The organism is Thioalkalivibrio sp. ALE10, from assembly GCF_000381385.1.
GTDB lineage: Bacteria > Pseudomonadota > Gammaproteobacteria > Ectothiorhodospirales > Ectothiorhodospiraceae > Thioalkalivibrio.
The window spans coordinates 1-52824 of record NZ_KB906453.1; the positions used below are offsets into that span (position 1 = coordinate 1).

Sequence of the window (52824 nt, forward strand, 5' to 3'; positions counted from 1 at the left end):
CCTGGCGAAATGCTGAGAGAGGATTTCCTGCCGGACTATGGCTTGACAGTTGCGGGGTTGGCGGAGTCTCTGGGCGTTTCGCGCCAGTCAGTCAATGAATTGCTTCGTGAGCGCCGTGCTGTCAGTCCCGAAATGGCGCTTCGGCTTGCTCGTTTGTTTGGTAACTCTCCGGAATTCTGGCTGAATGCACAGCGATCTGTTGATCTTTGGGCTGCAGGCCAGTCGGTCAAGGAAGAAGTGAAACGCATCAAGCCGCTAGATGCTGCATAACAAGGCCATGGAGCGCGACGCGGGTGCTGTCGCACCCGCGCGGCTCATGGCTGGCGTTATACAAAATAGGGGAATACCATGAAATTTGAGGGGCAGAACTGCCAAGTCATCAGGCAAGCGGTTCAGAGCAAGCAAGACATCGAATTTAAAGCTGATATATCCAACACTATTTTCGCTGATAATGAGGCTCCCGAAGATTGGACTGAGTACCCTCCCTCTATTTTGAGCGATACCGATTTCGCAAAAGTCAAAGCAGTACTGGCCATAGATGGTAGTGTCCGAGCAGCACTACATAGACTAGAGCAGACTGCACATGAGCAAGGTGCGAAGGTCTATTACAAAGCTCTTGATGGTGACACGGTATCGATCAAGGTCGAGTGGTAATTTTGTATAACAAGTCGCATCAGTTCGCGGCCGATGGCCGCCGGACGTCCTTTACGTGGCTCCTTCGTCGCCACTCCAAGGTCGCCGCTGTACTTCGGCGTTATGCGAGTAACCAGAGAGTTGGGATGTGGATAACCTTTATCTGAAAATGACAGGCAACGCCTTCGATCAAGGATATAGGATCGATAAAATGATCGCGGGGCTGTCGGGGACCCAGCGCGGGACGGATCACATATTATCGATATCTTGCTAACCTTTGGCACCGGCATCGAGAAATAAATTGATAGGCGTTTTACATTCAATCTCTCGAATTACAGAGGGTTTTTGCTTCAGTCCTTCAGGGCTCGATGATTAAGGTTGGCTCTAACAATACCGTCAACGCGGACCGGCGTTTCGGCTGGCGCTCCAGCGCGAGATGGTTGCGCTAGGCGTTACAGTCACATTTTGGCGGTAGGGGGTGAATATTGAAGCAATGGCGTGATAGGCAAGCTGCTAAGCTTAAAGAAATCGATTGGAATCCAAAGTGGAGGTGGCGGGAGCTGCTTGTGCCTTTCGCAGCATGGGCCCTCAGCTCAGCGGCTTTCGTAGCTTTGGTTCGCTTCGCCGAAATTACCGGACTGAGATCGGTTGACTATTACAATAAGGCAATCGAGCAAGCAATAGGGCCGGTTCTTTGGAATGTTGTGGGCGTCATTGCCTTATCGTTTTTTGCATTGACCCTGATTTTCCCTAAGTCAAAATCCTTAGCTGTCATCTCCCATCATCTTCTAATGGCAACGTATCTGATGGGGGCAATGACCATCGGAATCCTGGTCGCTCAATATTTCTTCGTTGTGGGGCAGCTCCGAGACTATTTGCACGACTGGAGAACCTATTTCTACTTGCCGCTAACGTTTTTGCTGTTATTGATAGTGGTGGCGATAAACACTGTGGTTGGCTATTTGGCCTACTTGGTGTTTTGGTCAAGAAGCTTCTTGACGATAATGGCTGAGTTTGGCTTTTTAATTAGAGCCGTGGTCGGTATTGGTCTGGCATCACTAGTGGTTTGGCGGCTTTGGGTGGAACCTTGAATGTCGTAAGAAATCGTGAAAGGGGAAGGCAGAGGGACGCGCGCGGGACTCCCCTTGTGTCCCCGATACCCTGCGTTAGGGAGACGCTTAATTAATTCGCTGCCGTTCCCGTCTGGTGCGCGGCTCTGGGATAATGACAGCCGGTTCTCTGACCGAGATGAGAATCGATGTCGCAGCGCAGTTTCTCCGATCTCGAGTACTCTGCCAAGCGCAAGCAGACGCGGAGCGACCAGTTTCTGGGCGAGATGGATGCGATCACGCCCAGGGCCGCGCTGGTGGAAACGATCGAGCCGCATTACCCGAGCGGGTCACTTCACGGAGGCGCACGCGATGTTCATTCAGTACATCCAGCCCGGCAAGCCGAACCAGAACGCCTTCATCGAGCGTTTCAACCGCACCTACCGCAACGAGGTCCTGGATCTCTACCTGTTCAACCACCTCGAGGAGGTCCGCGAGATCACGACGCAAGTGGGTGCTGGACTACAACGAGGAGCGGGGGCATGACGCCGTCGGCGATCTACCGCCGGTGGTCTACGGCGAGCTCAATTCAACCGTCGAAGGCTCTTGGACGAATGGACCTCTTGACGGGAGGGCGTCCTAGCTTCGTGTAGGGGCATTAGGCGCTAGACCTCGTTAAATCGACCTACGTCTGGCTGTTAATCGCCGGTCGCATGACGCACAATCTGCGCGTATCACACTAGGAGAGTGCGCATGCCCTTTTACAGCCCCCTTCGATATCCCGGTGGAAAGGGGCGGCTCGGCGCCTGGATGGGTGAGCTCATGCGAGCCAATGGGATCAGCGGCGGTTGGTACGCGGAGCCATATGCCGGGGGCGCTGGAGTGGCCCTGCACCTGCTCCTGGAAGGATACGTGCGACGTGTGTACATCAACGATATCGACCCGGCGATACACGCTTTTTGGCGCGCCGTGTTGGAGAATCCCAACGCGATGATGGAACGTGTTTGCGCCACGCCGGTGACCCTTGATGAGCGAGCACGGCAACGCGAGGTGCTTCAGTCTTCCGAAGAACACACCACGCTGGACGTAGGTTTCGCCACGCTTTTTATGAACCGTACCAGCCGCTCGGGAATTCTTGGTGGCGGGCCGATCGGCGGAAAAAAACAGGCTGGAACTTGGGGCATTGATGCGCGTTTCAATCGCGAGAATTTAGCGAACAGGATTCGGCTGATTGGTCTTCACCGTAACCGCATATTCCTCACTTCACTGGACGCAATGGACTTCCTAGACACGCTACCCGACCCTACGGCAGGCTCCGGCTTGATCTACCTCGATCCACCCTATTTCCACCAAGGTGGCGAACTCTACCGTAATGCCTACAACGGTGACGATCATGGCGCTGTGGCTGGCGCCGTGCGCCGCTTGAAGCACCCTTGGGTGGTTACCTACGACGATACCAAAGAGGTCGAGGACCTCTATGCTTGGGCCGAGGGAGGGCGCTTTGAGGTCTATTATACTGCCAACAACTTGAGTCGGCGCCATGCGACTGAACTGGTCTACCATGGTCGGTTGCATTTGGAGCCTGCGCCGTACTCGCGGCGTTAGGAGTGCCAGCAGTGCCGGAGAAAGGGCAGCATATTATCCCAGAGGGTATTTACGATCTGCTGTTCTGCTATGAACTCGTGATGTACGAAGCCATGTAGCGTCTGGGTTGAGATCCACTCGTTGGACGTGTGCTGCTTGTAGCCGGCCGCTTCGCGTGGATCCGATATGATACTCCGATTTTTCATGTCATCAACCGCTATTTTTACTCGGTCCCGTAATTCAGTGGTTTTACAGGTGACGTTTTGACGCTCCAAGTAGGTGGTAACGCTGAGCTCTACGAACATCCGCACGAGCACCGCTGCGGCGTTCGGGAAATTGGCGACGTTCAAGCGTGTAAGTTCAGCATGAACTGACTTCGCTTTTTTAGCTTGGGCTGGCAACTTGGTCACACCATTATGTTTAACAGGGGATGCGACATGGGTGCGCTTCCATGAGGGCGGCTGAGTGCGCGCGCCGCTCGGCTCCACTCCTCTGCCCTTCGCAGCCCCCTTATCGTCTTCGGCCTCTGAAATCACGCTCCCACCACCGTGATCGACACCGGCGAATTGTTCTTCTTCAGAAGTGTCGGTCCCGGTGTCTCGTGCCGCCGTACCCTGGGGAGCTTTTACGTCGAGAAGCTCAGCGAGGTAGGTCTTCTGGTCGTCGGGGTCCATCATGGATAGTTTCCCCGGCCCAGGGTTTCGGCTTACGCTGATGTGTTTAGTCTTCAGGTCTTCGATTATTTTGCAAACGCGCTTCACGACCACGCGCTCATCCTGATTCAGCTGTGGCGGGCGAACTTGGGCGCTCAGGCCGTCGAAACCGATTTGCTGAATGCGTTGGTTATTTAGAAATCGAGTAAGCGTGGTGATAGGGAGATCCGGAGCGATGGCGGCTATGTCCTTATCTTCCGCATAGCGCATAAGGCACGCGGCAGTTTCGTCATCGCAAGGGAAGCCGTTGTCGATCTCCCAACGCGCCTGTTCTACGGTTTTCCAGTCACGATGGCCTTCGCCCTGCCCTTCACCGGTGTGCTTGCGGTGCATGTGTTCGCGGATGGCGTATTCGTCTTCGGAGACGTGGCATTCCACGTTCTCGGGCACGATCGCGGCGTCTGCGGCGCGCTGGATCCGACGCCGAATCCGCTCTGGAGCGAGCTGGGGGTTGAGAAGCATTTGCAGACACGACACCCGACGGTTGCCGTCACGGACAATCAGCATGCCATCGCGGGGTTCGACCACGATCGGGTCAAGGCCGAGTCCTTTTGCACTGATATCTTTCGCCAGTGCTACCAAGTGGTCACCGTCCTCTGCGATCTGTTCGATGCAGTCGCGACGATCCGCGTTGGCGCGAAGCCGGATTCTCGGGTTGGTCGGATCCAGCTCGAGGTCCATCAGCGGCAGCAACTCGCGTCGGAAGTCATTTTTAGCCATTTACATTACTCTAAATGTTTTGTCAATCACGCACAGGTAGGGCTCGAACGAATGGTGAACCCATACCGCTGATCAGATACTCTCAAATCATTCTACAGAGCGAAACTGGGCACCCCTAGAGCCGCCTAGGGCCGGAACAAAGCGTTCTTTGGCCACGAGGTGTAGAGCCACATTTTCTTCAAGCCGGCAAACGGCTGATGGGGTTAAGGAGACGCTGATTTAAACCGCCGCTGCTCCCGCCCGGCGAGCGGGTTTGGGATAATGGCAGCAGGTTTCCTGCCCGAGGTGATGGTCGATGTCGCAGCGCAGCTTTTCCGATCTCGAGTACTCCGCCAAGCGCAAGCAGACGCGGCGCGACCGGTTTCTGGGCGAGATCGACGCCATCACCCCCTGGAGAGCGCTGGTGGAGGCGATCGAGCCGCACTACCCGAAGGAAACGCGGCCGCCCGCCAATCGGTCTGGAACGGATGCTGCGGATGTACGTGGCGCAGCAGTGCTTCAACCTGTCGGATGAAGGGATCGAGGACGCGGTGTACGACAGCCAGGCGATCCGGCGCTTTGTCGGGATCGACCTGAGCCGCGAAGACGCCCCGGATGCCACCACCCTGCTGCAGTTCCGTCGGTTGCTGGAGCGCCACGACCTGACCCGGGTGATCTTCGAGCGGATCAACGCCCATCTGCAGGAACGGGGCCTGCTGCTGCGTGAGGGAACGGTCGTGGATGCCACGCTGATCGCCGCCCCGCCATCGACGAAGAACGAGAACAAGGCGCGTGACCCGGAGATGCACCAAACGAAGAAGGGCAATCAGTGGTACTTCGGGATGAAGGCGCATGTCGGCGCGGACGCGGTCACGGGCCTGGTCCACACCGTGAAGGGGACGGCGGCGAACGTCTCGGACGTGTCGCAGGTGCCGGACCTGCTGCACAGCGAGGAAGACAGCCTGCATGGCGATGCCGGCTACATCGGTGCGGAGAAGCGGCTGGACGCGCATCGTCCCGAGACCCACATTGCTCGCAAGCGCGGCACCGTGCGCGCGATGCCGGAAGGCCCGGCGCGCGAGCGGGTGCGCGCCGCCGAACGGCAGAAGGCGCAGTTGCGTTCGATCGTCGAGCATCCGTTCCATGTGGTGAAGAACCTCTTCGGCTACCGCAAGGTCCGCTACCGCGGCCTCAATAAGAACACCGCGCAGCTCCACAGTCTGTTCGCCCTGGCGAACCTGTACCGCGCGCGACGATGGGGACTCCTGCCGCAGGGGTAGTGTGTCCGCAGGACCGGAAATCACCCCTGTAACCGCCAAAAACGGCGGTTACAGGGGGTACAGCAGGCCGCCCTGGCCCAAATGTCCTTCCAGAAACACGTTGGCGGGATATGGAGTCGGGTGGAGGGCCATTGATCAGCGCTTCCTTAGTTCGGCCCGTCGTCTTGTGGAGTGGTCTCTTCTTCTTGTTGGGTCTCGGACGCCGTGTTGACGGGGTCTGATTTCATTTTCGGCGGCGGTGGCACCCAGGCGCGGAGCCGCTGGCCGACTTGCTCGTAAAAGTGGGGCACGGCCCGCTCGAGTTCCTCGATGAAGACCTTGTTCCCGGAGAAGCGGGAGGCTTGATCGGTCACATAGCGCACTTCGAAGCCGGTTGGGACGGCGTCGGTATTCTCGGACTCGAGGTGTTCAGGGTCTTCCAGTACGAGGCCGAGAGGGGCCTGCGTGGATTCGGCCTTGCCCGGACGGATCGCCTTCACGAAGAAGCCCTCCGATTCGACGTTGTCGAGCTGGCGGCGTAGCCAGTTGACTCGGGCGCTGGTCTTCTTTTTGTCCTTCGGTGCGTCGAGCCGCATGCTCGTGACGATCACGCGCTTCTCCAGGTTGGCTTCCACGTGGAGCTCTGCCGCGGCGTGCGGGATGTCCAGTTCGCAGCGCAGTACGTGTTCGCAGGCGAGGAGCTCGCAATCACTTTTCAGCCGGGCCTGAGGGTCGGTCCGGTGCGTACGGCTCAGGCGCAGTTTGACGGCCTGTCCGAGCTTCCGCGAAAGCACCAGGCTCAGGTCGCGTTGTTCCTGGTGCCAGCTGGATACGGTGTTCTCGACCTCTTCGGAGTTCTTGTTCAGCTTCGCGCCGTTCTTGACCTTGCCGACGACGTCCTTCCACTCCCGGTTCATGCTGTCGAAGCGGCTGACGCCGCTCGAGTCATGATTCAGATAACGGGTCACTTCCTCGAGGATGAAGCGCTGGTCGGGTGAGCTGATCCCGTCCGCCTCCAGGAGGAGGGTGGCCTGCGTGAGGATGTACATCCAGGACCAGTGATAGAGCTCGACGTTGCGCGTCTGGTTCTTCGGCAGCTTGATCGGATGGTGGGTAGGCTGGGCCACGAACTGGTTGGTGATGGTGATCACCGCGTCGATCTTGTGAGCGCGGGCCTGCTGGACGTAGGACTGGAGCTGTTCCTCGTCCACTTCGGCATTGCCGATCTTGGCTTCGATCAGGGCGGTCCAGCGCTTCTTCCCTGTGTCGAGGACGAGAAGGCCGTCGGGGCGGTCGTTCTTTTTGGAGCTCGATTTCGCGCTCTTCTCTTCCTTGAACGTGACTTCGGTCCAGGCGCCAAGCCTTGCACGGTTGCCGACGCGGACGTTGAGGGAGCCCAGCATGGCTTGGCGGAGCTCGTAGATGCTTCGCATGGCCGCCAGGACGATGGAGGCCGCTCGTTGTTCTTTGTTGGAGTCGGCGGTGACGGGGATCAGCCGGGCAGGTTCGCCTGACTCGATGAACTCGGGTAGCTCGGCCATGGTTGGTTCCTCCTGGCTCCGGGCGAATCGGTTTCGCGGCATCCTTGCGTGTCAGCTTGTGGAAACCATAGCCTATGTGTGGTTCAGCGTCGATCTCGGTAGTTGCGCTTTGCCGGCGGGCCGGTCAGTGGGATCTTTCGGGCCGTAGCGAGGGATAGAGATCGATTGCGGTGGCGGGGCTTTCGCGACGGGCGCGGGGGCCATTCCGCGCAACTTTGGGAGAGCCCCGGAAGTGACAACACTCATACCTTCGCTGAACAGCTGCCTGCCGCGGATGACGTCGGGCGAGAAGCGCTTTGCGCGGCGCCTGGAGCAGTTCCTGGAGGATGACTACCTGTGCTGGTACGACGTGCCGGTGGGCGGGCGGTCGGAGCATCCGGATTTCATCGTGCTGCATCCGCAGCGTGGGCTGCTGATCCTGGAGGTGAAGGACTGGCGGCTGGAGACCATCCGGCAGATCGATCGCCAGGAGGCGACCATCCTGACGGACCGGGGCCTGAAGGTGGTGCCCAACCCGCTGGAGCAGGCGCGCCAGTATGCCTATCAGGTGATCAAGCCACTGGAGCGCGATGCGCAGCTGGTGCATCCGCCGGGGTCTTCGCTGCAGGGGCGGTTGATGCTGCCGTTCGGGCACGGGGTGGTGCTGGCCAATATTACCCGCGCGCAGTTCGAGCAGCAGGAGCTGGGCGAGGTGATTCCGGCCAATCGGGTCATCTGTCGCGACGAGATGACGGAGTCCCAGGATCCGGAGGATTTCCAGAAGCGGCTGTGGGACATGTTCACCGTGCAGTTCCCGCACCGGTTGTCGCTGCCGCAGATCGACCGCATCCGCGGCCATCTGTTCCCCGAGATCCGCATCCGCCAGGGCAGCCTGTTCGACGATGCGCCCGACGCGGACGAGACCGAATCCCCGGCCGAAGTGCTCCCGGACCTGATGCGGGTGATGGACCTGCAGCAGGAGCAGCTGGCGCGCAGCCTGGGAACCGGGCACCGGGTGATCCATGGCGCGGCCGGGGCGGGCAAGACGCTGATCCTGGTCTACCGCTGCCTGCATCTGGCGCGGGCGCTGCGCAAGCCGATCCTGGTGCTGTGCTACAACCGCACCCTGGCCGACCGCCTGCAGGCCATCCTGGCGGAGAAGGGCGCGGGCGATCAGGTGGTGGTGTACAACTTCCACCGCTGGTGCCACGCGCAGCTGCGCACCTACAACGTGCCGCCACCGCCGAATAACACGGACAAGCGGGCCTTCTTCGACCAGCTGGTGCAGCAGGTGATCGACGGCGTCGACCAGGGGCAGATCCCCGGCGGGCAGTACGGCGCGGTGATGATCGACGAGGGCCACGACTTCGAGCCGCGCTGGTTCCGGCTGGCCACGCAGATGGTCGACCCGGACACCAACTCGGTGCTCGTGCTGTACGACGACGCCCAGTCGATCTACGGCCGCAGCCAGAGCCGGTTCAGCTTCTCGAGCGTGGGCGTGGAGGCCCGCGGGCGCACCACCATCCTGCGGGTGAATTACCGCAACACCCGCCAGGTGCTGGACCTGGCCACCCGCTTCGCCCGCGAACTGCTGGACCCGCAGGAGGCCGAGGAAGACGGCATCCCGCTCGTGCCGCCGGAAAGCGCGGGCCGCGAAGGCCCGGAGCCCGCGATCATCCCCATGCCCGCCCAGCCGCAGGAGATCGAATACATCGCCGGGCATTTCAAGCGGCTGCACGAACAGGGCCGCCCCTGGAGCGAGATGGCCGTGCTGCACCGCCGCGTGCCCGCCGCCGGCAGGATCCGCGCGGTGTTCGAGCGCGCGGGCATCCCGCTGGAAAACCTCGGGGACCGCAATCGCCAGAAGTCGGCCACCCCGGCCGACACGGTCAAGATGGTGACCATGCACTCCAGCAAGGGCCTGGAGTTTCCCGTGGTGGCCCTGACCGGCCTGGGCGAGATGGACACCGCCGGGGAGCGCGAGGCCGAAGAGGCCCGCCTGCTCTACGTGGCCATGACCCGGGCCATGGACGAACTGATCGTCACCGGCCCGTCACAGTCTCCCTTCCTCCGTCGCATCGGCGAGGCCGCGCAGGCCTGAACCCGCGGGCCCGGGCGGGCGCTGGCGGTTACCCTCTATGCTGCGACGGGTTTAAAGGGGCGAGCATCCTCCACGACGAGACCATGACCCAGACTGGCGATCGCGGCGTGGACCGCCTCGATCCTGGAGCGGTGATCCACGTCGATTAGCCGCCGGATCGCACCCTCATGGCTGCCCATTCGGCGTGCCAGTTCCGAGTTGCTGACCCCTTCCGCCCGCATGGCGACCCGGAGCGCGAGTTTGGCGGCGATCAGGGGCGACACCGGCGCGATGGCCTCGCCCGGTTCCGCGTCGGTGGGGGAGGGGATGGGGCGCCCCTCCATGACGTAGCCAGCGAGCGCCGCGCCCAGGGCCTCGCCCATTTCGCGCAGCGCCTCCTCTTGAGATTCCCCGTCCGTCAGGGCCTCGGGCACGTCCCGGCACGTGGCCAGGTAGTGGCCGCCTTCGTCGCGTTCGAGTTGTACGGGGTATGCGTAGCGCATGGCTCTGTCCTCAAATGTCGTTCGGGCCGGTTTTCTTTCCCGGCTTCTGCAGCCGCTTCAGGTACTCGTTTCCATTCATGTTGCGGCCCACTAATCCCTTGCCCATAGACTCGTACATTTGTGTACGAGTCGTCAAGCTGTTGTGTGGCTGATGCTCGGTCCGGGCTCCAGTTTTTCACCGTAGTCAGGGACCTACGGCTCTCCATGCGCGTGGGCGGGCCCTTGAACCGACGTCCTGGACCGCCAAATAGCTTGATGGGGAGCGAGAACTTCGGGGGCAATTGCCGCTTGCCCTGCGGTGTGCCACCTGTTGAAGGAGTCCACCAAACGGTAATGGACGACACGAATCCTTCCCCATCGCCGCCGGGGTCACCTTTGACCGCCTCGTGGACGGCGTCTAGCGTCAAAGGAGAGGGGCAGGGAACGGCTCCGCGAAACCCGTTGCAACCTCGCGGAATCGCGAAGGAGGCACACCATGCGCAGCGTAGACAACATGCCGGCCCTGGACTGGGAAAACGGCAGGAACGCCATGCGGGCGAAGTTCCAGGTGATGCACGAAGAACCGGTGGTGCTGAAGATGCCTGCCGACATGGACTGGTCGGTGAACGGGGGCGAGTTCGGCTGCACGCTGGACGACGGCGGCATGCCGCGTGACTGTGAGGGCGGCAGCCTGCTGCATCGTCTGGCGGAGCTCAATGACATGCCGGCGCTGGAGGACATCGCGAAGGCCTGCGACTACTCCAGTTCCCGCGTGGACATCGACGCCGCCGGCTCCCGCATCATCGTGCACGACTGACCGGCCCTGCACCGGGCGTGAGCCCTATGCTTCTGCGTGGAACTCGCGGTATTCCTCGAGGAAGGCGAGGCGGGTGGTGTCGGTCACCCGGTCGATGAACAGGGTGCCGTCGAGGTGGTCGATCTCGTGCTGGAACACGGTGGCGAGGAAGCCTTCGGGTTCCAGGCGGCGGGGCGTGCCATCGGGCTCGTGGTAGTCGACGGCGATGTGGCGCGGCCGGGCGACTTCGCCGCGCAGGCCGGGCACGGACAGGCAGCCTTCCCAGTAGCGTTGCGGGGTCGGGTCCAGCACGGTGATTACCGGGTTCACCAGCACCAGGCGGCCGGTGGGTACGGCATCGGGGTAGCGCGTGTTGCCGGGCCGGATCTCGATCACGGCCACGCGTCGGGTATCACCGATCTGGGCGGCGGCGAGGCCGAGCCCTTCGCTGGCGTGCATGGTCTCCACCAGGTCGTCCACCAGGGCGTGCAGCCCGGGGCTGCCGAAGTCGCTATCGGCCACCGGGTCGCAGACGCGACGCAGGTCGGGGTGCCCCATACGCAGAATACGACGAACGCTCATGGCATCGATGGTGCCACAGCGTAGAAGAACGTTCGCAGCCCGCCGGGTTCGTAGCCGGCCAAAGGAGACCGCATGGGGCAGTGGATCGTCGGAGTGGATCTGTCCGGGCCCGGGAGTGCCGGGCAGACGTCCGTGGCCGTGTTCGCTGAACGGGACGGGGCGCTCCGGCTGCGGGAGCTGCTTGCGGGGGCGGACGATCAGGCGATCCTGGACCGTGTGCCGGCTGAGGCGGTGGTGGGTCTGGATGCCCCCCTGTCGTATTCGCCCGCCGGGGGCAGTCGCACGTCCGATCAGTCCCTGCGCCGCCTGGCGGTGGAGTGCGGCCTGCCGGCCGGCACCGTGATGGCGCCTTCCGCGCCGAGGATGAGCTACCTGACGCTGCGCGGTGTCGCGGTCAGCCGCATGCTCGCCTCCGAGCGCCCGGATGCACGCGTGGCGGAGGTGCACCCCACGGTGGCCATGGCGCTGGGCGGCGCTTCGGTCGAGAGCCTGAAGGCGATGAAGCACGCGGCGGACGCGCGACGGGACCTGCTGGCCTGGCTGGATCGGCAGGGTCTGGACGGGGTGCTCGATCTCGCCGATGCCAGCGACCATTCGGTGGCCGCCTGCGCCGCGGCATGGGCCGCCTGGCAGTGGAGCCGGGGCCGCTCCGCATGGATTCACCCGGCCGAGCCGCCGCAACACCCGTACGATTTCGCCTGTTGAGTTTGTGACTCAGCGCATTGTGGACGGAGGTGGGCTGGTCAAGGCGCCGGCGATCTGAATGCGCGCCTCGGACGGTTTGCCCCCGCTGCCAACGGCGGTGGCCTTGAGCCTGAAGGGTGGCGTGGGACGGTCAACCACGCTGGCGGCCCGGGCCCATCGTCTACACAAGTGCAAACGGAGCTTCCCGGCGAGCCGATGCCGTGGCCTGTCCCGTAAATTGTACATGTAGGCTGCACGCTCTATACTTGTACGGGTGACTGTACAGGAGGGCTCCATGAAGATTGTGTCATTCACTGAGGCTCGCAACGGCCTCAAAGCCGTACTCGATGGCGTGGTTGATGATGCCGACACCACGGTGATTACGCGCCGCGATTCGGAAGACGCCGTGGTAATGTCGCTGGATTACTACAACAGCCTGATGGAGACCGTGCATCTTCTGCGTTCCCCGGCGAATGCCGAGCATCTCAACAAGTCCATTGCGCAATACAAGGCAGGAAAGGCCACCGAGCGTGAGCTGGTAGACGGGGATGAGTAGTCGGCTCCTTTGCTGGACGGACGAAGCATGGAACGACTACATCTACTGGCAAGCCCAGGACCGGAAGACCCTCAGGCGGATCAACAAGTTGATCGCGGAGGTGAAGCGGTCACCGCTGGAAGGCATTGGCAAGCCGGAACCTCTCAAGGAGAACCTGGCGGGTTTCTGGTCGCGCCGTATTGATGACACCCATCGCCTGGTCTATGCCGTGGACGGTTCGTCCATCACCGTCATCTCCTGCAGATACCACTATTGAGCGCGATAGATGCGACCGCTGGCCCTCGCCGAACGGGGCATGCGGACGCGAGAAGACGATTGCGGAAAGGAAATGGTGGCCGGGGACGCCACCGCATCTGATGCTCAGGCGCCTGTATTTGCGGAGAAAAACGAACATCCAAACCGATCGATACCCCCAGAGCTACCCCCAGAGGGAGCCCGCTACAGAGGCCACCGCGCTCCTCGGTCTGGTACTGTCTTCGCCACTTGACGGCTGGGGACAGCAGCCATCCAGAACATCACTGAACCGCGCTGCTGCCAGGAACCACTACCAGGGCTGCTGCCGTAAAACCGGCACGCACCAGACCGCTTGCGGATTCCGGCACCGAATCACGGTTTTGCCTGGAGTACCAGCGTCATGCCAGAGAGGTCCGGCTGCGCGTCTGCGGCAGATCGACAATGAGTTCGGACAGCTGCCGAAGGGTCAACACGCGGCCACCGCGCAGATGTCTAGCGGAAGCAGGGCTGCAGGATCCCGGCCGTCCTGAGGGAGGAGATGGTGCTTTCGCCGCGTTTCTGAGCGCACTCGGCAACCCCGGAATTCGCTGGGGTTTTCGAGTGGCTGCAGCCCTCATCCAGGCCATGGCCTGATCTTACGCGGCTAAACGTCGATCCGGCTGTTCAAGGCGCTGTTGCTTTTCTGCGGCCATCACGGAGAGAAAGCTGACTTGCATGCGTTCTTCCCGCGTCATGGAAATCAGTGTCTTACCGATTGCTTGCCGCAAAGCCTCGACGCGGATTTGCCTACGAGCCCCACGTTCTGAATGCGCCATGATTCTTCCCTCTAACGTACTCCCGTGCTGCCACACGGGCGAAATATGCCGAAAAATCGGCTTAGCTTTTACGCACTGTTATAGCTGACTGCTACAAATAGCGCACTTAACCGTCACCATTCAATGGCTACTGCAGCCGTAGTTCTACCCATCGACCGTGCCGTGAGACATCAAGTGATACCCCGTTTTCGGCTTGATTGAGGTTGATCGCGACCATCTCGAAGAACCCCGCGTCAGCGTCCCGTTCACTGAAGATCTTGATTATATCGGCCGGGGTTTGTTGTTCCGTCATGCCGAGAATGCCCTCGAAGAGGGTCGTCAACGCGTCTCGGACACGCAATAGTGATGCCGAAGAAGCATCTCCAGCACTGTCCAGCTCTGGTGAGAGCCGTAAGTTGAGCATCTTGAGGCGTGCCTGAGGGTCAGCTTTCGCGGTGCGGGCAAACGAGATCTCTACTAGAGCGCAGGCGGCCATGCCATTACCCTCTGGCACTACCGCGCGCCAATGCACGCTGCCCAATCCGGCTACGTCTACTGGTCCGTTAAGCCATTTCTGTGCGCTGTCCAGCTGCTGGAGGAACCGCCACGGAGGAAAGTCGAAGTCGGATTGCTCTATCTGGCGCTCCCAGTCAGATCGCGTTGCGTCGACAACGTCCTGATCTACCTCGATAAATCTGTACCCCATGATTATAGTCCTTATTCGCAGGGGGCTGCAAAGCCCTTCTTGCTCCACGCGGGTGCTGACCGGAGCGGTTGAAGTCTTCGCTCCATAGTCACGCTCGTCCGTGCCCCCAAGAGAGGTGTCCCACAGGGCGGCCAGACGCTACCAGCACGATTGTCCACGGTCAACGTGGGTACATTAGCGCCTTCGGGTTGCCGAGATGAGTTACTGTCGAAAGTGGTGTACGGGGGGATTGAGGAAGGCGGCGTATCCGGCTGGAATGGAAGTGCGAGCAACCAGCCAGCCAGAGGAGATACGCCACCATGGCTCACGATACGACAGACATCCCGAACGGACCAGAGGACCCGTTGACCGATCTGCTGCGCCGCGGGGCGCGGGATCTGATCAAGCAAGCGGTGGAGGCCGAGTTGCAGACGTTCATGGAGCGCTACGCGGAGGACCGCTTGCCGGACGGGCGCCGGGCAGTGGTGCGCAATGGCTATCAGCCGGAGCGCCGGGTCCAGACCGGCATCGGCGATGTGCCGGTGCAGGTGCCGAAGACCCGGGATCGGTCCGGCGGCGGTCGGCACTTCGCCTCCAGCCTGTTGCCCCCGTACCTGCGCCGGGCGCGCTCGGTCGAGGAGCTGCTGCCCTGGCTCTATCTCAAGGGGGGTGTCCTCGGGCGACTTCCAGGAGGCGCTGAGCGCGCTGCTGGGCGAACAGGCCCAGGGGCTGTCGGCCTCGACGCTGGTCCGTCTCAAGCAGCAGTGGCTGACCGAGCACGCCGACTTGCGCGAGCGCGACCTCAGCGCCCACCGCTACAGTTACTGGTGGGTGGACGGTATCCACTTCAACCTGCGCGGGGAGGACGATGAACGCGCCTGCGTACTGGTCATCATCGGTGTCCTGCCGGATGGCACCAAGGAGTTCGTCGCCCTCGACGACGGGATGCGCGAGTCCGAGCAGAGCTGGTACGAACTGCTGGTGCGCCTGCGGGACCAGCAGGGCCTGCCGCAGGGGCCCAGGCTCGCCATCGGCGACGGCGCGCTGGGCTTCTGGAAGGCCCTGGCCAAGGTCTACCCGGACACCCGCCGCCAACGCTGCTGGGTCCACAAGACCGCCAATGTGCTGAACCGGCTCCCCAAACGCAGCCAGCCGAAGGCGAAATCATCCCTGCAGGCAATCTGGATGGCCGAAACCCGCGCCGACGCCGAACAGGCCTTCGATGCCTTCCTGACCGCCTACGGCGACAAGTACCCGAAAGCCGCCGAGACGCTGCGCAAGGACCGCGAGGCCCTGCTGGCGTTCTACGACTTCCCGGCCGCGCACTGGCAGTCGATCCGGACCACCAACCCGATCGAATCGACCTTCGCCACCGTGCGGCTGCGCACTGCCAAGACCCGGGGTTGCGTGACCCGCAACACCGTCCTGAGCCTGACGTTCAAGCTCGGCCAGAGCGCGCAGAAGCGCTGGCGCCGGCTCCGGGGTTACGAATGGCTCGACAAGCTCGAACGCGGGGTGACGTTCATCGACGGCATCGAGCAGACCGAACCGACCAACGACGAGGCATCCTCCATCACCGACCGGAGCGCCGCCTGAACCAGCCATCGCTCATACACCAGACTTGACCATAACTCTTGACGATGCGCGCGTAGGGGGTGCGAACTTCGGCGCGCACCGCGAAGGAACCCGCGCCCGGCGGTGTCCGGGCCGGGTGCTCTACAGGGCCGGCACGCGACGATCCCCGCCAGCGCGCCGATCCCGGCAGGGTGTTGCTGAAGTGACTGTTTTTGCGGAGAAAGTCGGGAGCACCGGGCTCGGCGTCCCCCCGGAGGGGGTGGCCCCGTGTCTCTGGGTCCCCCGAAAAACAAAGCGCCAGGCATCACAGGATCGGTCGAAGCTCAGGCCTCTGCGAACCCGCCCGGCATGCCTGCCCCGCCAGGGACCCGCACCCCGGCGGCTCAATCAAGATTGATCCCGACGATCAGCCGGGGCGCAGGCCTCCGCGAACCCGCCCGGCACCATGTGCGCCTCGGGGTCCCGCGCGTCATCGTCCGGTGGCTTTCCGAAGCGACGCATTCGCCGCCCGTCGCGCCGCGTTGTCCCGCCGGATCTCTGACCCCTCGGCATCCGCTGCCGCCAGCCACTGCCGCCGATACTCGGTCAGCAGGTCATGCCGATCCGAACGCCCGACCACGCAGCGCTCGATAAACATCCGGTCTTCGCGCAGCAGGGGCAGATCCACCAGTGGGTCGTGACGCACCCGCTCAGCAGCCGCCAGCTCGGTTTCGTCGTCCAGCACCCGGCCAGCCCGCCAGCGGTCGGCTACGCTGCGTGCGTGAGCCGTGACAGCCTCCGGGGGAAGGGTGCCGTCGGCAAGGTCCGCAAGATCAGCATCGTTCAGCATCCGCCGCAGGGTCTCCGGCAGCAGGCCAGCCGACCGGGCGGCCTCGGTAATGATGCTGGCGGCGTCGACGGGTGCCGGAATTGAATCCGAACCTCCCCGAACAATATCCACACAATCCACAAAACCCCCGGTCGACCCCCCTTTTTGTGGATACTGTGGATTTTGTTCTGGGGGTTCAGGTTTGGAAGGGGCGGCCTCAGCCACCCCCAGCACCTCCCGCCAGCTCATGACCACGCACCCGTGACAGCGGGGTTCACCTCCAACCACGTCGAAGGCCTGCCGGGTCCGTCGGGCTCGGTCTCCACCTCCCGGACATACCCCCTTTCCTCCAGCACGTCGACGGCTTCGCGCAGATCCTTCACCCGGGAGAACCGTCCCTTCAGGGCAGCATGCGCATCGCGCAGCTTGAACCGCTCATGCCGGCCCGCTTCGATCCAGCGCCAGACCCTGCGGGCTCCGTCTATCGTCGGGTCCGCGCCCATCAGGTTCATCGCCTCCAGGCTGTGGCGAGTCAGGGCAGTCATCAACTCCAGGGCGGCCTCCATCGTCTCGCCGCTGATAGCCGACTCCCACGGGCGGCTGTGCGCGTGCTCCACGGCATGTAGGACACCGGCCAGCCGGGCGGCTGCCCCGGGGGCCTTGGCAGCCCAGTCGGTCGCGTGCTCCGCATCGCCACCGGGGCGCATCATCGCCTCCATGGCCCGCTGGTATTCCTTCCATGCCGTCGTGGCCTCCGGACTCATGCGCACCACGTGCGGACGCTCATCCTCGGCTGGCGGCCAGTCCAGCATGGCCCGCACGCCGGCATCGTAGGCGGTGCGGGTGCCTTCCGGCATGGCAACATCCTCCAACTGGCGGAACCCCAGCGGATCGGGCGGCAGCAGATACAGGAACCGCCCCAGCAGCCCGCGCCCCCGGAACCCGGGCTTGGTCGCCAGCCCGCGCAGAACCGACGGCTGCGGGCTCAGCCCGACCGTCAGCAGCGGATGATGCAGATACACCGGCGGGCGGTTGCCCCGGTCCACGCGCTCGGAATCGCCGCTGTGGGCCTTCAGGACAAGATCCAGGTTCGGCACGCCACCGGAGTACCGGCCCGCCAGCAGATCGAAAACGCCGCCCTCACTGGACATCCAGGCCATCCGCTCGCCGTGGTCCGCCAGGATCGACCCCAGGCGCTCCGGGGTCGCGTCGCTGGTCCATAGCTGCGGCACCACGGGCACCTCCGGCATGCCCGCCTCAATCTGCGCGACTTGCTGCGTCAGATCCTCCCGGGCGCTGGGGTCATCCAGCTTCGCCGCTTTCTTGCGCAGCTCACCCGCCCGCGTCTTCATCGTCTCCCGCAGGGATTGGGCCTGCGTGATCTCCGGGCCGATCACGGCGGCCTGGTCGCGTTCCCAGGCCAGCAGCGGCGCGGTGGCTGCGGACTGGACAGCGCTTTTCCGGTTGCCGGGGTTCAGGGCAGCGACAAACCAGAGGTTCGTGGGCTCGAAATAGTCCGGCCCGACCCGTACCCGCAGGCGGCGCGCAGCGGCAGCCGAACAGACCGCCAGCACCAGGGCCGCCGGCAGCTCCGGGGGTGTCTCCGTGCTGGCGGACAGCGCGCGGACAAACTCGCCGGCGAACCCGGGCAGCCATTCGGGATTCAGGCGCGGCAGCTCCGGCGCGTCCAGGGGCGTGACCGGCGGCCACTCCGGAACCGGGTCCTGCAAGGGTGCGACCACTACGTCAGCCATGGTCCACCCCCTCCGCTAGATAACGGTCCCCGGTGTCGGTCAGGACCCGTTGCACGCCGTCCCGCAGCAGCGCCCGCACCAGGCGCTCCACGCGCTCGCCGTCGACGTGACCGACACGCTGCAAAAGCACGGGGTCATGACCCCGGCAGCAGCGCCAGTCGAGTTCAGCCGGGTCGGTATCCTCCGGCGCGACCAGGACGCGGTGGTTCGGACGGCTGCGCGCCCACCGCCAGGCATCCGAGCCCACCGCCACCCAGACGGTACAGACGGGCCTCCGCAGGGCGTCCGCGTGCTGGCGGGCGTAGGGCGGCCAGCGCCGCCCGGTGTTACGATGGACGGGCGCACCAAGCCCCGCCCCGTTGCCGGTCTCCCCCCGGCGCGGGGTGTTCTGCGTCTGCATGGTTCACCCCCTCAGCTTTCGACCTGGCGGCGAATCCAGGCATCCACGGCGGATTCCGGCCACCGGGCAGCCGCGCCCACCTTGACCGGCGCGGGGGCCTCGCCTCGCTGGATCAGGGCATACCATGCGCTGCGGGACATGCTGGTGCGGTCCAGAACGTCGCGCAGGCGCAGCAGGCGCTCGGGGTTGGTTACAGCGGTTTCGTCCTTCATGGTCACCTCAATAGTTATGAGTGACCGGCGGGCAGGCAAAAGGCAAAGGGGGTACTTGAGCGTTTATAGCTTCTGCGATAATTTAACCATCGGTATCACGTTGAGTTATCCGATCCATCTTCAAACCGTGGTGCCGATAGGGGAATCAACGCAACCTCTACCGTTCTCTGGACCCGCTCGGTCTGGTTGAACTCGGGGCGGCCCTGGCCGGGGCCGTCCCTTTTCGTTTGCGCCCTTCTGTCAGAGCACACGCGTATCCTACCGGCACCGCAAAAGTTCACGCCAACCGCTACATGTTGTGCCCCGGTGCGCACCCGTGCCGTTCGTGAACATCCTGAAACGTCCTGACACGTCCTGAAACCGTCCCGGTTGTGTCTCCGGGCGGCTCCCGTGTCATGTGATCCAGTTCACAAAAATGACAATCGCTGGCGGTCAGGCGCGCCGGATCGGCAGCACGTTGTCCTGGTCGCCTTCGCGCAGCCCGTCCAGGTAGTCCGCCCACTCTTGGAGCATCCGACGGCGTTCCGAGTGAAACGACGCGCGGTTGTAGGCGCGACCAAGCGGGTCCCGTACCTCATGCGCCAGCGCGTGTTCGATGATCTCCACCCGCCAGCCCAGCACTTCATCCAGGATCGTACGGGCGGTGGCGCGGAATCCGTGGACGCTTTGCCGCCCCTGCAGACCCATCCGGCGCATCGCCGCGATCATCGCGTTCTCGCTCAACGGCTTCTCCGCGCTCCGGCCCCCGGGGAAAACGTACCGGCTGTGCTGTGACCACGGGCGCAATCCCTCGATGATCTCCACCGCCTGACGCGGTAGCGGCACCAGGTGGTCGCGCCCGGCCTTCATCTTTGCCGCCGGGATCAGCCACGCCGCCGCGTCCAGGTCGAGCTCGGACCACTCCATGCGTCGCAGCTCTCCGGGACGCACCAGCAGCATGGTCGCCAGCTTCAGCGCGGCCATGGTAGTAGGGGTGCCCTGATACCCCCAGATCGTCCGAAGTACCCCCGCCAGCTCGCCGGGATCCGTGACGGCGGGGAAATGGTTGCGGCGGCTTTGCGAGCGTAGGGCGGGGGATAGATCGCCTGCGGGGTTGGAGTCCAGCATGCCGGCGGCGATCCCGTAGCGGTATGCCTGCCCGACGTGGATCCGGCAGCGGCGGGCGGTCTCCACTGCGCCGGTGTCTTCGACAGCGCGCAGCAACGTCAGCAGCTCGGAAGGCGTGATCTCGCTGGCGGGCCGCGTACCCAACTGCGGCAGGATATGCCGGCGCAGGCGGCCTTCGACCTTCTCCGCGTAGCTGCGCGACCAGTCCTGGCGGCTCAGCCAATCGGTCAGAAGATCCTTGAGGGTCAGGGTCTCGGCTTCGCTTGCCTGCTGGCGGCGGTGCTCCACCGGGTCGATGCCGTCGGCAATCAGGGCCCGGGCTTCGGCGCGACGCTCGCGTGCGGCGGCAAGCGAGGTATCCGGGTACGTGCCCAGGGACATCAAGCGCTCTTTGCCCTGAAGGCGGAACTTCAGCCGCCAATACCGTCCGGCCTTGGTGACGTGCAGGAACATCCCCTCGCCGTCGGACAGCTTGTAGTCCTTGCCCTGGTGCTTTGCCGCGCGCACGGCTTTGTCCGTCAGTCGGTTCGTGCCCCTCGCCATATTGCCCCCCTTGGGGGTAGCTACCCCCAGCCCTTGGTCGCGCACCCCCAAAGTTACCCCCAACGTGCTAAGCTTCACAAGGACAGCGCCGGAAAGGGACGGACAAGGGGTAGGCTGTAAGTGCCTGTTTCTGCGGGGTTTGCGGATCGCGAGGGAAGACTGCGGAAAGGGAAATGGTGGCCGGGGACGGAATCGAACCGCCGACACGGGGATTTTCAATCCCCTGCTCTACCGACTGAGCTACCCGGCCAGTGCTGACTTGTTGCGGGGTTCGCCGCGAGGCGAAGGGCAGTATTAAAGCGGTCCGGGGCGCTCACGTCAAGGGCGCGCCCCGGGGCCGGCTTCAGGACTGGTTGGGGTCGACGAAGCCTTCGGGCTTTTCGGAACCGTCGCCGAACAGGAACTTCTCCATTTCCTCTTCCAGGAACTTGCGCGCCTTGGGGTCCACCGGGGTCAGGCGATACTCGTTGATGAGCATGGTCTGGTGGCTCAGCCAGGCGTTCCAGGCTTCCTTGGAGACGTTGAGGTAGATCTTCTTGCCCATCTCGCCCGGGTAGGGCGGGAAGTCCAGGCCTTCGGCCTCTTTGCCGAGTTTTACGCAGTTAACGGTTCGTGCCATGGCCGGAATCCTTTTCGCTTTGGAGTAAGCCTTGTATGGGGGCCGGGATGCCTGCCGGCCGCGACTGGCCCGGTTTATACCAGATCACCCCGGGGGCATCCATGATCCCGCACTCACCCGCCGGGAGCCGGTAGCGCTGCACGCGCAGGTCGAGCTGGTAGTGGCTGAAGCCGTGGCTCAGTGCGTCGCCTTCCAGCGCCTCGGCGTGCGGCCAGTGGGTGCGCACCCAGGCTTCCAGATGCTCCGGGTCTTCGGCCTCGGGCAGGGTGTACAGCCCGCCCCAGATGCCGCTGGGCGGGCGCTGTTCCAGGTAGATGCCCTCGGGAGCGTGCAGCAGGGCGGCCCAGCGCGTGCGTGTCGGGCGTTCGCGCTTCGGCCGCGGGTGCGGCAGCTCGGTGGTGCGTTCCTGCAGGCGGGCGCCGCAGTCTTCGGCCACCGGGCAGGCGGGGCAGTCGGGGCGGCTGCGGGTACATACCAGCGCGCCCAGATCCATGATCGCCTGGGTGTAGTCGGCGCAGCGGCTGGCGGGGGTGCGGGCCTCGGCCTCGCGCCACAGGGTTTTCTGGCTGGCGGTGCTGCCGGGCCAGCCGTCCACCGCGGCGTGGCGGGCGAGTACGCGCTTGGCGTTGCCGTCGAGGATGGCCTCGGGGGCGTCGTGTGCCTGGGCGAGGATGGCGGCGGCGGTGGAGCGGCCGATGCCGGGCAGGGCCTCCAGCGCCACGCGTTCGCGCGGGAAATGGCCGTCGTGGTCTTCCACGATGGTCCGGGCGCAGCGGTGCAGGTTGCGGGCACGGGCGTAATAGCCCAGGCCCGCCCACAGGGCGAGGACGTCGTCCACGGGGGCGGCGGCCAGGCTCTGCACGTCCGGGAAGCGCGCGGTGAAACGCTCGAAATACGGGATGACGGTCTCGACCCGGGTCTGCTGCAGCATGATCTCGGAGACCCATACGCGGTAGGGCGTGCGCGGGTGCTGCCAGGGGAGGTCGTGACGGCCGTGGTGGTCGAACCAGTCCAGCAGGCGTTGGGCGAAGGGTTGCATGATGGCGGGGAGGAGGCACCGACGCCCGGGGCGATGTGCCCGGGCGTCGGTGTTCGTGGTCAGATTGAACGAGTGCGGGTGCCCCGGGTTCCCCGGTTTACTCGAGGAGTTCCCGCAGGCGGTCTTCCGCTTCCTGCTCGAGGCTGCGTTCGGCCTCTTCGTCTTCCTCGTCTGCCTCGTCTTCGTCAGCTTCTTCGGCGTGTTCGTCGTTTGCTTCTTCCTCGTCCGCTTCGTCGCGCGAGACGCCGAGGCGCTCCATCAGGCGGCGGGTGGCCTCGTCGCGCAGTTCGTCCTCGTCCACGCCCAGCTCCTGGGCGGCGCGTTCACGCAGGATGGATTCGAGGTCGAGGCGGAAGCTGGGGTCGTCGAACGTGCCGCTGATCCGGATCGGCAGGCGGACGCCGCGCAGGTCTTCCAGCGAACGTCCGCCCTGGCCTTCCAGGGTGCCGACGAGCGTCGTGTCCACGCGGTAGTCCAGCGACTCGTCGTTGAGGTCGGCCGAGCCCTCCCCGCGGACGCGCAGCAGCGGGGAGTTGCCTTCCAGGTCGTTGTTGGAGACCACGCCGTTCTCGATGTCGAAACTGCCGGAGATCTCGCTGAAGTCCGTCTGCCGCGGCTCGTCCGACTCGTATTCACGGCCGCGGATGCGGGCCTCCGCGCGGCGGATGATGTCGGCGACATTGATGCCGCGCACCGCGCCGTCCTCGAAGCGCATGTCGCCGTCGCCGTTGAGGTTGGCTCGCAGGTCGGACAGCGCCTCGCCGTGCGTGGTGATATCGAGTGTGAGGTTGCCGGTGCCCAGCAGCATCGCGTCGTCACCCTGCAGGTCGCCCAGCAGGGCGCCGATGTCCAGACCGGTCAGGTCGGTGGTGAGGCCGTAGCGCGGCTGGCTGCCCGAGGCGTCCAGCTGGATGCGGCTGGTCAGTTCGCCGTCGTAGCCGGTGGCGGACAGCGGGTCGATCACCCAGTCGCCGCCGCGCGCCCGGATGTCCAGCGCGATGTCGCGCAGTTCCAGGCCCATCAGGGTCAGGCGACCATCGAGGGCCAGGCTGCCGTCCACGTCGACGGAACGCAGGGCTTCCATCGGCAGTTCGACCCGCAGCTCCTCGGCTTCTTCCTCGTCTGGGGCGCCGTTGGCTTCGCCGGTGCGCGCCTCTTCGACCTCCGGCGGGAGGTAGCGGTCGACGTTGAGCTCGTTGCCGCGCAGGTCGAAACCGAAATGCGGCCGCTCGCCGGTGGTGTCCAGCGTGGCGTCACCGCTGAGGGTCGTGTCGTCGAGGGTGAACAGGAACGGCGACAGTTCCAGGTTGCCCGGCGTACCGGCCGCGGAAAGGTCGAACGCGACCCGCTGCAGGGCATCCGGATCCGCGGTGGCCGGGGCTTCCAGCCCCAGATCGTCCATGACCGAGCGCAGGTTGAAGGTGTTGGAGCGCAGTTCGCCACGCATCTGTGGCTGGTCGCCCTGCAGGTTGCCCAGTTCGGCAAACCCGGTGAGGGTGACTTCGGAGGCCTCCAGGGTCAGGCGCTCCATGCGCAGGCGGGTGTCGTCTTCGTCCACCTCCAGCGCCACGTCGCTGCGGAAGATGACGGTCATCGGCTGCGGCACCGGGCCGCCTTCCACGTCGAGGTTCAGGTCCAGACGACGCACTGCATAGCGATTGTTCAGCAGGTCGAGGTTGACCAGTCCGGTCAGGTCCATGGTGGTGCTGAGCGGCTGCTCCAGCGCGCCGCCCTCGGCCTCCAGCGCGGCGGACATTTCCAGCCGGGTCTCCACGCCGGGCTGGAAGCGGCCCACCTGCAGGCTGAACGGGTCCAGCACGGCACGCATCCCGGTCTCGCGGTCGTCCCACACCACGCGGGCGTTGGTCAGGCTGACGCCGGCGATATCGATCCGTTCCATGGCCAGGCGCGATTCGGTGGCGGTGCGTTCTTCTTCTTCGTTGCCGGTCACGGCCTCGTCACGGGCCTCGTCGGCGCGGGCAGCGAGGTCGTCCCAGTTGTTGCGGCCGTCCTCGTCGCGCGCCAGGTTCAGGCGCACGCCGTCGCCTTCAACCCGTTGCACTTCCAGCTCGCGGCGCAGCAGCGGCATGACCGCGACAGCCACGTCGACCACGTCGACCTCGGCGAAGGATTCGTCACCGAAGCCCTCCGCGTTGCCCAGGCGCACCTCTTCCAGGCGCAGGCCGAGGCTGGGGAACAGCGTCAGGCTGACATCGCCGGCCAATACCAGCTCGCGCCCGGTGTGTTCGTACACCTCGGCCTCGATGCGCTCCTTGTAATCGTTGGCGTCGAACGTCACCAGCAGATACGCGGCGACGACGATCACCACGAGGATCAGGATGCCGATCAGGCCAAACAGGCGCTTGATCCATTTCATGTTCGGGAATCTCCTTGCGGGTCGGGGGCCTTCCAGCTGCCGCTGCGACCGCCGTGTTTTTCCAGAAGCCGGACCGTTTCCAGCACCATGCCCCGGTCCACGGCCTTGCACATATCGTAGATGGTCAGAAGGGTGGCGGAGACCGCAGTCAGGGCCTCCATCTCCACGCCGGTGACTGCATGTACTTCGCAGGTTGCCCGGGCCACGACCGCGTCATCTTCCAGATCGAATTCGACCGCCACGCGGCTGAGTCCGATGGGATGGCACAGCGGGATCAGGTCCCCGGTACGCTTGGCCCCCATGATACCGGCGATGCGGGCAATGCCCAGAACATCCCCTTTGGAATGATTGCCTTCGCGGACCTTCTGCAGGGTCTCCGGCTGCATGCGAATGCGGCCCTCGGCGATGGCCACGCGGTGGGAGACGGCCTTGTCGCCGACATCGACCATGTGGGCATGGCCGTGGGCGTCAAAATGAGTGAAGTCGGTCATCCGGCTATAATGCTTGTTTGAAAGCCACACGTGTAGGGGCTGCATGGCGGTAAAAGTGCTGTATTTCGCGCGTTTGCGCGAAGAACTGGGCCGTGAGGGCGACCGGGCCGAACTCCCGGCCGAGGGTTTTACCGTGGCCGGCCTGTGGGAGCACCTGCATGGCGAACCCCCGCCGCAGCGGCTGATGAGCGCGGTCAATCAGACCCGCGCCGATCTCGAAACCCCGGTGCGTGATGGCGACGAGGTGGCCTTCTTCCCGCCGGTGACCGGGGGCTGAGCATGACCGTGACCATCCACTCCGAGGATTTCGACCCCTGGGACGTGCTGCGCGCGGCGGAGCAGGACATCCCCGCCGAGGCCCGCGGGGCGGCCAGCGTGTTCGTCGGCCGCATGCGCGATTTCAACGAGGACGATGCCGTGACCGGGCTGTTCCTGGAGCATTATCCGGGCATGACCGAGCAGGAGCTGGAGCGCATCGTGGAGGCCGCGCAGCAGCGCTGGCCCCTGCTGGGCGTGCATGTTGCGCACCGCGTGGGCGAGGTGCGGCCGGGCGATGCGCTGGTGCTGGTGGCGACCTGGTCGGCCCATCGTGCGGCCGCCCGCGATGCCTGCAGCGACATCCTGGAGCGGCTCAAGCACGAGGCCCCGTTCTGGAAGCGCGAGCGCCTGGCCGACGGCAGCAGCCGCTGGGTGGAGCGCAACACGCCCGGCTGAATCCCGCGCGTCGCGCGCGAGGGGGATCAGCCGTCCAGCAGCTCGCGCGGGTTGAAGCTGGATGACTCCGCCATCTTTTCATACCAGTCGCCGGCTTCGTCTTCCGGCGGCACGTGGATCATCAGCCGCAGATACAGATCGCCCGGGGTCTTGCCGGGCAGACCCTTACCCTTCAGGCGCACCTGCTTGCCCGACTGCGAGCCCTTCGGCACCTTCAGGTTGACCGGTCCGTGCGGGGTGGGCGCCTCGATCGTGGCGCCCAGCGCGGCCTCCCACGGGGTGATCGGGATGTCGCGGTACAGGTCGCGCCCTTCCACCCGGTAGTTGGGGTCCGGCTTGATGCGGATCTCCAGCAGCAGGTCGCCCGGGGCGCCGTTGCCCACGCCGGGGTCGCCCTGGCCGCGTACCCGGACCCGCGAGCCGTCCTTGGCGCCGGCGGGGATGCGCACGCGCTGCGGGCGCCCGCGCGGGTCGGTCACCGACAGCTCGGCGCCGTGCATGGCCTGTTCGAGGGTCACTTCCACCGCGCCTTCGCGGTCGGCACCACGCACGTCGAAGCCGCGCCGGCGACCGCCGCCGCCCATGCCGCCGCCGCCAAAGATCGACTCGAAGAAGTCGGAGAAGCCGCCGAAATCGGCCCCGCCGGCGCCCGGTCCGGCGCCCCGTGCGCGGCCGCCGGCACCCGCACCGGTCCAGCCGTCCCAGCCCGGCGGCGGACGGAAGTCCTGCCCCTGGCGCCAGTTGGCGCCCAGCTGGTCGTAGGCCTTGCGCTTTTCCGGATCCCCGAGGGCCTCGTAGGCCTCGTTGACTTCCTTGATGCGCGTCTCGGCCTGCGGGTCGTCACTGACGTCGGGGTGGTACTTGCGCGCCAGCTTGCGGTAGGCCTTCTTGATGTCGTCCTGGCTGGCGTTGCGGTCCACGCCCAGGATCTTGTAGTAATCCTTGTATTCCATCTCCTGCCTCGAGTCGGAACCCTTTCGGCGACCGGCAAAGCCGGTGTGTATGCGTTCGCGTTCGGGTACCACCCGAATCCCGGGCCATCATACCCGGGATTCGGGTGCTACCGGCACCAATCAAAAGGCGCTGCCCGCTCGCGCCGGCAGCGCCCGTTGGGAGGCCCGTCCCGGCCGGGTCCGGGAACGTCGCCGGATGCGGATCAGCTCTCGATCTCGATCCGGCGCGGTTGCACCCTAGCCTGCTTGGGAATGCGAACCTCCAGCACGCCGTTCTGGCTGCGCGCGGAGATGTTCTCCGCATCGGCGGTGTCCGGCAGCGAGAAGCGGCGGAAGAAGGTGCCACGCATGCGCTCCACGCGCTTGTAGCCTTCCTTCTCTTCTGCGTTTTCGTACTTGCGTTCGCCACGCAGGGTCAGCACGCCGTTCTCCATGTGCAGCTCGATGTCCTTGGGATCCACGCCCGGGACGTCGGCATGCAGCACGTAGGCATCGGTCTCCTCGCGGATGTCCACCGCAGGGCTCCAGTCGGCCGCGCTCACCGAGTCCTCGTCGCCGGGTACGTCGGGCAGGCGGCCGAGTTCACGCGAGAGCTGGTCAAGGAAACACTGATCAATGTACACGTTCGCGCTCGAGTCGCTTTTGCGTGCGAACAAGGCGCGGCGACCGCCGTGCAGTCATTCTGCACAAGGGAGTCGCAACGCCGTGCGCGCGCAAAAGCGGCCGAGCCCCTTCGGGGTTGGCACCCCAGGTTCCCCGATCCTGCGTTGCGGCCCTTGCCGGTAGAACCACTACCGGCTGCGCATCGCGCCTTGTCTCGGAAAACCTGGGGTGCCAACGCGAACGTGTACATTGATCAGTGTTTCCTTAAGCAGGCTCCAGGGTTTGTAACGCATCATGTTCATGGCTATCCCCTCCTTCATCGGGTGTCTTGTTGACTCAGTAATCGAAGTAGGGGCGTTCCGGGGAGATTTCAAGCCAGGCGGCGAAAATCGCGCAGGCGGTAGTCATTTTCGGTAACCAGTTCGAAAAGGCCGTGGATTCCGTCGTGGGTCATGTACGGGCGCAGCAGCCGCGCCGGGAACTGCACGCTGACCCCGGCCTCGGAAATCGCGAATACGGTGGTGGAGCGCCCGGAATAGTACTGCTCCATCATGTCCGGGGAGATGTCGAGGCGGATGCGGAAACGCTGCATGGCGGGTCAGTCCGATGGGGCGGAGCGCGCGGGGCAGGATCGGCCGGGTGGGGGTGGCCCCGCGACCCCCGGTCTACCGTATACTGCGCGGCTGAATAATCTAGCAAGGAATCGCCATGCGCCCCAGCGGCCGACAGCCCGACGAGATGCGTCCGGTCAGTTTTACCCGGCACTTCACCCGCCACGCCGAAGGTTCGGTGCTGGTGGAGTTCGGTGACACCCGGGTGCTGTGCAATGCCACCATCGAGCCGCGTGTGCCCCCGTGGCTGAAGGGCAAGGGCAAGGGCTGGGTGACGGCGGAATACAGCATGCTCCCGCGTTCCACCCACGACCGCATGGCGCGCGAGGCGGCCCGTGGCAAGCTGGGCGGACGGACCATGGAGATCCAGCGCCTGGTGGGGCGCGCGCTGCGTGCGGTGGTCGACATGGAGGCGCTGGGCGAGCGCCAGATCATTGTCGACTGCGACGTGATCCAGGCCGACGGCGGCACGCGCACGGCCTCGATCAGTGGTGCCTTCGTGGCCCTGCGCGACGCGGTGGCGCACGGGCGCGAGATCGGCCTGCTGAAGAAGGATCCGCTGCACGGACATCTCGCGGCGGTGTCCGTGGGGATCTTCCAGGGAACGCCGGTGCTGGACCTCGACTACGACGAGGACTCCGCGGCCGAGACCGACCTGAACCTGGTGATGAACGAGGCCGGCGGGGTGATCGAGATCCAGGGCACGGCCGAGGGCCATGCCTTCCGCCGCGACGAACTGGACAGCATGCTGGATCTGGGCGAGAAGGGTGTGAGTAACATCATCGACGCGCAACGCGCGGTCCTGGGCGAGGGCTGAGCGGAATGGCGGCGCAGCGCGTGGTCCTGGCCACCGGCAACCCGGGCAAGCGGAGCGAGCTGGCGGCGCTGCTGGAGCCGCTGGGCATGGAGGTCGTGACGCAGACCGGGCTGGGCGTGCCGGAGGCCGAGGAGACCGGCCTGACCTTCGTCGAGAACGCGCTGCTGAAGGCACGCAACGCGGCCCGGCACACCGGGCTGGCGGCGGTGGCCGACGACTCGGGGCTGGAGGTGGATGCCCTGGGCGGCGAGCCGGGTATCTATTCCTCGCGCTATGCCGGGGAGAGCGGTGACGGCGCCGATGCCGCCAACAACGCGAAGCTGCTGGACGCGCTGGCGGATGTGCCGCAGGAACGCCGCGGCGCCGGCTTCCGCGCGGTGGTGGTGTTCCTGCGCCATGCCGACGATCCCGCCCCGCTGATCGCCGAGGGCGTGTGGCGCGGGCGCATCGCCACGGCACCGTCCGGCGATGGCGGGTTCGGCTACGATCCGCTGTTCGAGCTGCCGGAGCACGGCTGCACCTCGGCCGAGCTGGAGCCGAGCGAGAAGAATCGTCTGAGTCATCGCGGCCGGGCGCTGGCGAAACTGGCCCGGGCCCTGCGGGAACGTGCCGGGAGCTGAGCCGGGGGCTATGCTCCCGGCATGACCCCGAGCTTCGATACCCCGATCCCGCTGGCGCTGTACGTCCACCTGCCGTGGTGCGTGCGCAAGTGCCCGTACTGCGATTTCAACTCCCACGAACCCCGTAGCGGCGAGCCCCCGTTCGCCGACTACGTGGCCGCGCTGCTGCGCGATCTGGAGGCGCAGCTGCCCGAGGTCTGGGGGCGGCGTATCGAGAGCGTGTTCATCGGTGGCGGGACCCCCAGCATGTTCCCGCCCGAGGCGATGGCGGAGCTGATGTCCGGGTTGCGGGCGCTGCTGCCGCTGCGCCCGGACGTGGAGATCACGCTGGAGGCGAATCCCGGCACCGCCGACCGCGATTTCTTCCGTGGCTACCGCGAGGCCGGGATCAACCGGCTGTCGCTGGGGGTGCAGAGCTTCGACGGCGCGATGCTGCAGCGTCTCGGTCGCATCCACGGGCCGGAGGAGGCGGCCGCGGCGGTGGAACATGCCCGGGCGGCGGGTTTCGAGCGGATCAACCTGGATCTGATGTTCGGTCTGCCGGGGCAGACGGTGGCGCAGGGCATGGCGGATCTGGAGGCGGCGATCGCGCAGCAGCCGGAGCACATTTCCTGGTATCAGCTCACCCTGGAGCCCAATACGCTGTTCGCCGCGCGCCCGCCGGAGCTGCCGGAGGATGACACCGTGGCCGAACTTTTTGCCGCCGGAAGCTTGCGTCTCGCGGAGGCGGACTATACTCGCTACGAAGTGTCCGCTTACGCGAGGGCGGGTGAAGCGTGCCGGCACAACCTGAACTACTGGACCTTCGGGGACTACCTCGGCATCGGTGCCGGTGCCCACGGCAAGCTGACGCAGGTCCACGACGGCTCCATCATCCGCCGCGTGCGACCGCGCCAGCCGCAGGCCTACCTCGCCGATCCGACCGGCGGGCGGGATACGCCGGTCGCAGCCGGCGAGCGGCCGTTCGAGTTCATGCTGAACGTCCTGCGGCTGGTCGATGGCGTGCCCGAGGCGCGGTTCCGCGAGCGGACCGGGCTGCCCCTGGAGGCACTGGAGCCCGGGCTGGAGCGTGCGCGTCAGCGCGGCCTGATGGATCCCGCCGGAAGCGGCGTCCTGCGAACCACCACGGAGGGCCTGCAGTTTCTCAATGATGTCCTGGAAGGGTTTCTGCCGGAGGCTGCCAACGATGTCGAGGAGGTGTCGCGATGACCCGACCGATCGAATTCGTGGCGTTTGCTTGTCCCTGGTGCGGAGAACCGGGCGAGACGACGGTGGATGTGATGAGTGACGAGGATGAATGGGTGGAGGACTGTGGCGTGTGCTGCTCGCCCATCGTGTTCCGTCACCTGACGACCACCGAGGATGATATCCCCGTGGTCGACGCTCAGAGGGAAGGTGGCTGATGGCCGCGGATTACGTCCCCATCCCCTGCGCGCGCTACTCCGAGCTGGAGCTTTGCATCATGCACGGGGAGGCGCTGCGGATCCGCTGGCGCCACCGGGGCCTCGACGAGGTGGCGCGGGTGTGGCCGCTGGATCTGCGCACCCGCCGGGGCGCGGAGTATCTGATCCTGCGCGATGCCGAGGGCCGGCGCCAGTGGCGCCGGCTGGACCGTCTGCTGGAGTTCGCGCCGCTGGCGGCCGGCGCCTGAGCCCGGGCCGGGGCGTCAGGGCGTCGCCTCAGGAGCGCTTCATCTGGTCGAAGAACTCGCTGTTGGTCTTCGACGACTGCATGCGGCCGAGCAGGAATTCCATCGCCTCGATGTCGTCCATGCCGTGCAGGAACTTCCGCAGGATCCACAGTTTCTGCAGCTCTTCCGGGTCGGTCAGCAGTTCCTCGCGGCGGGTGCCGGAACGGTTGACGTTGATCGCCGGGTAGATGCGCTTCTCGGCGATGCGCCGCTCCAGGTGCACCTCCATGTTGCCGGTACCCTTGAATTCCTCGTAGATCACCTCGTCCATCTTGGAGCCGGTGTCCACCAGGGCCGTGGCGAGGATGGTGAGGCTGCCGCCTTCCTCGACATTGCGCGCGGCGCCGAAGAAACGCTTGGGCCGGTGCAGGGCGTTGGCATCGACGCCGCCGGTGAGCACCTTGCCGGAGCTGGGGGCAACGGTGTTGTAGGCACGGGCGAGTCGGGTGATCGAGTCCAGGAGGATGACCACGTCGCGGCGGTGCTCCACCAGGCGCTTGGCCTTCTCGATGACCATCTCGGCCACCTGCACGTGGCGCTGGGCCGGTTCGTCAAAGGTGGAGGAGACGACCTCGCCCTGCACCATGCGGTCCATCTCGGTCACTTCCTCGGGCCGTTCGTCGACCAGCAGGACGATGAGATAGCACTCCGGGTAATTGGTCGCGATGCTCTGGGCGATGTTCTGCAGGATCAGGGTCTTGCCGGCCTTGGGCGGCGAGACGATCAGGCCGCGCTGGCCCTTGCCGAACGGCGCGACGATGTCGATGACGCGGGCGGTGATGTCCTCGGTGGAGCCGTTGCCCCGCTCCATGCGCATGCGATGGTTGGCATGCAGCGGCGTGAGGTTCTCGAACAGGACCTTGTGTCTGGCATTTTCCGGCGGCTCGAAGTTGATCTCCGAGACCTTCAGCAGCGCGAAGTAGCGTTCGTTGTCCTTCGGCGGGCGGATCTTGCCGGCCACCGTGTCGCCGGTGCGCAGGCCGAAGCGGCGGATCTGGCTGGGGGAGACGTAGACGTCGTCGGGGCCGGCCTGATAGGAGGCGTCCGGGCTGCGCAAAAAGCCGAAGCCGTCGGAGAGGATCTCCAGTACGCCGTCGCCGTAAATCGCCTCGCCGCTTTTCGCGTGGGCCTTCAGCAGGGCAAAGATGATGTCCTGCTTGCGGGCACGGGACATGTTCTCGATGCCCTGGTTTTCGGCGAGGCCAACGAGGTCGGCGGCGGTCATCCGCTTCAGTTCGGTCAGATTCATGCGTGGGGCGCTGTGCTCAACGTGGATGAACGGCGGCCGGGGATGGCCGCAGGATTGCAATGATGACGGGGCAGGGGACGACCCCGGGAGAGGCCCGGCGCCGACGAAACGCTCGAATATTAAGCGGGGCGGGCGGCTGTTGCAAGCCCGCCCCGCAACGGAAGGTGACCGCGATTCCGCTCAGGTGTGCTGATCGAGGAAGGCGGTCAGCTGCGACTTGGACAGGGCGCCGACCTTGGTGGCCTCCACGTCCCCGTTCTTGAACAGCATGAGCGTCGGGATGCCGCGGATACCGAACTTGGGCGGCGTCGACGGGTTCTCGTCGATGTTCAGTTTGGCAACCTTGACCTTGCCGGCGTATTCTTCGGCGATTTCGTCCAGAATCGGCGCGATCATCTTGCAGGGACCGCACCACTCCGCCCAGTAGTCCACCAGGACCGGCTGGTCGGACTTCAGGACGTCCTCGTCGAAACTCGCGTCCGATGTATAAATGATCTTGTCGCTCACTCCGCGTCCTCATGACGTTGGTATGGCACGGTCGACCGGGGCAGGGGAAAACCGCGTGTCCCGGGACCACGTACGCCGTACTATCGACGAAGATGACGGGAAAGTTCAAGTAAAACAGCGAAGCCCGCCCGGGAGCCCCATGACAGACGCCGCGCACGAACCCGCCCAGCCCGCATTCGACCGTTTCGATCTGCCCGAGGCGGTGCGCGCGGGGGTGCGCCGTGCCGGATTCGATACCTGTACTCCCATCCAGGCGCAGGCGCTGCCGGTGGCCCTGGCGGGGCGCGATGTGGCCGGGCAGGCGCAGACCGGAACCGGCAAGACCGCCGCGTTCCTCATCGCGACGTTCAACCGGCTGCTGCGCCAGGCCGCGGCGGAACACCGTCGCGCCACCGACGTGCGCGCCCTGATCCTCGCCCCGACGCGCGAGCTGGCGGTGCAGATCCACCGCGACGCCGAACTGCTGGGCGCCGATACCGGCCTGAAGCTGGCACTGGCCTACGGCGGCACCGACTACGATCGCCAGCGGGAAGCGCTGGCCGCCGGCGCCGACGTGCTGATCGGCACCCCGGGGCGCATCATCGACTACTTCAAGCAGAAGGTCTTCGGCCTGAAGCACACCGAGGTGGTGGTGCTGGACGAGGCCGACCGGATGTTCGATCTGGGCTTCATCAAGGACGTGCGCTTCCTGATGCGCCGCTGCGCCCCGCCGCAGGAACGGCTGTCCATGCTGCTCTCGGCGACGCTGTCGTTCCGGGTGATGGAGCTGGCCTACGAGCACATGAACAACCCGGAGAAGGTGCAGATCGAGGCGGAGACCCTGACTGCCGACCGGGTGCGCCAGACCGTCTACTATCCGGCCAACGACGAGAAGATCCCGCTGCTGCTGGCGCTGGCGCGGGATCTGGCGCCGGAACGGGCGATCGTGTTCTCCAATACCAAACACGGAGCGGAGAAGGTGGCCGACTGGCTCAATGCCAACGGCCACGCCGCCGCGCTGCTCTCGGGCGACGTGCCGCAGAAGAAGCGTTCGAAGCTGCTGGAGGGCTTCGCCGCGGGTGAATACACCTTCCTGGTGGCGACCGACGTGGCGGCCCGCGGCCTGCACATCCCCGAGGTGACGCATGTGTTCAACTTCGACCTGCCGCAGTCGGGCGAGGACTACGTGCACCGCATCGGGCGTACCGCGCGCGCCGGTGCCGAGGGCGACGCGATCAGCTTCGGCTGCGAGGACTCGGCGTTCTACCTGCCCGATATCGAGTCCTACCTGGGCGAGCGCATCCCCACCGAGAACATCGACCGCGCCGCCCTGCCGCAGGACCTGACCCGGCCGCAACCGCGCGAGCGCAAGCCGCGCGGCGGGCCCGGCGGCGGCCGTGGCGGGCCCCGGCGCGGCGGCTCCTCGGGGCGTTCCCGCGGCAACGGCCGCGGCCGCTGAGTCCGGCGCGCCGCCCGCGATGGAGACCCTGGACCTGCAGGTCGGCGATTCCTTTCGCCTGGGTGCGGATATCGAGGTCGTCGTGGTGCAGGCCGGGTGCGACGGGCAGATACGCCTGGTTGCGAATGCCCCGGGTCACCGCGTGCAGTGGGTCGACAACGAACTGCTGATCGACCGCCACATCCGCGTGCGCTTCGACGAGAGCCACCCCGGCCGGGTCCTGGTCGAGTCCGCCACGCCCGTCACCGTGATCCGCGGCGACGCCCGCTGAGCGACCCTTCCCTCGCCTGTCGTTTCCTCTTCGGCGCGGCGGTTCCATCAGGGATTCCGGTCCGATGTCCGCCCGCTTGTTGACAATGATTCAATAATCGTTGAACCATTGAAAAATGGACAAGCTGACCGCCACCTCCATGTTCGAGTCGCTGGCCTCCGGTGTCCGTCTGGACATCGTGCGTCTGCTGGTTGGTCACGGACGCGAGGGGCTGGTCGCCGGCGAGATCGCCCGGAAACTGGAGCTGCCACGTAGCAACCTTTCGTTCCACCTCAAGACTCTGACCCGGGCCGGCCTCGTCACCGTGACCCAGGAGGGGCGTTACCAGCGCTACCGGGCGGATCTGGCCGCGATGCAGGATCTGGTGGCCTACCTGACCGCGCACTGCTGCGCGGCCGAGGAGGGCGAGTGCGAGCTTTCCGGGGTGGAGACCTCCTGCTGACATGAACGATCGCAACCAGTCCGCCGAGGAGATCTCGGCGACAGAAGGCATGGGTCTCTTCGAGCGCTATCTGAGCGTATGGGTGGCGCTGTGCATCGTGGCGGGCGTCGCGCTGGGGCAGTTCTTCCCCGCGGTGCCGGAGACGCTGTCGCAATGGGAGTACGCGCAGGTCTCGATCCCGGTGGCCATCCTGATCTGGGCGATGATCTACCCGATGATGGTGCAGATCGATTTCTCCGCCATCCTCGGCGTGCGCCGCGAGCCGAAGGGCCTGACCGTCACCACCTCGGTGAACTGGCTGATCAAGCCGTTCACCATGTTCGCGATCGCCTGGTTCTTCTTCATGGTGGTCTACGCCGCCTGGATCCCGGAGGATCTGGGCCGCGAGTACCTGGCCGGGGCGATCCTGCTGGGGGCCGCGCCGTGTACCGCGATGGTGTTCGTCTGGAGCTATCTCACGCGTGGCGATGCGGCCTACACCCTGGTGTAGGTGGCGGTGAACGACATCATCCTGCTGTTTGCCTTCGCGCCCATCGTGGTCCTGCTGCTGGGGATCTCCGATATCTACGTGCCGTGGGACACGGTCGCGCTGTCGGTGCTGCTGTACATCGTGATCCCGTTCGCGGCCGGCTACCTGTCACGTATCTGGCTGATCCGCAGAAAGGGCATCGAGTGGTTCGACAACGTCTTCATGAAACGCATCGGCCCGGTCACGCCCATCGGGTTGCTGGTGACGCTGGTCCTGCTGTTCGCCTTTCAGGGCGAGCGCATCCTGGCGAATCCGGGGCATATCGCCCTGATCGCCGTTCCGCTGATCATCCAGACCTTCCTGGTGTTCTACATTGCGTATTACTGGGCGAAGGCGTGGCGTGTGCGCCACGCGGTGGCGGCCCCCGGTGCGATGATCGGCGCCAGTAACTTCTTCGAGCTGGCCGTGGCGGCCGCGATCGCGATGTTCGGCCTGCAGTCCGGTGCGGCGCTGGTGACGGTGGTTGGCGTGCTGGTGGAGGTGCCGCTGATGCTGGCGCTGGTGCGCATCGCGAATCGCACGCGCCACTGGTTCCCGACCAACAACGAGGCGCCGGGCACGTGACCACCGTGTCCCTCAGTGACGCGGCGCGCGACTGGCTCGCCGGCCGGAGTGCCGAGATGACGCTGCGGCTGTCCGCCCGCCAGGGCTGCTGCGGTGGCCAGGCGGGCGTGCCGGTGGCCGAGCCGGGCGCACCGCGCTCGACGGACGGGTACGCAAGGACGCAGATCGAGGGCATCCACGTGTACGTGGCCGAAGACATGGGCCCGGGTCCGTACCGGGTCGACCTCGAGGGCTTCTTCCGCTGGCGGCGTCTGGTGGTGGAAGGCGAGATGGGCCAGGCGCAGGAGTAGACGATGCTGGAGTGAGCCATGAGTGAAGTACAGCGCAGCCTGAAGGTCCCGGAGCTGGAGCAGGCCTTCATGAACGACGATCACCACGAAGCCGCCCGGTTGCTGGAAGCCGTGGGCCGGGCCCGCGAGGAGGGCGACGACCACGCCGCGCGGGAGGCGTTCGCGGCCTTCGTCGAGTTCAATCGCGAGCACTTCGCGCGCGAGGACGAGCTGATGGAGCGGGTCGGTTTTCCGCAGAAGGACTACCACCGGCAGGAACATGCGGCCCATCTGGCGCGCTGGGAAGCCCTGCTGGCGGGGCTGGAGGACGGGTCGCTGCAGGGCGCGGATCTGGTCTCGGCACTGGATGACGAGATCATCCCCTGGTACCAGCGCCATTTCACCACCATGGATGCCCTGCTGGCGCGGTTCGCCGAACGTGCCGCGGGGGAGTAGTCCCTCCCGGCGGGAATCCGCTGAACGAAGCTGGAACGAAAAAGGGCCGGCACACGCAGTGCCGGCCCTTTTCTCTGGTCTGGTGCCGACGGAGGGAATTGAACCCCCGACCTATCGATTACGAGTCGATTGCTCTACCTGCTGAGCTACGTCGGCCGAGCGGGACATCATAGCGAAGCGGGGCTTCGCCAACAATGCCCCGGGCCGGGGTGCCGCCGGCAGGGGGTCGAACAGGCCCAGCAGGGCGCGCCAGCGCGGGTCCTCCGGGTGACCGGCGGGGCTGGCGTCGGTGATGCGGATGATGGTTTCGCCGTCCGGGGCGAACAGCGCCAGGCCATGGCGGGCGCCGGACGAGGCGGGCCGACGGAAGACCCAGGTTCCGGCGATGGACTCGCGGCGGATGTTCAGACTGAAATCGGGGTCGAGAATGTTGAAGGAGGTGCGTGTGGGCGCCAGCCGTGTGACCGGGCCACTGTACTGCTGCCGCACGCCTTGATTGGCGAGTTCGATCCGGAGGCCCAGCGCGTCCTCGGCGGCGTACATCAGGACGGTGTCGAGGGCCTCCTGTCCGACCGGCCAGGCGCGTTCCGGTCCGGCAAGGCGCAGGGTCTGTTCGGGCGTGCACTGAAAGCACGCGGACAGTTCGTGGATGGTGTCCGGATGGCGGGAAAGGTCCCATGCATCGCGCAGGTCTTCGCAATCGACGGCGGTATCCGGGCGCGTTCCCGGAGCGGTGGAGATGGTGACGGTCATTCCGGGCCGCTGGTCCACTGCGGCGAGGCGGCGCAACACGCGCTCCCATGCCGCTGCGTCCCCGTGGGGAGTGCGTTCCAGGGTCAGTACCGGCGTGCCGTCGGGGGCGAAGATGCACACGCGTGATTGTGGCCGGCCGGGATCGTTGTCCTCTTCCCGGATGACAAGCGCCTCGTGCCATTGTCCGAGGTCGGCGTACAGGTCCCGGAGGGTCGGCAAGGTGGTTACGCGCCGGGCAAGGCCCGCGTGGCGGTTGCGTGTGCGCAGGCGCAGGGGAGCCGCTGCGTTCAGTTCTGTCAGGAGGCTGTTCCAGTCCCGGCGCAGACGGAAGACCGGGCCGCCGGGACCGGTGCAGCGTGCGGCGACGATTTCGCCTTCGGAGCTGCCGAGCTGCGATGCGGCTTCCCGGAGCCCGGTGCGCGGGTTGCGGTCGCGCAGTTCATTCCAGGCGCGGGCAAGCTGGGGCGGTGTGGGTCGCATGGCAAAACGGCGTTGCGGTTCGGATGCCGGATTCAGTGTCTGCATGGTGTTCTCCAGTGCCCTGGCACGGGCCGGGGCGGATGCGCGGTTCCGAAAAAGGCAGCCTGGCTGGCAACCGGGAACACCGGGCTGGCTGGGCAGCAATAATGCGAAGAAGAAGGTCTTTCCAGTCGAGCACAGCCTTTCTGCGTCCGACGTGAGGAAAGTTAAATGAAAAGCATTCCCATTTCAAGGGCGAGATCAGGAACCGCCGGATTCGGGATTCCGGAACCCGATGGTGTTCACGAAAATTCGGAGAGGTGGGGCGTGCGTCGCCCCGGGGATCAGCTGTCGCCGGACTTCTGTCCGGACCCGACCCGGACGATGACGTCCACGCTCAGCACGTCGGTACCTTCGGGCAGCGGCGGCAGGTCGTTCACCTGTACCTGGGCCGGTTCCACGTCCTCGAGCTGGCCGCTGTCCACGTGGAACAGGTGGTGGTGCGGGGCGCGGTTGGAGTCGTAGAAGACCCGCGACGGGTCGACGATCACTTCGCGCACGAGGCCCTTCTCGGCAAACAGCTTGAGAGCGTTGTACACCGTGGCCTTGGACACGCGTGACTCCTGGCGCGTGAGCTGCGCGAGGATGTGGTCGGCGCTGAGGTGCTGGTTGCGGGCGAACAGCACTCGGACGATCTCGATTCGCTGTTCGGTCGGCGAGATGCGGTAATCGCGCAGCAGGGCGCGCGCGTCATCGATTCCCAGCAGATCGGGTTGGGGGGTTCGGGTGCTCATGTTTCCAACATATAACAGCGAATTGGACAGAGTCCAGTTCTGTTTTGGGAAGAAGGCATACGCCGACTCGGCGCGGCAAGCTGATAGAATGCCGCCGACAGAACGAAGCCGGGAACGAGCAAGGGATGGAGCGGGTGATGGGAATCGAACCCACGTTCTCAGCTTGGGAAGCTGATGTTCTACCATTGAACTACACCCGCCTGGCCACGAATTGTATGCGCGTACGCGCCCCGGCTCAATGCCCGAATCACCAACGGTATGACCCATGCAGATCAAGTTGAACGGAGAAACCTGCGAAATTCCTGCGGATCAGGAGCCGCCGACGGTGGCGGACCTGATTCAACAGCGCGGCTTTGGCGGTCGGCGACTGGCCGTGGAGGTCAACGAGATGCTCGTGCCCCGCAGCGAGCACGCCGAGCGGCGGTTGCAGGAGGGTGATCGTGTCGAGGTCGTTCAGGCCATCGGCGGTGGCTGATATTCTTGCCCGCAGTTGTATCCGCATCCGCACCCGCAATCGATAACCGAGGAGCATGCATGAGCCAGATGGCCGCCGGATCCGCCGACGATCCGTTTCACGTCGGCGAGCGCCGTTTCCAGTCCCGTCTGCTGGTGGGCACGGGCAAGTACCGCGATCTGGAGCAGACCCGCGAGGCGATCGAGGGCAGCGGTGCCGAGATCGTGACCGTGGCCATCCGCCGCACGAACATCGGCCAGAACCCCGACGAGCCGAACCTGCTCGACGTGGTCCCGCCGGATCGCTACACCCTGCTGCCGAACACCGCGGGCTGCTATTCCGCGGAAGACGCGGTGCGCACCTGCCGGCTGGCGCGCGAGCTGCTCGACGGGCACAACCTGGTCAAGCTGGAGGTGCTGGGCGACGAGAAGACCCTGTACCCGGACGTGTTCGAGACGGTGAAGGCCGCCGAGACCCTGGTGAACGAGGGCTTCGAGGTGATGGTGTACACCACCGACGATCCGCTGCTGGCGAAGCGTCTGGAGGACATCGGTTGCCGGGCGATCATGCCGCTGGCCGCGCCGATCGGCTCGGGTCTGGGGATCCAGAACCGCTACAACATACGCGAGATCGTGGAAAACGCGTCGGTACCGGTGCTGGTCGACGCGGGTGTGGGTACGGCGTCGGATGCGGCCATCGCGATGGAGCTGGGCTGCGACGGAGTGCTGATGAACACCGCCATCGCCGCGGCCGACGATCCGGTGCGCATGGCCCGTGCGATGCGTCACGCGATCGTGGCGGGCCGCGAGGCCTGGCGCGCCGGACGCATGCCGGCACGGCGCTATGCCTCGGCCTCCTCGCCCGAGACCGGGCTGTTCTTCGCCGGCTCATGACGGTCCCGCACGAATCGCACGACAACCGGCCCGCTGACGGGGACGGGGGGCGCCCGGCGCACCATCGCCGGGTTCGCTCGTTCGTGCGCCGCGAGGGGCGTCTGACCACCGGCCAGCAGCGCGCGCTGGATGAGCTCTGGCCGCGCTTCGGCCTGGATCCGGCGCCCGACGCCGGGGTGCTGGATCTGGCGGCGGTCTTCGGCCGCGAGGCGCCGGTGACCCTGGAGATCGGTTTCGGCGACGGCGACAGCCTGGCCGAACAGGCCGCGGCGGCGCCGGAGCGCGATTTCATCGGCACCGAGGTGCATCGCCCCGGGGTCGGGCACCTGCTCGGCGAGATCGAGCGTCGGGGGGCTGACCAACCTGCGGGTCTCCGATCGCGATGCGGTGGAGCTGCTGGAGGCGCATTTCGCGCCGGCCAGCCTGGACACCGTGCAGGTGTATTTCCCCGACCCCTGGCACAAGAAGCGCCATCACAAGCGCCGCCTGATCCAGCCGGGGTTCGTGCGCGCGCTGGCGGGCTGGATGCGGCCGGGCGGCTGGCTGCATCTGGCCACCGACTGGGCGGACTACGCCGAACACATGCAGGAGGTGATGGCCGGGGCGACCGAGTGGTTCGCGCCGGACGGCCCGGTGCCGCGCCCGGAACGCCCGGCCTGGCGCCCCGAGACCAAATTCGAGCGCCGCGGGCTGCAGCGCGGGCATGCAGTGGCGGATCTGGTGTACCGGCGCACCGAGGCCCCCGCCCCGGCGGAGTGAAGCGGCGGCTCAGCCCTTCTTCTTGACCACCAGGACCGGGCAGCGCGCCTGACCGACGACGCGTTCGGAGACCGAGCCCATCAGCAGCCGCTTGAGCCCGGTGCGGCCATGGCTGCCCAGCACGATCAGGTCGCGATGCTGGCGCTCCGCGATCTCGATCAGGGTGACCTCCGGGCGGCCTTCCTCGAACAGCGCATCGGTTTCCACGCCCGCTTCGCGGGCCTCGCCCTGCAGCCGCTGGATCGCGTCCACGCCCTCCTGGCGCCGGGCCTCGCTCTGTCCGGGCACGGCGACCGAGGCCACGGTCAGCGGCAGGCTGCAGTGCTGCGCGAGCTCCACGGCCGCACGCGCGGCCTTGTCGCCCAGTTCGGAACCGTCGGTCCCTACCAGCAGGCCCTGGCGCGGGGCTTCGGTGTCGCGCGGGACGACCATCACGTTACACGGCGCGAGTCCGATCACCTTGGCGGTGGCGTCGCCCACCATGAGGCGGGCCATCTCGCCGCGGGTGCGCCGGCCAATCACGATCAGGTCGGCTTCGTGCTCTTCCGCCACGCTGACGATCTCCTGATGCCGGTCGACCCCGTGGCGCAGGATGGCGGAGACTTCCAGGCCTGCCTCGCGGGCGCGTTTCTCCAGCGTATCCAGGTCACCCTGGGCCGCGACGCTGGCGTCGTGGCTGCGCCGCGGCGAGAGGGCGTCGTGCTGGGTGTCGGTCGGGATGATGCGCACGATCCGCAGACGTGCCCCGCAGCGGCCGGCCAGCTCCAGGGCCACGTTCTCCGCGGCGGTGCTGTATTCCGAGCCGTCGGTGGCGACGACGATGGTGCGAAACTGGGGCTGGTTGCCGGTGGACGCCGCTTCGGCCATGGCGGTTTCTCCTTCTCGATCGATTTCCCCAGCATACCGGAGGGGACACGGCCTGCGCACGCCTTCCGCTCGGGCGCATTTTTGCGTCCGGCCCGTCGGGATGGAATAATCCTGCGCTTTCAATGGGTGTTGTCTGCGGAGTTCCGCCCGGCCAGCGTGGCCCGGTGCTCCGCGCGGTGTCGTGACCGGACGACGCGCCCGTGCTTCCCGTGCCGGCGGACTGATTCCGCCGGCCTTGCTCCTTCAGGACTGGCGGTTCATGGAAAATCTGACGCTGACCACCGAAATGATCGTGGTGCTGGGCCTGCTCGCCTTCACCATCTTCCTGTTCGTCTCCGAGATCGTGCGGGTCGATCTGGCCGCGATCCTGGTGATGGTCCTGATCGGGCTGATCCCGCTGGTGTTCGGCGTGGTGCCGCTGCTGCCCGAGCTCGGCGAGCTGGTGGCGCAGGACGAGCTGTTCAGCGGGTTTGCCTCCAATGCGGTGATCTCGATCATCGCGGTGATGATCATCGGTGCCGGGCTGGACAAGACCGGGGTGATGCACAAGGTCGCCAGTTTCATCATGCGCGTGGGCGGCACCGGGGAGAAGCGCATCATTCCCACGGTGTCGGGCACGGTCGGCGTGATCTCCAGTTTCATGCAGAACATCGGTGCGGCGGCGCTGTTCATGCCGGTGATGAGCCGCATCTCCAGCCGTCTGGGTATCCCGCTGTCGCGCCTGCTGATGCCGATGGGCTTCGCCGCGATCGTGGGTGGAACCATCACCCTGGTCGGTTCCAGTCCGCTGATCCTGCTGAACGACCTGCTGCCGGATGACATGGAGCGTTTCGAGCTGTTCGATGTCACGCCCATCGGCCTGGCGCTGCTGGCCACGGTGATCGTCTATTTCGTGCTGCTGGGGCGCTACGTCCTGCCGTCGGTGGGCGCGCAGCCGACCGCGACCGAAGGCACGCGGGACTATTTCCAGCGGGTCTACGGCCTGTCCTACGGGATCCACGAAGTGCGCATCGCCGAGAGCGATCCGCTGGTGGGCCGGACGGTCGCCGATGTCGAACGCGAGACCGGTGTGGCGATCGTCGGTTCGCATGCGCGTGACGAGCTGCGCATGGCGCCCTGGACCGGCTACGAGATTCAGCCCAATTCGCGCCTGGCGGTGCTGGCCAGCCCGCGGCGCATGGAGGAGCTGGGCCGGAACCTGAAACACGCGCCGTCCAGCGACCTGGACGTGTTCGCCAGCGCCCTGGACTCCTCCCAGTCCGGGATCGCCGAGGTCGCGATCTCGCCGGGGTCCAACCTCGCCGGCAAGACGGTGACCGAGGTCGCCATGCGTCAGACCTACGGGCTCTCGGTGATGCGCATGCAGCGCGGTGGCGAGGTCTACCGCGAGGGCCTGCGCGACATCCCGCTGGAGCCGGGCGACATCCTGGTGGTGCACACCACCTGGACCTCGCTGGCGCGTCTGGAGAAGGACCGCGACTTCGTCGTGATCACCTCGGACTACCCGCGCGAGGAGCTGCGCCCGAGCAAGGTCCCGCACGCGCTGGGCTTCCTCGCGGTGGCAGTGTCGCTGATCCTGTTCACCGACCTGCAGCTGTCGATCGCGTTGCTGACTGGGGCCATGGGCATGATCCTGACCGGCGTGCTGAGCCTGGACGACGCCTACAATTCCATCAGCTGGAAGACCGTGTTCCTGCTGGCCTCGCTGATCCCTCTGGGCATGGCGGTGGAGAATACCGGCACCGCGGCCTGGATCGCGCAGAACACCCTGGACATGCTGGGCACCGTGCCACCCTGGGTGCTGCAGGCCACGATCTTCGCGCTGGCCACATTCTTTACCCTGGTCATGTCCAACGTGGGCGCGACCGTGTTGCTGGTGCCTCTGGCCATCAGTTTCGCGACCGCGGCCCAGGCCGCGGGCATGGACGCCGACCCGCGCGTGTTCGCGATCACCGTGGCCATCGCCACCTCCAACTCGTTCCTGATCCCGACCCACCAGGTGAACGCCCTGATCATGGGCCCCGGCGGCTACCGGGTGAAGGACTACATGAAGGCCGGCAGCATCATGACGATCCTGTTCGGCGTGGTGGCCATGTTCATGATCAATCTGGTCTTCTGACCCCGATTTGCTGACGTTTGTAACGCTTGATTGCGTAAGGAGAGACTCTCATGTCCCAGAAACATCCCGTGATCGCCGTCACCGGTTCTTCGGGTGCCGGCACCTCCACCGTGAAGCGCTCGTTCGAGTCGATCTTCCGCCGTGAGCAGATCAACCCCGTGGTGATCGAGGGCGACAGCTTCCATCGCTATGACCGCAAGGCGATGAAGGAAGCCATGCAGAAGGCGGCCGACGAGGGGAACCCGCATTTCTCCCACTTCGGCCCCGAGGCCAACCTGTTCGACCGCATCGAGGATCTGTTCAAGACCTACGGCGAGACCGGCCAGGGCGAGAAGCGCTACTACCTGCATTCCGACGAGGAAGCCGAGCAACACAACCAGCGTCTCGGCACCAACCTCGGTCCGGGCGAGTTCACCCCGTGGGAAGAGATCGAGCCGGGTTCCGACCTGATGTTCTACGAAGGCCTGCACGGGCTGGTGGCGGACGGCAACATCGATGCCTCGCAGCATGTCGATCTGGGTATCGGCGTGGTGCCGATCGTGAACCTCGAGTGGATCCAGAAGATCTTCCGTGACAACCTCGAGCGCGGTTACTCTGCCGAGGCGACCGTGGACACGATCCTGCGGCGCATGCCGGATTACGTGAACTACATTACCCCGCAGTTCTCGCGTACCGACATCAACTTCCAGCGCGTGCCGACGGTGGATACCTCCAACCCGTTCATCGCCCGCGACATCCCCACCCCGGACGAGAGCATGGTGGTGATCCGCTTCAGCGATCCCAAGAAGTTCGGCGTGGACTTCCCCTACCTGCTGAACATGATCCCGGACTCGTTCATGTCCCGGCGCAACACCATCGTGGTGCCCGGCGGCAAGATGGCTCTGGCCATGGAAGTCATCCTTGCCCCGATCATCCACGACATGCTGGCGCGTCGCGGCTGATCGCGAGTGCATGGCGCGGGCTGCGGGCCCGTTGCAGGGGCCGCGACCTTCGGGTCGCGGCCCTTTTTGTTGCTGCGGATCGCACGGCGCCGGGGCGCTCTTTTTCAACGCGCCGCCGCTTTCGGATAGGATTGCCTGCCTGTTCCCGAGATTACGGAGTTGCCGTGTTCGGATTGTTCGGCCCGCGTCCGGCGCGCCAGATGGAGCGTTTCCGCGCCCGCTACACCGGGCGTTCGCTGATCGTGCACCGGGGATTTTCCGGCGACTGGCTGGAGGAGCTGCTCAAGCAGCCCGGAGGAGGCGGACATTTCCGCATCGACAGCCGTCGTCTGCCGGCCGGTCGGGGCGCGACCCCGGTGGAATGGCTGGTGCAAACCCATGTTCTGCCGCTGGAGCTGCCGCAGCCGCTGTTCCTCGACATCCGCGAGGACGCGGTGCTGGCGCGGCATCTGGTGCGCGGCGAGCACGTGGTGCACCCCTCGGAGATCGCCTGGTTCCAGGAAGAGCTGGACACGCGGCATCACGCCCGTCTGGAGTTTGTCGGGAACGAACACATGCGGGCGGAGGTCGGTATCCCGGTCGAGGACAACGAGGCCCTCAGCATGCTGGAGCATCTCGGACTATGAACGCGAGCCAACCTTTCCTGTGTGCCAGCGCCACCGGCGAGGAGCCACGGGCGCTGGCCGCCGAGCTGGCCGATCAGCTGGGCGAGCTGGCCCCGGCGGCCGACGGGCAGGTGCGCGTGGGCTTCATCTACGTCTCCGATGACATCGCCCGCAACGCCCGGCTGCTGCTGCGCGAGCTGGGCCGCCGGCGGCCGATCGACCATTTCGTCGGCGGCATGGGGATCGCGGTCATGGGCCGCGAGCACGAGTATTACGACGATCCCGCCGTCACCCTGATGGTCGGGGAGTTGCCGGCGGACTCCGTGCGCCTGATCCGGCATCCGGTGCGCTCCTTCGATGAACTGACCCGGGCCCTTGAGGGCTTTGTCGATCCGGCCACGCCGGCGCGACTGATTCTCAACGCCGATCCGCGCCTGGAAGACGTCGAGGGGATCCTGACCCGTATCGGCGAAGAGACCGCATGGTTCGCGACCGGCGGGATCAACTCCGGCGCGGACGACGCGGTCCAGATCGCCGATGGCGTGATGAGCTCGGGCATCACCGGCCTCGTGCTGCGCGACGACGTGCCGCTGGTGGCCCGCCACACCCAGGGCTGCACGCCGCTGCCCGGGCAGCACGAACTGACCGAGACCTGGCGCAACATCATCGTCCGTCTTAATGGCGAACCGGCACTGCCGGCGTTCCGGCGGATCATCGGCGACGTGCTTTCGCGCGATCTGAAGCGGGCCCTGGGGTACATCCAGATCGGGTTCCCCATCCCCGCATCGGATACCGGGGACTATCGCGTGCGCAATATCACCGGCGTCGATATGGACCAGGAGCTACTGGCCGTGGGCGAGACCCTGGAGCAGGGGTCACGGGTGCTGTTCGTGCGCCGCGACGGCCAGTCGGCGCACGAGGACCTGGAGCGCATGCTGCAGCAGATCCGTGAGCAGTGCCCGGAAGGGATCCGCGGGGCGATCTACGTGTCCTGTCTGGGGCGCGGACGGCATCAGTTCGTGCACGCGGACGTGGAGCTGGGCACCGTGCAGCGGGTCCTGGGGGACGTGCCGCTGGTGGGCTTCTTCGCCAACGGTGAAATCTTTTCCAACCGTCTGTACTCCTACACCGGCGTGCTGACGCTGTTCACCTGACAACGCCCCGCCGGGGCAGGGGAGAGGCATGGAGTATCGCAAGCTGGGACGCACCGGCATCGACGTGAGCCTGATCGGCCTGGGCACCATGACCTGGGGCGAACAGAACACCGAGGACGAGGCCTTCGAGCAGCTGGACTATGCGCTGGAGCGCGGCATCAACCTGATCGATGCCGCGGAGATGTACCCGGTGCCGCCGCGGGCCGAGACCCAGGGGCTGACCGAGCGCTACATCGGCAACTGGCTGCGCTCGCGCGGCTGCCGCGACCGCGTGGTGCTGGCCTCCAAGGTCGCCGGGCCGGGCATGGACTATCTGCGCGGCGGCACGCAGCTGACCCGCGAGCACGTCGAACAGGCCGTCGATGCCAGCCTGGAACGCCTGCAGACCGACTGCATCGACCTCTATCAGGTGCACTGGCCGGCGCGCTCGACCAACTTCTTCGGCAAGCTGGGCTACGTCCACGATCCGGACGACCGGGCCACGCCGATCGAGGAGACCGCCGCCGCGCTGAAGGACGTGGTCGCCAGCGGGCGGGTGCGCTACATCGGCATCTCCAACGAGACGCCCTGGGGTTTCATGGAATGGCTGCGCCAGCACGAGCGCGGGCTGGCCGAGCGCATCGTTTCCATCCAGAACCCCTACAGCCTGCTGAACCGCAGCTTCGAGGCCGGTCTCGCCGAGATGGCGATCCGCGAGGATGCGGGCCTGCTGGCCTACTCCCCGCTGGCCTTCGGCATGCTCTCCGGCAAGTACCGCGAGGGGCGCAAGCCCGAGGGGGCGCGCCTCACGCTGTACGAGCGCTTCCAGCGCTACAGCAACCCGCAGGCGCTGGCGTCCACCGAGGAATACGCCCGGCTGGCCGAGAGCCATGGCCTGACGACGACCCAGCTGGCGCTGGCCTTCGTCAACCGGCAGCCGTTCGTGACCAGCAACCTGATCGGTGCGACCACCATGGAACAGCTGCGCGAGAACATCGACTCGGTGAACGTGGCCCTGTCCGACGAGATCCTGCAGGCCATCGAGGACATCCACGCCCGCTACACCTACCCCAGCCCATAGTCCGGGGGCGGCGGCGTGGAACTGTTCGACACCCACGTCCATCTCGATCTGGATCCGTTCGATCCGGACCGCCCGGCGGTGCTGGATCGCGCCCGCGCCGCCGGGGTCACGCAGATGGTCCTGCCCGGCGTGACCCGTGACCGCTGGGCGGACATGGATGCCCTGGCTCGCCGCGAGCCGGGGCTGTATGTGGCCCGCGGCCTGCATCCGGTGTTTCTCGAACAGCACGCCGACGCGGATCTGGACGCCCTGGACGCCGCCCTGGATGCCGATCCGCAGGCGGTGGCGGTGGGCGAGACCGGGCTCGACGGCTTCGTGGCGGGGCTCGACTTCGACACCCAGTGGCGGTTCTACACCGCGCAGCTGGCCATCGCGCATAACCACGACCTGCCGGTGATCCTGCACTGCCGGCGCGCGGTGGATGCGATCCTCAAGGGGCTGCGCCAGCACCCGGGCGTGACCGCCATCCTGCACAGCTTCTCCGGCAGCGAACAGCAGGCGCGACAGGCGGTGGATCTGGGCTGCGTGCTGGGGTTCGGCGGGCCGGTGACCTTCGATCGTGCGCGGCGCCTGCAGCGGATCGTGCGCGACCTGCCGGAGGAGGCCCTGGTGCTGGAGACCGACGCGCCGGACCAGCCGCTGGCCGGGCATCGCGGCGAGCGCAACGAACCGGCGATGATCGCCGGGGTCAACGCGGCCGTGGCGCGTTTGCGCAACACGGACCCCGTCAGTACCGCTATACTCACAACCCGGAATGCACGCCGGGTTTTCCGGCTGGATACGGTCCGGACCAATGAGCGGCACTGACGAACTGCCACACGACGCCTATACCGAACGCACCGATCTCCTGCTGGGGGCGGATGTCACTGCCGGCCTGCGCGACCGGCATGTCTTCATTGCCGGGCTGGGCGGGGTTGGCAGCTATGCCGCGGAGGCCGTCGCCCGTGCCGGGGTCGGCCGCATGACCCTGGTCGACCACGATGTGGTCGCGCCGTCCAATCTCAATCGCCAGCTGGTGGCCCTGCGCTCCACGGTGCAGCATCCCAAGACCGACGTGATGGCCGAACGCATCCGCGACATCGATCCGGCGATCGCGGTGACCGTCCGGCGCGAGTTCCTCAACCCGGACACGGTCGCGGAGCTGATCCCGGAGGATGCCGATTACGTGCTGGACGCAATCGATTCCATCGCCTGCAAGGCCGCCCTGGTGGCCGGCGCGCAGGCTCGCGGGGTGCGGGTCATCTCGGCCATGGGGGCCGGCGGCCGCATCGACCCGCGCGCGGTGCGCGTGGGGCCGCTGGACGGCACCCGGGTATGCCCGCTGGCGCGGCAGATGCGCAAGCGCCTGCGGCGGCTGGATGCGCGCCTGGACTATCCGGTGGTGTTCTCCATCGAGAACCCGAGCAAGGGCACCGAGCACCGGCCGGTGGACGGGCCGCTGGGCGGGCGGCCGCGCTCGGTCAACGGCACCATCTCCTATCTGCCGGCGCTGTTCGGCCTGACCGCCGCCGGCGAGGTGATCCGCAGTCTGATCGACCGCTGAGGCTGGCTCTTTCGCCTGCAAGCAGGCTCCTGCATTATCTGGTTGCATCGCCCCGTCTGCGGGAGCGCGCTCGCACGCCTGGTTCGCCTGCAAGCAGGCTCCCACCTTTCCGGTTGCATCGCCCCGTCGCCCCATCAATCCATCTGTGGGAGCGTGCTCGCACGCGAACCGGCAGGGCCCCGGGGTACTCAGCCCTTGCGCCGCTTGCGGCTTTCCTCGGCGTGCTTGAGCACCAGGGCGAGGTTCTGTTTTTCCACCTCGGTCACCTGCGGGTCCTGGTTCACGGCCTGGCGCAGGTGCCCGATCAGCTGATCCAGTTCCTCGCGGCTGATCTGCTGGAAGTTGAAGCCGCCGCCGTAACGGGATTCCAGTTCGTCCCAGTAGTCGGCCAGCGGCGGGCGGTATTCGTCGGTCATGCGTGTCTCCCGGTGGGCCCGGCGTGTGTGTGCGCCGCAGTGTAGCGGCTAGAGGCGCGCCTGTCGGCCTGCCGGCGACCCGCGAGTTTCCCTCCGGCGGCGGGTTGCGGTGTAATGGCGCCCCCGAACCGTACTGTCTGCGAGCCGCATGCCGATTACCGCCATCTATCCCGGGACCTTCGATCCCGTTACTCACGGGCACACCGACATCGTGCGTCGCGGCGCCTGCCTGTTCGACCGGGTGGTGGTGGCGGTGGCCGCGAACCCCGGCAAGAGCCCGGCGTTCCCGCTGGAGACCCGCGTGGAACAGACCCGCGAGGCGCTGAAGGACGTTCCGCGGGTGGAGGTGATCGGGTTCGACTCCCTGCTGGCCCATTTCGTGCGCGAACAGCAGGCCACGGTGATCCTGCGCGGCCTGCGTGCGGTTTCCGACTTCGAGCACGAATTCCAGCTGGCGGCCATGAACCGTCAGCTCGCGCCCGAGGTCGAAACCCTGTTCCTGACACCCGCCGAGGAATACAGCTTTGTCTCGTCCAGTCTGGTACGGGAAATCGCGCGCCTGGGCGGCGATGTCTCAAAATTCGTGAGCCCCGGGGTGGCGCGCATGCTGGCCCGGGATCCCGGGGTGGCCGACTGACCGCTCGCACCCCTTCCTGGCCCGAGGAGGAAAAGCCATGGCCCTGATGATCACCGACGAATGCATCAATTGTGACGTCTGCGAACCCGAGTGCCCGAACGAGGCCATCTACCCGGGCGACGAGATCTACGAGATCGATCCCAATCTGTGCACCGAGTGCGTGGGGCATTACGACGAGCCGCAGTGCCAGCAGGTCTGCCCGGTGGACTGCATCCCCCTGGATCCGGATCACAAGGAGACCCGCGAGCAGCTGATGACGAAATACGAAGCCCTGATGGCGGCGAAATAGCCGGGGCGGCCTGTCATGCGGCGCCACCTCCTGACCGTCACGCTGTTCGGGCTGCTTGCGGCCCCGCTGGCCTCCCCGGTTGTTGCCGGGCCCGCCGACACGTCTGCCGATACGCCCGGCGAACACGCCGTCGCCACCGCCCACCCCGAGGCCACCGCGGCCGGCGAGGCGATCCTCGCCGACGGCGGCAATGCGTTCGACGCGGCGGTGGCGATCACTGCGGCGCTGGGCGTGGCGGAGCCCTATGGCTCCGGGCTGGGCGGCGGGGGCTTCTTTTTGCTGCACGAGGCGGACAGCGACCGCACGCTGATGCTCGATGCGCGCGAGACCGCGCCCGCCGCGGCCGATCGCGACATGTACCTGGACGAGGACGGCGAGGTTGTCGACGGGCTGTCGCTGGACGGGGTGCTGGCCGCGGGTATCCCGGGGATGCCGGCGGGCATGGATCATCTGGCGACGGAGTACGGTGCGCTGTCGCTGGAACGCAGCCTGGCCCCGGCGATTCGCCTGGCGGAGGAAGGCGTGACCGTCGGGCCGCGTTATCAGCAGATGGCCGAGTTCCGGCTTCAGGCGCTGCGCGACGGCGCCGATGCCGCAGGGATCTTCCTGCGCGACGGCGGGCCGCCGGAGGCCGGCACGGAGCTGGTGCAGCCGGATCTGGCCGATACCCTGCGGCGCCTCGCCGCCGAGGGCCGTGACGGCTTTTACACCGGCGAGCTGGCACAGACCCTGGTGGAGGGCGTGCGCGAGGCCGGAGGGATCTGGAGCACCGAGGACCTCGCGGGTTACGAGGTGGTGGAGCGCGATCCGGTGCGCCTGGAGTGGAACGGCGCCGAGATCGTGACCGCCGCGCCGCCGTCTTCCGGGGGCGTGGCCATCGGCCAGATCCTCAACATCCTGTCCTTCCACGATCTGGACGCGATGGAGGAGGACGCCCGCATTCATCTGATCCTGGAGGCGATGCGCCGGGCCTACCGTGACCGCGCCGAGTACCTGGGCGACCCCGATCATGTCGACATGCCGCTGCAGCGGCTGCTGTCACGCGATTACGCGGCCGGCCTGCGCGCCGGGATCCACCCCGGTCAGGCGACACCCAGCGACGGCCTGCCGCCGGTGGTGGAGCCAGGGAATCGTCCGGGGATCGATGGCGCGGCGGAGAGCCCGCAGACCACGCATTTCTCGGTGATGGACGCCGACGGCAACCGCGTGGCCGCGACCCTGACGCTGAACTACCCGTTCGGCTCCGGCTACGTGGTCCCGGGCACCGGCGTCCTGCTGAACAACGAGATGGACGACTTCTCCGCCAAACCGGGCGAGCCCAACGCCTACGGCCTGATCGGCTTCGAGGCCAATGCCATCGCCCCGCAGCGGCGGCCGCTGTCGTCCATGAGCCCCACCTTCGTGGACACCGGCGATCGCGTGGCCATCCTCGGCACCCCGGGGGGCAGCCGCATCATCACCATGGTGCTGCACGGCATCCTCGGCGTGGTCGACGGTCAGCCGATCGACGAGGTGGTGGAGGCCCCGCGCTGGCACCACCAGTACCTGCCCGACCGGGTCGAATTCGAGACCGGGGCCTTCGACACCGAGCTGCGCGGCAAGCTGGTGCAGCGTGGCCATCGTCTGACCCCGCAGGTGCGCCCGTTCGGCGACATGCAGGCGGTGCTGTGGGAGCGCGAGGCCGGACGGCTGGAGGCGGCCTCGGATCCGCGCGGCGAGGGCGAGGCGCGCGTCTTCGAACGCTGAGCCCCGGGTCAGCGCTGGCAGCTCGGGCAGTAGGCGCTGGCCCGCTGACCCACGCTGCGGGTGCGGATCGGCGTGCCACACACCCGGCAGGGCTCCCCGGCGCGCCCGTAGACCTGCAGTTCCTGACGGAAGTAGCCATGGCTGCCGTCCTCGCGCAGGAAATCGCGCAGGGTCGTGCCGCCGCGTTCGATGGCGGCGGCCAGCACGGCCTTCACGTGGCCGGCCAGATGGCGGTATTCGGCGCGGGTCACGCGGCCCGCCGCGCGGCCGGGGCGCACACCCGCCAGAAACAGTGCCTCGGTGGCGTAGATGTTGCCAACGCCGACC

59 protein-coding genes, 3 tRNA genes and 5 pseudogenes (1 of these 67 only partly in view) are annotated in these 52824 nt (G+C 66.1%); 39 read left to right on the forward strand and 28 right to left on the reverse strand.

Translation table 11 applies throughout. The features are described 5' to 3' along the window. The 6 genes and pseudogenes from F788_RS13705 to F788_RS13715 all read left to right on the forward strand — a co-directional run. On the forward strand, positions 1-270 hold a 270-nt coding region (locus tag F788_RS13705; protein WP_156815084.1), incomplete at its 5' end, for a HigA family addiction module antitoxin. Positions 271-348: 78 nt separating this feature from the next. Beyond that, positions 349-654 (forward strand): hypothetical protein, encoded by a 306-nt coding sequence (locus F788_RS13930; RefSeq protein WP_155984439.1) that lies wholly within the window; start codon positions 349-351, stop codon positions 652-654. A 464-nt stretch (positions 655-1118) separates the two neighbouring features. Further along, positions 1119-1724: a hypothetical protein gene (locus F788_RS13935; RefSeq protein WP_155984438.1), complete on the forward strand. Its 606-nt coding sequence runs from the start codon at positions 1119-1121 to the stop codon at positions 1722-1724. 167 nt (positions 1725-1891) lie between these two features. Continuing rightward, positions 1892-2032: pseudogene (locus tag F788_RS13940) on the forward strand (IS5/IS1182 family transposase); the annotation flags it as partial. A 19-nt stretch (positions 2033-2051) separates the two neighbouring features. Beyond that, a pseudogene (locus F788_RS13710) lies at positions 2052-2325 on the forward strand (transposase); the annotation flags it as partial. Positions 2326-2435: 110 nt separating this feature from the next. Beyond that, positions 2436-3287, forward strand: coding sequence for a DNA adenine methylase (locus F788_RS13715; protein ID WP_019589840.1), 852 nt, complete (start codon positions 2436-2438; stop codon positions 3285-3287). Here the strand turns inward: F788_RS13715 and F788_RS13945 are convergent. Beyond that, entirely contained in the window at positions 3284-4699 is a 1416-nt protein-coding gene (locus F788_RS13945; RefSeq protein WP_155984437.1) for a hypothetical protein, read from the reverse strand. The two genes, F788_RS13715 and F788_RS13945, sit on opposite strands and share 4 nt — an antisense overlap. Before the next feature lie 295 nt (positions 4700-4994). Here F788_RS13945 and F788_RS13370 point away from each other — a divergent pair. Next, a protein-coding gene (locus F788_RS13370) for an IS5 family transposase (RefSeq protein ID WP_155984436.1) occupies positions 4995-5958 on the forward strand; the annotation gives its coding sequence in 2 pieces (ribosomal slippage) (positions 4995-5134 and positions 5133-5958; 966 coding nt in all). Between the two features lie 146 nt (positions 5959-6104). Here F788_RS13370 and F788_RS0108115 read toward each other — a convergent pair. Then, on the reverse strand, positions 6105-7478 hold the full coding sequence (locus F788_RS0108115; RefSeq protein ID WP_019589844.1) for a hypothetical protein: 1374 nt from the start codon (positions 7476-7478) through the stop codon (positions 6105-6107). A 274-nt stretch (positions 7479-7752) separates the two neighbouring features. Here F788_RS0108115 and F788_RS0108120 point away from each other — a divergent pair, with 274 nt between their 5' ends. Beyond that, positions 7753-9558: a DEAD/DEAH box helicase gene (locus F788_RS0108120; protein ID WP_019589845.1), complete on the forward strand. Its 1806-nt coding sequence runs from the start codon at positions 7753-7755 to the stop codon at positions 9556-9558. Between the two features lie 35 nt (positions 9559-9593). On the opposite strand, the gene F788_RS0108125 is transcribed toward F788_RS0108120, so the two are convergent. Continuing rightward, entirely contained in the window at positions 9594-10040 is a 447-nt protein-coding gene (locus tag F788_RS0108125) for a type II toxin-antitoxin system HicB family antitoxin (RefSeq protein ID WP_018868994.1), read from the reverse strand. Between the two features lie 475 nt (positions 10041-10515). On the opposite strand from F788_RS0108125, the gene F788_RS0108130 reads away from it, so the two are divergent. Beyond that, on the forward strand, positions 10516-10836 hold the full coding sequence (locus tag F788_RS0108130) for a hypothetical protein (protein WP_019589846.1): 321 nt from the start codon (positions 10516-10518) through the stop codon (positions 10834-10836). Between the two features lie 24 nt (positions 10837-10860). Here F788_RS0108130 and def read toward each other — a convergent pair whose 3' ends face one another. Beyond that, positions 10861-11397, reverse strand: coding sequence for a peptide deformylase (gene def / locus F788_RS0108135; RefSeq protein ID WP_026332746.1), 537 nt, complete (start codon positions 11395-11397; stop codon positions 10861-10863). 72 nt (positions 11398-11469) lie between these two features. On the opposite strand from def, the gene F788_RS0108140 reads away from it, so the two are divergent. From F788_RS0108140 to F788_RS0108150, 3 genes are all read left to right on the forward strand, one after another. Further along, positions 11470-12102, forward strand: coding sequence for a DUF429 domain-containing protein (locus F788_RS0108140; RefSeq protein WP_019021528.1), 633 nt, complete (start codon positions 11470-11472; stop codon positions 12100-12102). A 274-nt stretch (positions 12103-12376) separates the two neighbouring features. Next, complete coding sequence (locus F788_RS0108145; RefSeq protein ID WP_018868998.1) at positions 12377-12637, forward strand: type II toxin-antitoxin system Phd/YefM family antitoxin; 261 nt, start codon at positions 12377-12379, stop codon at positions 12635-12637. Next, positions 12630-12893 (forward strand): Txe/YoeB family addiction module toxin, encoded by a 264-nt coding sequence (locus F788_RS0108150; RefSeq protein ID WP_019021529.1) that lies wholly within the window; start codon positions 12630-12632, stop codon positions 12891-12893. The genes F788_RS0108145 and F788_RS0108150 overlap by 8 nt, the downstream gene beginning before the upstream one ends. A gap of 613 nt (positions 12894-13506) precedes the next feature. Here the strand turns inward: F788_RS0108150 and F788_RS13950 are convergent. Both F788_RS13950 and F788_RS0108155 read right to left on the reverse strand, forming a co-directional pair. Continuing rightward, positions 13507-13686, reverse strand: a complete 180-nt coding sequence (locus F788_RS13950; protein ID WP_155984435.1) for a hypothetical protein — start codon at positions 13684-13686, stop codon at positions 13507-13509. Positions 13687-13813: 127 nt separating this feature from the next. Next, positions 13814-14371, reverse strand: a complete 558-nt coding sequence (locus F788_RS0108155) for a hypothetical protein (protein WP_019589848.1) — start codon at positions 14369-14371, stop codon at positions 13814-13816. 299 nt (positions 14372-14670) lie between these two features. Between F788_RS0108155 and F788_RS13375 the strand changes: the two are divergent. Continuing rightward, a pseudogene (locus F788_RS13375) lies at positions 14671-15946 on the forward strand (IS256 family transposase). Between the two features lie 448 nt (positions 15947-16394). Here F788_RS13375 and F788_RS14155 read toward each other — a convergent pair. The 10 genes from F788_RS14155 to moaC form a co-directional block, all read right to left on the reverse strand. Beyond that, complete coding sequence (locus tag F788_RS14155) at positions 16395-16982, reverse strand: hypothetical protein (RefSeq protein WP_231372046.1); 588 nt, start codon at positions 16980-16982, stop codon at positions 16395-16397. Then, a complete protein-coding gene (locus tag F788_RS0108170) occupies positions 16979-18487 on the reverse strand; it encodes a YfjI family protein (RefSeq protein WP_231372045.1) in 1509 nt (502 codons plus the stop codon). Before F788_RS0108170 ends, F788_RS14155 begins: the two co-directional genes overlap by 4 nt. After that, positions 18480-18887, reverse strand: coding sequence for a hypothetical protein (locus F788_RS0108175; RefSeq protein WP_019589852.1), 408 nt, complete (start codon positions 18885-18887; stop codon positions 18480-18482). The genes F788_RS0108170 and F788_RS0108175 overlap by 8 nt, the downstream gene beginning before the upstream one ends. Before the next feature lie 11 nt (positions 18888-18898). Continuing rightward, a complete protein-coding gene (locus F788_RS0108180) occupies positions 18899-19099 on the reverse strand; it encodes an AlpA family transcriptional regulator (protein ID WP_019589853.1) in 201 nt (66 codons plus the stop codon). Positions 19100-19531: 432 nt separating this feature from the next. Beyond that, positions 19532-20749: an integrase arm-type DNA-binding domain-containing protein gene (locus tag F788_RS0108185; RefSeq protein ID WP_019589854.1), complete on the reverse strand. Its 1218-nt coding sequence runs from the start codon at positions 20747-20749 to the stop codon at positions 19532-19534. Between the two features lie 174 nt (positions 20750-20923). Further along, positions 20924-20999 (reverse strand) — tRNA-Phe (locus F788_RS0108190). A gap of 93 nt (positions 21000-21092) precedes the next feature. After that, positions 21093-21368 carry an oxidative damage protection protein gene (locus F788_RS0108195; protein WP_018869000.1) on the reverse strand — a complete coding sequence of 92 codons (276 nt, stop codon included), beginning with the start codon at positions 21366-21368 and terminating at the stop codon, positions 21093-21095. Continuing rightward, the gene (gene mutY / locus F788_RS0108200; RefSeq protein WP_019589855.1) at positions 21352-22407 is read right to left on the reverse strand and encodes an A/G-specific adenine glycosylase; all 1056 of its coding nucleotides are present in this window, start codon (positions 22405-22407) and stop codon (positions 21352-21354) included. Before mutY ends, F788_RS0108195 begins: the two co-directional genes overlap by 17 nt. A gap of 97 nt (positions 22408-22504) precedes the next feature. Then, positions 22505-24784 carry an AsmA family protein gene (locus F788_RS0108205; protein WP_019589856.1) on the reverse strand — a complete coding sequence of 760 codons (2280 nt, stop codon included), beginning with the start codon at positions 24782-24784 and terminating at the stop codon, positions 22505-22507. Further along, positions 24781-25275, reverse strand: coding sequence for a cyclic pyranopterin monophosphate synthase MoaC (gene moaC, locus F788_RS0108210; RefSeq protein ID WP_018869003.1), 495 nt, complete (start codon positions 25273-25275; stop codon positions 24781-24783). Before moaC ends, F788_RS0108205 begins: the two co-directional genes overlap by 4 nt. 43 nt (positions 25276-25318) lie before the next feature. Between moaC and moaD the strand changes: the two genes are divergently transcribed. After that, positions 25319-25552 (forward strand): molybdopterin converting factor subunit 1, encoded by a 234-nt coding sequence (gene moaD, locus F788_RS0108215; RefSeq protein WP_019021532.1) that lies wholly within the window; start codon positions 25319-25321, stop codon positions 25550-25552. A 2-nt stretch (positions 25553-25554) separates the two neighbouring features. Further along, positions 25555-25989, forward strand: coding sequence for a molybdenum cofactor biosynthesis protein MoaE (locus F788_RS0108220; RefSeq protein WP_019589857.1), 435 nt, complete (start codon positions 25555-25557; stop codon positions 25987-25989). 26 nt (positions 25990-26015) lie between these two features. On the opposite strand, the gene F788_RS0108225 is transcribed toward F788_RS0108220, so the two are convergent. From F788_RS0108225 to F788_RS0108235, 3 genes are all read right to left on the reverse strand, one after another. Next, the gene (locus F788_RS0108225) at positions 26016-26942 is read right to left on the reverse strand and encodes a DnaJ C-terminal domain-containing protein (RefSeq protein WP_018869006.1); all 927 of its coding nucleotides are present in this window, start codon (positions 26940-26942) and stop codon (positions 26016-26018) included. A gap of 203 nt (positions 26943-27145) precedes the next feature. Continuing rightward, positions 27146-27565, reverse strand: a complete 420-nt coding sequence (locus F788_RS0108230; RefSeq protein ID WP_019589858.1) for an Hsp20/alpha crystallin family protein — start codon at positions 27563-27565, stop codon at positions 27146-27148. A gap of 350 nt (positions 27566-27915) precedes the next feature. Next, a complete protein-coding gene (locus F788_RS0108235) occupies positions 27916-28137 on the reverse strand; it encodes a DUF2835 family protein (protein ID WP_018869008.1) in 222 nt (73 codons plus the stop codon). Positions 28138-28253: 116 nt separating this feature from the next. Here F788_RS0108235 and rph point away from each other — a divergent pair, with 116 nt between their 5' ends. The 5 genes from rph to F788_RS0108260 are packed head-to-tail and all read left to right on the forward strand — an operon-like array spanning position 28254 to position 31244. Then, positions 28254-28973, forward strand: coding sequence for a ribonuclease PH (gene rph / locus F788_RS0108240; protein ID WP_018869009.1), 720 nt, complete (start codon positions 28254-28256; stop codon positions 28971-28973). 5 nt (positions 28974-28978) lie between these two features. Then, entirely contained in the window at positions 28979-29593 is a 615-nt protein-coding gene (rdgB, locus tag F788_RS0108245; protein ID WP_019021536.1) for an RdgB/HAM1 family non-canonical purine NTP pyrophosphatase, read from the forward strand. Between the two features lie 21 nt (positions 29594-29614). Continuing rightward, positions 29615-30802: a radical SAM family heme chaperone HemW gene (gene hemW, locus F788_RS0108250; RefSeq protein WP_019021537.1), complete on the forward strand. Its 1188-nt coding sequence runs from the start codon at positions 29615-29617 to the stop codon at positions 30800-30802. Next, positions 30799-30996, forward strand: a complete 198-nt coding sequence (locus F788_RS0108255; RefSeq protein WP_018869012.1) for a CPXCG motif-containing cysteine-rich protein — start codon at positions 30799-30801, stop codon at positions 30994-30996. Before hemW ends, F788_RS0108255 begins: the two co-directional genes overlap by 4 nt. Continuing rightward, on the forward strand, positions 30996-31244 hold the full coding sequence (locus F788_RS0108260; protein ID WP_018869013.1) for a hypothetical protein: 249 nt from the start codon (positions 30996-30998) through the stop codon (positions 31242-31244). Before F788_RS0108255 ends, F788_RS0108260 begins: the two co-directional genes overlap by 1 nt. 28 nt (positions 31245-31272) lie before the next feature. Here the strand turns inward: F788_RS0108260 and rho are convergent, their stop codons facing one another. Both rho and trxA read right to left on the reverse strand, forming a co-directional pair. Further along, complete coding sequence (gene rho / locus F788_RS0108265; RefSeq protein WP_019589859.1) at positions 31273-32532, reverse strand: transcription termination factor Rho; 1260 nt, start codon at positions 32530-32532, stop codon at positions 31273-31275. Between the two features lie 180 nt (positions 32533-32712). Continuing rightward, entirely contained in the window at positions 32713-33039 is a 327-nt protein-coding gene (trxA, locus tag F788_RS0108270) for a thioredoxin TrxA (protein WP_018869015.1), read from the reverse strand. A 139-nt stretch (positions 33040-33178) separates the two neighbouring features. On the opposite strand from trxA, the gene F788_RS0108275 reads away from it, so the two are divergent. From F788_RS0108275 to F788_RS0108300, 6 genes and pseudogenes are all read left to right on the forward strand, one after another. After that, positions 33179-34477, forward strand: a complete 1299-nt coding sequence (locus F788_RS0108275) for a DEAD/DEAH box helicase (protein ID WP_019589860.1) — start codon at positions 33179-33181, stop codon at positions 34475-34477. A 19-nt stretch (positions 34478-34496) separates the two neighbouring features. Continuing rightward, positions 34497-34748 carry a hypothetical protein gene (locus tag F788_RS0108280; protein WP_019589861.1) on the forward strand — a complete coding sequence of 84 codons (252 nt, stop codon included), beginning with the start codon at positions 34497-34499 and terminating at the stop codon, positions 34746-34748. Between the two features lie 115 nt (positions 34749-34863). Next, positions 34864-35190, forward strand: coding sequence for a helix-turn-helix transcriptional regulator (locus tag F788_RS0108285; RefSeq protein ID WP_019021542.1), 327 nt, complete (start codon positions 34864-34866; stop codon positions 35188-35190). Between the two features lies 1 nt (position 35191). After that, positions 35192-36283: pseudogene (arsB, locus tag F788_RS13380) on the forward strand (ACR3 family arsenite efflux transporter). Beyond that, positions 36280-36573, forward strand: coding sequence for a CC/Se motif family (seleno)protein (locus F788_RS0108295; protein WP_019589864.1), 294 nt, complete (start codon positions 36280-36282; stop codon positions 36571-36573). Before arsB ends, F788_RS0108295 begins: the two are co-directional and overlap by 4 nt. An 18-nt stretch (positions 36574-36591) precedes the next feature. Next, positions 36592-37008, forward strand: coding sequence for a bacteriohemerythrin (locus tag F788_RS0108300; protein ID WP_019589865.1), 417 nt, complete (start codon positions 36592-36594; stop codon positions 37006-37008). An 80-nt stretch (positions 37009-37088) separates the two neighbouring features. Here F788_RS0108300 and F788_RS0108305 read toward each other — a convergent pair. From F788_RS0108305 to F788_RS0108320, 4 genes are all read right to left on the reverse strand, one after another. Next, positions 37089-37164 (reverse strand) — tRNA-Thr (locus tag F788_RS0108305). After that, entirely contained in the window at positions 37120-38286 is a 1167-nt protein-coding gene (locus F788_RS14280) for a ChuX/HutX family heme-like substrate-binding protein (protein ID WP_081622832.1), read from the reverse strand. Before F788_RS14280 ends, F788_RS0108305 begins: the two co-directional genes overlap by 45 nt. Before the next feature lie 278 nt (positions 38287-38564). After that, positions 38565-39014 (reverse strand): Fur family transcriptional regulator, encoded by a 450-nt coding sequence (locus tag F788_RS0108315; protein ID WP_019589866.1) that lies wholly within the window; start codon positions 39012-39014, stop codon positions 38565-38567. A gap of 126 nt (positions 39015-39140) precedes the next feature. Further along, a tRNA-Gly gene (locus F788_RS0108320) sits at positions 39141-39214 on the reverse strand. A gap of 65 nt (positions 39215-39279) precedes the next feature. Between F788_RS0108320 and thiS the strand changes: the two genes are divergently transcribed. The 3 genes and pseudogenes from thiS (at position 39280) to trmB (ending at position 41120) form a co-directional block, all read left to right on the forward strand. Then, positions 39280-39489: a sulfur carrier protein ThiS gene (gene thiS / locus F788_RS0108325; protein ID WP_019589867.1), complete on the forward strand. Its 210-nt coding sequence runs from the start codon at positions 39280-39282 to the stop codon at positions 39487-39489. Between the two features lie 59 nt (positions 39490-39548). Next, positions 39549-40361 (forward strand): thiazole synthase, encoded by an 813-nt coding sequence (locus F788_RS0108330; RefSeq protein WP_019589868.1) that lies wholly within the window; start codon positions 39549-39551, stop codon positions 40359-40361. Then, positions 40358-41120, forward strand: a pseudogene (gene trmB / locus F788_RS13385) (tRNA (guanosine(46)-N7)-methyltransferase TrmB). Before F788_RS0108330 ends, trmB begins: the two are co-directional and overlap by 4 nt. Positions 41121-41129: 9 nt before the next feature. Here trmB and F788_RS0108340 read toward each other — a convergent pair. After that, complete coding sequence (locus F788_RS0108340; RefSeq protein ID WP_018869026.1) at positions 41130-41987, reverse strand: universal stress protein; 858 nt, start codon at positions 41985-41987, stop codon at positions 41130-41132. Between the two features lie 259 nt (positions 41988-42246). Between F788_RS0108340 and F788_RS0108345 the strand changes: the two genes are divergently transcribed. The 7 genes from F788_RS0108345 to F788_RS0108375 all read left to right on the forward strand — a co-directional run bounded on the left by F788_RS0108345 (position 42247) and on the right by F788_RS0108375 (position 49409). Beyond that, positions 42247-44106 carry an SLC13 family permease gene (locus F788_RS0108345; RefSeq protein WP_019589871.1) on the forward strand — a complete coding sequence of 620 codons (1860 nt, stop codon included), beginning with the start codon at positions 42247-42249 and terminating at the stop codon, positions 44104-44106. Between the two features lie 50 nt (positions 44107-44156). Then, positions 44157-45047 (forward strand): phosphoribulokinase, encoded by an 891-nt coding sequence (locus tag F788_RS0108350; protein ID WP_019589872.1) that lies wholly within the window; start codon positions 44157-44159, stop codon positions 45045-45047. A 164-nt stretch (positions 45048-45211) separates the two neighbouring features. Continuing rightward, positions 45212-45673 carry a hypothetical protein gene (locus F788_RS0108355; protein WP_019021552.1) on the forward strand — a complete coding sequence of 154 codons (462 nt, stop codon included), beginning with the start codon at positions 45212-45214 and terminating at the stop codon, positions 45671-45673. Beyond that, positions 45670-46806 carry an FIST C-terminal domain-containing protein gene (locus F788_RS0108360; RefSeq protein ID WP_019589873.1) on the forward strand — a complete coding sequence of 379 codons (1137 nt, stop codon included), beginning with the start codon at positions 45670-45672 and terminating at the stop codon, positions 46804-46806. The genes F788_RS0108355 and F788_RS0108360 overlap by 4 nt, the downstream gene beginning before the upstream one ends. Positions 46807-46834: 28 nt before the next feature. Further along, a complete protein-coding gene (locus F788_RS0108365) occupies positions 46835-47866 on the forward strand; it encodes an NADP(H)-dependent aldo-keto reductase (protein WP_019589874.1) in 1032 nt (343 codons plus the stop codon). A gap of 15 nt (positions 47867-47881) precedes the next feature. After that, a complete protein-coding gene (locus F788_RS0108370) occupies positions 47882-48673 on the forward strand; it encodes a TatD family hydrolase (RefSeq protein ID WP_018869032.1) in 792 nt (263 codons plus the stop codon). Further along, a complete protein-coding gene (locus tag F788_RS0108375) occupies positions 48660-49409 on the forward strand; it encodes a ThiF family adenylyltransferase (protein WP_018869033.1) in 750 nt (249 codons plus the stop codon). Before F788_RS0108370 ends, F788_RS0108375 begins: the two co-directional genes overlap by 14 nt. Positions 49410-49597: 188 nt before the next feature. Here F788_RS0108375 and F788_RS0108380 read toward each other — a convergent pair whose 3' ends face one another. Beyond that, positions 49598-49825: a hypothetical protein gene (locus F788_RS0108380; RefSeq protein ID WP_018869034.1), complete on the reverse strand. Its 228-nt coding sequence runs from the start codon at positions 49823-49825 to the stop codon at positions 49598-49600. A 148-nt stretch (positions 49826-49973) separates the two neighbouring features. On the opposite strand from F788_RS0108380, the gene coaD reads away from it, so the two are divergent. The 3 genes from coaD to ggt are packed head-to-tail and all read left to right on the forward strand — an operon-like array spanning position 49974 to position 52497. Continuing rightward, on the forward strand, positions 49974-50462 hold the full coding sequence (coaD, locus tag F788_RS0108385; RefSeq protein WP_018869035.1) for a pantetheine-phosphate adenylyltransferase: 489 nt from the start codon (positions 49974-49976) through the stop codon (positions 50460-50462). A 37-nt stretch (positions 50463-50499) separates the two neighbouring features. Then, on the forward strand, positions 50500-50751 hold the full coding sequence (locus F788_RS0108390; RefSeq protein ID WP_018869036.1) for a YfhL family 4Fe-4S dicluster ferredoxin: 252 nt from the start codon (positions 50500-50502) through the stop codon (positions 50749-50751). A gap of 15 nt (positions 50752-50766) precedes the next feature. After that, on the forward strand, positions 50767-52497 hold the full coding sequence (gene ggt, locus F788_RS0108395) for a gamma-glutamyltransferase (RefSeq protein ID WP_019589875.1): 1731 nt from the start codon (positions 50767-50769) through the stop codon (positions 52495-52497). Positions 52498-52505: 8 nt separating this feature from the next. Here ggt and mutM read toward each other — a convergent pair whose 3' ends face one another. Continuing rightward, a protein-coding gene (gene mutM / locus F788_RS0108400; protein ID WP_019589876.1) for a bifunctional DNA-formamidopyrimidine glycosylase/DNA-(apurinic or apyrimidinic site) lyase crosses the window boundary here: on the reverse strand, positions 52506-52824 show its end. It continues 509 nt past the right edge of the window; the window shows 319 of its 828 coding nt (coding positions 510-828); its start codon lies beyond the right edge, outside the window — the gene reads right to left on this strand; the stop codon is at positions 52506-52508.

Bases quoted from the DNA above. Each gene is read 5' to 3' on its own strand.
- F788_RS13930 (WP_155984439.1), top strand. From the start codon at position 349: ATGAAATTTGAGGGGCAGAACTGCCAAGTCATCAGGCAAGCGGTTCAG.
- F788_RS13715 (WP_019589840.1), top strand. From the start codon at position 2,436: ATGCCCTTTTACAGCCCCCTTCGATATCCCGGTGGAAAGGGGCGGCTC.
- F788_RS13945 (WP_155984437.1), bottom strand. From the start codon at position 4,699: ATGGCTAAAAATGACTTCCGACGCGAGTTGCTGCCGCTGATGGACCTC.
- F788_RS0108115 (WP_019589844.1), bottom strand. From the start codon at position 7,478: ATGGCCGAGCTACCCGAGTTCATCGAGTCAGGCGAACCTGCCCGGCTG.
- F788_RS0108120 (WP_019589845.1), top strand. From the start codon at position 7,753: ATGACGTCGGGCGAGAAGCGCTTTGCGCGGCGCCTGGAGCAGTTCCTG.
- F788_RS0108125 (WP_018868994.1), bottom strand. From the start codon at position 10,040: ATGCGCTACGCATACCCCGTACAACTCGAACGCGACGAAGGCGGCCAC.
- F788_RS0108130 (WP_019589846.1), top strand. From the start codon at position 10,516: ATGCGCAGCGTAGACAACATGCCGGCCCTGGACTGGGAAAACGGCAGG.
- def (WP_026332746.1), bottom strand. From the start codon at position 11,397: ATGAGCGTTCGTCGTATTCTGCGTATGGGGCACCCCGACCTGCGTCGC.
- F788_RS0108140 (WP_019021528.1), top strand. From the start codon at position 11,470: ATGGGGCAGTGGATCGTCGGAGTGGATCTGTCCGGGCCCGGGAGTGCC.
- F788_RS0108145 (WP_018868998.1), top strand. From the start codon at position 12,377: ATGAAGATTGTGTCATTCACTGAGGCTCGCAACGGCCTCAAAGCCGTA.
- F788_RS0108150 (WP_019021529.1), top strand. From the start codon at position 12,630: ATGAGTAGTCGGCTCCTTTGCTGGACGGACGAAGCATGGAACGACTAC.
- F788_RS13950 (WP_155984435.1), bottom strand. From the start codon at position 13,686: ATGGCGCATTCAGAACGTGGGGCTCGTAGGCAAATCCGCGTCGAGGCT.
- F788_RS0108155 (WP_019589848.1), bottom strand. From the start codon at position 14,371: ATGGGGTACAGATTTATCGAGGTAGATCAGGACGTTGTCGACGCAACG.
- F788_RS14155 (WP_231372046.1), bottom strand. From the start codon at position 16,982: ATGAGCTGGCGGGAGGTGCTGGGGGTGGCTGAGGCCGCCCCTTCCAAA.
- F788_RS0108170 (WP_231372045.1), bottom strand. From the start codon at position 18,487: ATGGCTGACGTAGTGGTCGCACCCTTGCAGGACCCGGTTCCGGAGTGG.
- F788_RS0108175 (WP_019589852.1), bottom strand. From the start codon at position 18,887: ATGCAGACGCAGAACACCCCGCGCCGGGGGGAGACCGGCAACGGGGCG.
- F788_RS0108180 (WP_019589853.1), bottom strand. From the start codon at position 19,099: ATGAAGGACGAAACCGCTGTAACCAACCCCGAGCGCCTGCTGCGCCTG.
- F788_RS0108185 (WP_019589854.1), bottom strand. From the start codon at position 20,749: ATGGCGAGGGGCACGAACCGACTGACGGACAAAGCCGTGCGCGCGGCA.
- F788_RS0108195 (WP_018869000.1), bottom strand. From the start codon at position 21,368: ATGGCACGAACCGTTAACTGCGTAAAACTCGGCAAAGAGGCCGAAGGC.
- mutY (WP_019589855.1), bottom strand. From the start codon at position 22,407: ATGCAACCCTTCGCCCAACGCCTGCTGGACTGGTTCGACCACCACGGC.
- F788_RS0108205 (WP_019589856.1), bottom strand. From the start codon at position 24,784: ATGAAATGGATCAAGCGCCTGTTTGGCCTGATCGGCATCCTGATCCTC.
- moaC (WP_018869003.1), bottom strand. From the start codon at position 25,275: ATGACCGACTTCACTCATTTTGACGCCCACGGCCATGCCCACATGGTC.
- moaD (WP_019021532.1), top strand. From the start codon at position 25,319: ATGGCGGTAAAAGTGCTGTATTTCGCGCGTTTGCGCGAAGAACTGGGC.
- F788_RS0108220 (WP_019589857.1), top strand. From the start codon at position 25,555: ATGACCGTGACCATCCACTCCGAGGATTTCGACCCCTGGGACGTGCTG.
- F788_RS0108225 (WP_018869006.1), bottom strand. From the start codon at position 26,942: ATGGAATACAAGGATTACTACAAGATCCTGGGCGTGGACCGCAACGCC.
- F788_RS0108235 (WP_018869008.1), bottom strand. From the start codon at position 28,137: ATGCAGCGTTTCCGCATCCGCCTCGACATCTCCCCGGACATGATGGAG.
- rph (WP_018869009.1), top strand. From the start codon at position 28,254: ATGCGCCCCAGCGGCCGACAGCCCGACGAGATGCGTCCGGTCAGTTTT.
- rdgB (WP_019021536.1), top strand. From the start codon at position 28,979: ATGGCGGCGCAGCGCGTGGTCCTGGCCACCGGCAACCCGGGCAAGCGG.
- hemW (WP_019021537.1), top strand. From the start codon at position 29,615: ATGACCCCGAGCTTCGATACCCCGATCCCGCTGGCGCTGTACGTCCAC.
- F788_RS0108255 (WP_018869012.1), top strand. From the start codon at position 30,799: ATGACCCGACCGATCGAATTCGTGGCGTTTGCTTGTCCCTGGTGCGGA.
- F788_RS0108260 (WP_018869013.1), top strand. From the start codon at position 30,996: ATGGCCGCGGATTACGTCCCCATCCCCTGCGCGCGCTACTCCGAGCTG.
- rho (WP_019589859.1), bottom strand. From the start codon at position 32,532: ATGAATCTGACCGAACTGAAGCGGATGACCGCCGCCGACCTCGTTGGC.
- F788_RS0108275 (WP_019589860.1), top strand. From the start codon at position 33,179: ATGACAGACGCCGCGCACGAACCCGCCCAGCCCGCATTCGACCGTTTC.
- F788_RS0108280 (WP_019589861.1), top strand. From the start codon at position 34,497: ATGGAGACCCTGGACCTGCAGGTCGGCGATTCCTTTCGCCTGGGTGCG.
- F788_RS0108285 (WP_019021542.1), top strand. From the start codon at position 34,864: ATGGACAAGCTGACCGCCACCTCCATGTTCGAGTCGCTGGCCTCCGGT.
- F788_RS0108300 (WP_019589865.1), top strand. From the start codon at position 36,592: ATGAGTGAAGTACAGCGCAGCCTGAAGGTCCCGGAGCTGGAGCAGGCC.
- F788_RS14280 (WP_081622832.1), bottom strand. From the start codon at position 38,286: ATGCAGACACTGAATCCGGCATCCGAACCGCAACGCCGTTTTGCCATG.
- F788_RS0108315 (WP_019589866.1), bottom strand. From the start codon at position 39,014: ATGAGCACCCGAACCCCCCAACCCGATCTGCTGGGAATCGATGACGCG.
- thiS (WP_019589867.1), top strand. From the start codon at position 39,280: ATGCAGATCAAGTTGAACGGAGAAACCTGCGAAATTCCTGCGGATCAG.
- F788_RS0108330 (WP_019589868.1), top strand. From the start codon at position 39,549: ATGAGCCAGATGGCCGCCGGATCCGCCGACGATCCGTTTCACGTCGGC.
- F788_RS0108340 (WP_018869026.1), bottom strand. From the start codon at position 41,987: ATGGCCGAAGCGGCGTCCACCGGCAACCAGCCCCAGTTTCGCACCATC.
- F788_RS0108345 (WP_019589871.1), top strand. From the start codon at position 42,247: ATGGAAAATCTGACGCTGACCACCGAAATGATCGTGGTGCTGGGCCTG.
- F788_RS0108350 (WP_019589872.1), top strand. From the start codon at position 44,157: ATGTCCCAGAAACATCCCGTGATCGCCGTCACCGGTTCTTCGGGTGCC.
- F788_RS0108360 (WP_019589873.1), top strand. From the start codon at position 45,670: ATGAACGCGAGCCAACCTTTCCTGTGTGCCAGCGCCACCGGCGAGGAG.
- F788_RS0108365 (WP_019589874.1), top strand. From the start codon at position 46,835: ATGGAGTATCGCAAGCTGGGACGCACCGGCATCGACGTGAGCCTGATC.
- F788_RS0108375 (WP_018869033.1), top strand. From the start codon at position 48,660: ATGAGCGGCACTGACGAACTGCCACACGACGCCTATACCGAACGCACC.
- F788_RS0108380 (WP_018869034.1), bottom strand. From the start codon at position 49,825: ATGACCGACGAATACCGCCCGCCGCTGGCCGACTACTGGGACGAACTG.
- coaD (WP_018869035.1), top strand. From the start codon at position 49,974: ATGCCGATTACCGCCATCTATCCCGGGACCTTCGATCCCGTTACTCAC.
- F788_RS0108390 (WP_018869036.1), top strand. From the start codon at position 50,500: ATGGCCCTGATGATCACCGACGAATGCATCAATTGTGACGTCTGCGAA.
- ggt (WP_019589875.1), top strand. From the start codon at position 50,767: ATGCGGCGCCACCTCCTGACCGTCACGCTGTTCGGGCTGCTTGCGGCC.